Origin of the sequence: Streptomyces sp. NPDC049627 (genome assembly GCF_044465645.1) — a bacterium.
GTDB lineage: Bacteria > Actinomycetota > Actinomycetes > Streptomycetales > Streptomycetaceae > Streptomyces.
This window is the reverse complement of the sequence record NZ_JBITLW010000016.1, coordinates 198,805-255,786: the sequence shown is the minus strand read 5'-3', so window position 1 is coordinate 255,786 and position 56,982 is coordinate 198,805. Positions and strand designations below refer to the sequence as shown.

Here is a 56,982-nt window from a genome sequence, read left to right as displayed (position 1 = left end):
GTGCATGTGTTCGGGTGGAACCCGGGGTTCCTCACCCGTGCAGGTGACTCGCCCCGCCGTGGCGCCCGGCCTCCGCCCTCCCGCCGTTCACGGAACACCCGTACGTGCTGGCATCCTTGGCGTAAACACGTCGTACGCGTAGGGATCCTCGCGGTACACCCCCTCCGCCCGATCCTTCTGTACTTTCTTCGTGACCGCCCACCCACAACCAGGAGCCCGGCCACGTGACCCCCGTGAGCAGCCCCTCACCGCACGGCCAGTCGTCGCTGCGCACCGTGCAGGTGCTGGGCGGCGGCAACGCCGGCAGTAGCGCACATGTGCGATCGCTGGCCTCGGGGCTGGTCGCGCGGGGCGTGCGGGTCACCGTGTGCGCCCCTGTCGAGGCCGATCACCTCTACGACTTCACCGGCGCCGGTGCCGAACACGTGCACGTGCCCAGGAGCAGCGACCCCGCCTCCGTGGCCGCGCTGCGGGCGGCATGCGCGGACGCCGATCTGGTGCACGCGCACGGGCTGCACGCCTCCTTCCGTGCCGTGCTCGCGCTGGGCGGCCGGCGCACTCCGCTCGTCGTCACCTGGCACGACCGGGCGTATGCCGAGGGGGCCCGCGCCCATCTCGTACGGCTGTTGGAGCGGCGGGTCGTCAAGGCCGCCTCCGTCGTGCTGGGAAGCACCTCGGCGCTGGTCGACCGGGCCCGCCGGACCGGCGCGCGGGACGCGCGGCTCGCCGCCGTCGCGCTGCCCGGGCCGCGCCGCGGCGTCGAGCACGACGACCCCGACCGGCTGCGGCCCAAGGTCCGCGCCGAACTCGGCGCCACCGGGCGCCCGCTGCTGATCGCCGTCGGCTCGCTCGAGCGGCATCGCGGATACGACGTGCTGCTGGACGCCTCGCGCGCGTGGCGGCGGCTCGATCCGCTGCCGTTGGTGGTGATCGCGGGGGAGGGCGAGCTGCGGGCGGGGCTGCAGCGGCGGATCGAGGACGAGGGGCTGCCCGTTCGGCTCATCGGGCGGCGCGACGACGTCTGCGAACTGCTCGCCGCCGCCGACATCGCTGTCCTGCCCAGCAGGTGGGAGTCGCGGTCCGTGCTGGCCCAGGAGGCCCTTCACGCGCGCGTGCCGCTCGTCGCGACCGACGTCGGCGGCATCCCGGAACTCGTCGGCGACGCGGCCGAACTCGTCCCGTACGGCGACCCGGAGGCGCTCGCCGACGCCGTCGTACGGCTGCTCGGCGACCCCGAGCGGCGGGAACTCCTCAAGGAGCGGGGCGTGCGCCAGGCGGCCACCTGGCCGACCGAGGACGAGACGGTCGCTCAAGTGCTCAGTGTCTACGACGAGTTGACTCAGCCCCGGCCGATGGTCTAGGCGCTCCGCGGTCGCCCCTCCTACGGCACGTGCCTGCGCGCCCGCAATGCCAGACTCAACGCCAGTACCGTCTGCGGGTCGTCGAGGTCGGTGCCGAGCAACTCGCCGATGCGGGCGAGGCGGTTGTAGAGCGTCTGCCGGTTCAGGTGCAGTTCGCGGGCCGTCTCCGCCTTGCGGCCCGCATGCGCCAAGTACGTCTCCAGGGTGGGCAGCAGGGGCGGTCTGGAGCGGTTGTCGTGGTCGCGGAGCGGACCGATCGCGCGATCCACGAAGGCCGCGAGGTCCGGGTGGTCGCGCAGCCGCCACAGCAGCAGGTCGATGTCCAGGCGGCGGGCGTCGTACCAGGGGCGGTCGGTCAGGCCCTGCGCCGCCGTCGCCGTCTCCGCCGCATGCCTCAGGCCCGCCGAGGCCGCCGCCCAGCCGCCGGCCACCCCGACGACCACGACCGGCGGCTGCGCCCCGGGCCGCTGGATCCCGGCCCGCTCCACGCCCGCCCGCAACGCCGCCGCGACCCGGTCCGCGACCGTCGACCGCTCCGACTCCGACCGCAGGCCCAGCAGCACCAGGACCCGGCCCTCCACCGGCCGTACGCCCAGCAGGACCGGCACGCCCACCGAGGCCAGCTCCTCCGCGACCGCACGCGCCAGCACCGCCCAGCCGCCGCTGGGGGACAGCGCGTCCCCCAGCCGCATCACCACCGGCAGCAGCGGGCTGTCGCCCGGCTTGAAGCCCAGCACACGTGCCTGCGCGGGGGCGTCCTCGGCGGCGATACGGCCCTCCGCGAGGTCGGTCAGGAAGTCCCCGCGTCCGCGGGCCGCCAGTTCCTCCTCCTGCCGCGCCTGCATCAGCACCACGGCCAGAATCCCCGCCGCCCGCTCGGCGGCCATGCGGTGGACGGGCGTGAGCGGGCCCCGCACGGGCAGCAGGACGAGCCGCGCCCGCACCGAACCCGTCCCGGGCCCGCCGCCCGGCACATCCACCAGCACCGACCCGGCAGGCGGCGGCGCGTCCCTGTGCTGCCCCCGCAGCCCCTCCCACACCTGCAACGGATCCGCACCCTCCGGACCGGCCCCGGCGGCATACAGCAGCCGACCGTCCGTCGTCTCCAGGAAGACCGGGTTGCCGCTGAAGTCGGCCAGGATGCCGAGCACCTGGGGCACACCGCCGCCGCCGAGCAGTGCTTCCGTGCACCGGCGGTGCACCTCCTCCACCCGTTGCAGCAGCGCGTAGTGGCCGTTGACGATCTCGGTGTGGACCTCCTCGGTGACCGTCACGAAGGGCACCTCGCGATGCAGCTGGACCAGCGGCAGGCCGGCCGCCCGGGCCGTGTCGACCAGTGCGGCGGGCAGGCGCGTGAAGCGCGGGCCCAGTTCGACGACGAGGGCCGCGATACCGCGCTCGGCCAGGGTGCGCACGAACGCGCGCTGGTCGGCCGGGCGGGTGCCGAGGCCGTAGCCCGTGGTCAGCAGCAGCTCCCCGCCCTTCAGCAGCGAGGCGATGTGCGGCACCTCGCCCGCGTGCACCCAGCGCACGGTCCGCCCCAGCCGGTCGGCGCCCGCCAGGATCTCGGGCAGTCCGCTGCGCAGCCCCGGCAGCTCCAGCGCCCGCCGCACGGTGATCCCCGCGCTGTGGGTGCCGAATCCGCTGTCCGTACCGCCTGCGCCGCTGCCCGTACCGCCCGTACCGCTGTCCATGAGCCGGACGCTACCCGCGGGGACGCTTCCCCGACATCTCCGGGCGGGTACGGCAACGATCACCGGCTCCCGACGCCCGGCAGGCGGAGCCTCACGCCGGCCTGATGTTGTGGTTGAACCGGAAGACGTTGTCGGGGTCGTACCGCCGCTTCAGCTCGGCCAGCCGCCGGGTGTTCCCGGCGCCCAGGCCGGCCACCACCCGTTCCGCGCCCTCGTCGCCGATGAAGTTCAGATAGACCGCACCGGTGCTCCACGGCCGGACGTCGTCGCGGACGTCACGCACCCACCGGATGCAGCGCTCGTCGTCCGCAGGGTCCTCCCACATGCCGTAGGGGTGCACCGCCCAGGGCGCGTCCCGGTACGGCACCGGATACTCGTGCGGGCCGGCGGCGATCGCGCCGCCCTGCGGGAGGAGGGCGTGCTGGGTGCCGGTCGGTACCGGCATGCTCTGCCCGTCGGCGCAGTAGACGTCGACGAAGTCGTCCGGCGCGCCCGTCAGGTACTCCGCCGACCAGTAGTGCCGCATGCCGGGCGGATCGTCGATCATGCACTGCACGTCGGCGTACGGCATCGCGCCGACGATCTCGGCCTCGTGCGGCAGCGCCAGCAGCGGCTCGGCGTACTTGCGCATGTCCTGCTCGGCACCGGCGTACGTCAGCAGCGCACCGCACAGCAGCGTGCCGACCAGAGCCGGCGGTACGAACTCCTCGGGCGGGCCTGTGAAGTGCAGGATGCCGCCGCCCACCTCGTCGGGGCCGGACTCGATCACGTCCCGGAAGGTGCGGACGGCGTCCGGTGCGAACTCCGGCCGGTACAGCAGCAACGCGATGGCGAACTCGGGCAGCTCGTGCAGCTTCAGCGTGATCGCGGTGGCGATGCCGAAGTTGCCGCCGCCGCCGTGCAGGGCCCAGAACAGGTCCGGGTTCTCGTCGGCGCTCGCATGGGTCCGGGTGCCGTCGGCGGTGACCAGCTCGACCCCGAGGAGATTGTCCACCGCGAGCCCGCAGCAGCGGTCCAGCCAGCCGGTGCCGCCGCCGAGGACGAAGCCGCCGACGCCGGTGGTGGAGGCCCGGCCGCCGGTCGTGGCCAGGCCGTACGCCTGAGTGGCGCGGTCCAGATCGCTCATCGTGGCCCCGCCCGCGACCCGTACCGCCTCGGCCGCGGGATCGACAGTGACCGCGCGCATGTGGCGCAGGTCGACGACCAGACCGTTGTCGTTGAGCGCCATGCCGGCCACGCTGTGCCCGCCACCGCGCACCGCGATGTTGAGATCCAGGTCCCGCGCGAAGCGCACGGCCCGCACGACGTCGTCCTCGTCCACGCACTGCGCGATCACCGCGGGCCGCCGGTCGATCATGGTGTTGAAGACGGCCCGAGTCTCGTCGTAGCCGAAATCGCCCGGGGCGAACACATCACCGGAGAGATCCTGACGCAGCGCGGCGAGGGCCGCGCCCGCCTTGGAGCGGGAAGCCATGGCAGCCCCCCTTCCGACCAGGGGGAATCGCTTGCTTCCAGGCTAGGCGGGCCTGCCCTGTCCGTCCTGTTGGGCGGTACGTCGGTCCGGTCAGCCGCCGTACGCCCCGGAAGCCGTCAGCCGCAGGGCGGTGTCGATCAGCGGAACGTGGCTGAAGGCCTGCGGGAAGTTGCCGACCTGGCGCTGCAGGCGCGGGTCCCACTCCTCGGCCAGCAGACCGAGGTCGTTGCGCAGGGACAGCAGCTTCTCGAACAGCTTGCGGGCCTCGTCGACGCGGCCGATCATCGCCAGGTCGTCCGCCATCCAGAACGAGCAGGCCAGGAAGGCGCCCTCGTCGCCGGGGAGGCCGTCGACGCCCTCGTCGTCGCCCTGCGTCGGGTAGCGCAGGATGAAGCCGTCCTCGGTGGACAGCTCGCGCTGGATCGCCTCGATGGTGCCGATGACGCGCTTGTCGTCCGGCGGCAGGAAGCCCATCTGCGGGATCAGCAGCAGCGAGGCGTCCAGCTCCTTCGAGCCGTACGACTGCGTGAAGGTGTTGCGCTCCTTGTCGTAGCCCTTCTCGCACACGTCCCGGTGGATGTCGTCCCGCAGCTCGCGCCAGCGCTCCAGCGGGCCGTCGGCGTCGCCGGACTCGATGAGCTTGATCGTGCGGTCGACGGCGACCCAGGCCATGACCTTGGAGTGCACGAAGTGGCGGCGCGGGCCGCGCACCTCCCAGATGCCCTCGTCCGGCTCGTCCCAGTGGTCCTCCAGGTAGCGGATCAGCTTCAGCTGGAGCAGCGAGGCGTAGTCGTTGCGGGCCAGGCCCGTCATGTGGGCCAGGTGCAGGGCCTCGGTGACCTCGCCGTACACGTCCAGCTGGAGCTGGTGCGCGGCGCCGTTGCCGACCCGGACCGGGGCCGAGTTCTCGTAGCCGGGCAGCCAGTCCAGCTCGGCCTCGCCCAGCTCGCGCTCGCCGGCGATGCCGTACATGATCTGCAGGTTCTCCGGGTCGCCCGCGACCGCCCTGAGCAGCCACTCCCGCCAGGAGCGGGCCTCCTCGCGGTAGCCGGTGCGCAGCAGCGAGGACAGGGTGATCGCCGCGTCCCGCAGCCAGGTGTAGCGGTAGTCCCAGTTGCGCACGCCGCCGATGTCCTCCGGCAGCGAGGTCGTGGGTGCCGCGACGATGCCGCCGGTCGGGGCGTACGTCAGCGCCTTCAGCGTGATCAGCGAGCGGATCACCGCCTCGCGGTAGGGGCCGTGGTACGTACAGTGCTCGACCCACTCCCGCCAGAAGTCCTCCGTCGCCTCCAGCGACTGCTCCGGCTCCGGCAGGGCCGGCGGCTGCTTGTGCGAGGGCTCCCAGGAGATGGTGAACGCGATCCGCTCACCCGGGGCGACCGTGAAGTCCGAGTAGGTCGTCAGCGACTTGCCGTACGTCTCGGCCTCCGCGTCGAACCACACCGAGTCCGGGCCGGCGACGGCGACGGTACGGCCCTCGTGCTTGTGCACCCACGGCACCACCCGGCCGTACGAGAACCGCATCCGGAGCGCCGAACGCATCGGCACCCGGCCCGAGACGCCCTCCACGATGCGGATCAGCTGGGGCGCGCCGTCACGCGGGGGCATGAAGTCGATCACCCGGACCGTGCCGCGCGGCGTGTCCCACTCGGACTCCAGGATCAGGGAGTCGCCGCGGTAGGTGCGCCGGGCCGCGGTGGGCGGCGGGGCGTCGGAGGCATGGGCGGGGCCGAGCCGCCAGAAGCCGTGCTCCTCGGTGCCCAGCAGGCCGGCGAAGATGGCGTGCGAGTCGAAGCGGGGCAGGCACAGCCAGTCCACTGTGCCGTCCCGGCAGACCAGTGCGGCGGTCTGCATGTCTCCGATGAGTGCGTAGTCTTCGATGCGCCCGGCCACGTGCAACTCCAGTCGAACGGCCACGTCACCCCCTCCTGGCAAGGGGGCTCTCGCTAGTGCGGTCAAGGGGTGGTTGTAATGCGTCGTTGAGCCGTGAAGCAAAGCAGTCGCTTCCGCCCTGAGGCAAACGACAGTCTCTTCTCAACAATCTCTGCTCAACGAACTGACGAGCTCTCGTTGTTCCGGGTGTGACGGGCGGGGGTGGTGCCGTGTTTGCCGGCCGGGCTCGGCAGCGAATGTCCGAGCAGGATACGACGCACGTAGATGATCTGCGTGCCGCTCCGGGCAACCCGGGTCGGCCGAACGGGTGAGCAATGGGTGACCGATGCGCGGGAAACCGGTGAAGGGTGCGGATGCGTGCCGGCTCGTGCGCGGAGCGTGGCCGGAAGCCATCGGTCCGAGTCGCTGATACCCTGGTAGCCCGTGGACCGGTGGGCCTGAAGACCCCCGAACCGCACTTCAAGATCGCGACCACGGGAGCCCCCTCTTGGCCATGACGCCAAAATCCACGACGACCAAGCACATCTTCGTCACCGGGGGTGTCGCCTCCTCGCTCGGCAAGGGCCTGACGGCCTCCAGCCTCGGCATGCTGCTCAAGGCGCGGGGCCTGCGCGTCGTCATGCAGAAGCTGGACCCGTACCTCAATGTCGACCCTGGCACGATGAACCCCTTCCAGCACGGTGAGGTGTTCGTCACCAACGACGGCGCCGAGACCGACCTGGACATCGGCCACTACGAGCGTTTCCTCGACCGCGACCTGGACGGGTCCGCCAACGTCACCACCGGTCAGGTGTACTCGACGGTGATCGCCAAGGAGCGGCGCGGCGAGTACCTGGGCGACACCGTGCAGGTCATCCCGCACATCACCAACGAGATCAAGCACCGCATCCGCCGCATGGCGACGGACGAGGTGGACGTCGTGATCACGGAGGTCGGCGGCACGGTCGGCGACATCGAGTCGCTGCCGTTCCTGGAGACCGTCCGCCAGGTCCGTCACGAGGTCGGCCGGGACAACGTCTTTGTGGTGCACATCTCGCTCCTGCCGTACATCGGCCCCTCGGGAGAGCTGAAGACGAAGCCGACCCAGCACTCGGTTGCGGCCCTGCGGAACATCGGTATTCAGCCGGACGCCATCGTGCTGCGCTGCGACCGCGAGGTGCCGACCGCGATCAAGCGCAAGATCAGCCTGATGTGCGACGTCGACGAGGCCGCCGTGGTGGCCTGCCCCGACGCCCGCTCGATCTACGACATCCCGAAGACCGTGCACGGAGAGGGCCTGGACGCCTACGTCGTCCGCAAGCTGGACCTGCCGTTCCGGGACGTGGACTGGACGACCTGGGACGACCTGCTCGACCGCGTCCACAACCCCGACCACGAGATCACCCTCGCGCTGGTCGGCAAGTACATCGACCTGCCGGACGCCTACCTCTCGGTGACCGAGGCGCTGCGCGCGGGCGGCTTCGCCAACAAGGCCCGCGTGAAGATCAAGTGGGTCACCTCCGACGACTGCAAGACCCCGGCCGGCGCCAAGCAGCAGCTCGCCGACGTGGACGGCATCTGCATCCCGGGCGGCTTCGGCGACCGCGGTGTGCTCGGCAAGGTCGGCGCGATCAAGTACGCCCGCGAGAACAGGATCCCGCTGCTGGGCCTGTGCCTGGGCCTGCAGTGCATCGTGATCGAGGCGGCCCGCAACCTCGCCGACATCGGCGACGCGAACTCCACCGAGTTCGACCCGGCCACCTCCCACCCGGTGATCTCCACCATGGCCGAGCAGCTCGACATCGTCGCCGGTGAGGGCGACATGGGCGGCACCATGCGGCTGGGCATGTACCCGGCCAAGCTGGCCGAGGGCTCCATCGTGCGCGAGGTGTACGACGGCAAGGAGTACGTCGAGGAGCGGCACCGTCACCGGTACGAGGTGAACAACGCCTACCGCGCGGAGCTGGAGAAGAAGGCCGGCATCCTGTTCTCCGGGACGTCGCCCGACGGCAAGCTCGTCGAGTACGTGGAGTACCCGCGCGAGGTCCACCCTTACCTGGTGGCCACGCAGGCCCACCCCGAGCTGCGTTCGCGCCCGACGCGCCCGCACCCGCTGTTCGCGGGCCTGGTGAAGGCCGCGGTCGAGCGCAAGAATTCGAAGTAACACATCAGTTGTACGGTGGCCGGGGTGCAAACCTTCAAAGGTGGGCACCCCGGTTTTCTTCGCGCACGTGGAAGGGCAGGGCATGACGATCAAGGACACCCCCGAGGAGTGGGAGATCCGTGCGACGGACACCCCCTTCGTGGGCAACAAGACCTCCGTCCGCACGGACGACGTGGTCATGCCCAACGGCTCGGTGGTACGCCGCGACTACCAGGTGCACCCCGGCTCGGTGGCCGTCCTCGCCCTCGACGACGAGGACCGCGTCCTGCTCATCAAGCAGTACCGGCACCCGGTCCGGGAGAAGCTCTGGGAGATTCCCGCGGGCCTGCTCGACATCCCCGGTGAGAACCCCCTGCACGCCGCCCAGCGCGAGCTGTACGAGGAAGCCCACGTCAAGGCCGAGGACTGGCGGGTGCTGACCGACGTCTACACCACCCCGGGCGGCTGCGACGAGGCCGTACGGATCTTCCTCGCACGGAATCTGTCCGAGGCCGAGGGGGACCGCTTCGAGGTGGAGGACGAGGAGGCCGACCTGGAGCACGCGCGCGTGCCGGTCGACGAGCTGGTCCGGGGCGTGCTCGCGGGCGAGTTGCACAACAACTGCCTCGTCGTCGGCGTGCTGTCCCTGGCCGCCGCGCGGGCCTCCGGCGGGCTTGACGGGTTGCGGCCGGCGGAAGCGGAGTGGCCGGCGCGGCCGTTCGCTCCGCTGGAAGCGCCGGGCGGATGCGCCGTAGGGGCGCGGTGATCTGCGGACTGCGGCGGCGTCGTGGCTGGTCGCGCCCACGCGGCGGAGCCGCATGTCGACACAGCCCCGCGCCCCTGAGGGGCGCGGCCCGCACACCCGATTGATGGTGTCGGTCCTACGATCTGCTGATCCGGTCGGGGGATGTGTCCGCCGTGCTGCGCCCGGATCGTCGCGGAGCGTGAACTAGGCTCTGGAGACGCCCTGGCCGGAGTCCCGGCGGGCTTGCGCGTGTGGTGGGACGGGAGTGTGCCCCGTGACGGATCAGGTGGTGGACACAGGCGGCGTGCGGGTGTCGACGCAAGGGTCCGACGAGAACCAATTCCTCGGTCGTACACGCGAGTTGAAGGAACTCCGCGCCGACATCGAGCGCGCGGGCCTGGACACCCTCTCCGGCCGCAAGGCGCCACGCGCGCGCGTGCTGCTCATCGCGGGCCGTCCGGGCTCGGGTCGCACCGCCCTCGCCGAGGAACTGGTACGGCAGGTGGCGGACCGTTACGCCGACGGAGTGCTGCGCGCCCGCCTGAGCGAGCCCGACGGCACCCCCGTTCCCGTCGCGCGCGCCGCCCGCGAGCTGCTCACCGCCCTGGGCCGGCCGGTCCCGCCCGGCGCCGGCGAGGACGACCTCACCGCGGCCCTGCGCGAGGCCCTGGCCGGGCGCCGGGCCCTGCTCCTGCTGGACGACGCGGCCGAGTCCGAGCAGGTCGACGCCCTGCTGCCGGACGCACCGCAGTGCCTCGTCGTCGCCGTCTCCGGTGGACCGCTGACCGGCATCACGGACGTGCGGCCCTGCACCGTCGGGGGCCTCGACACCAAGTCGGCGGTGGAGCTGCTGTCCCGGCACACCGGTTCGGTCCGCATCACCGTCGACCCGCGGTCCGCCGAGGGCCTCGCCGAGGTGTGCCAGGGGCAGCCCGCCGCGCTGATGCTGGCGGGCGGCTGGCTCGCCGCCCGCCCCAAGGCGGCCGTCGCCGACCTCGCCAAGCAGCTGCAGGCCGAGAGCGACGAGGGCACCGCGCTCGGCCGGGTCTTCCGCCTCGCCTACGCGTCCCTGCCGGTCAACGCCGCCCGGATGCTGCGCCTGCTCACCCTCGCCCCGGGCGGCTTCGTCGACCCGCACACCGCCTCCGCCCTGGCCGGCTGCTCGGTCGACGGCGCCCGCAGCATCCTGGACGACCTCGTCGCCCTCGGCCTGCTGCACACCGTCGCATCACCGCTGCCGCAGTACGAGGTCCCGGCCTGCCTGTACGCCCACCTCAAGGCCCGCACCGAGACCCAGGACCGTCCCGCCGAACTGCAGCTCGCCCGCGCCCGCATGCTGGAGCGGACCGTACGGCTGCTGCAGTCCTGCCGGACGATCACCGAGACCGACAGCCCCGAGACCCGCCAGAAGCTGCTCGCCATGCCTCAGGCCTTGCGCTTCCCCAACCCCCGGGCGGCCGCCGACTGGCTGACCCTCCGCAGGCCCGCCCTGCTGGCCTCGGCCCGGGCCGCGGTCGCCGACGGGGAGCTGGACACCCTCGCCCGCCGCCTGATGTCCCAGCTGGTCAGGGCGCTGGTCGTGCACGTCGGAACCCACGCGGCCGCCGACGACCTGTACGCCGTCCACAGCCTGGTCCTCGACGTGGCCGAGCGGCAGAACCTCCCGCGTGAGAAGGCCGCGGCCCTGCTGAACCTCGGCGACGTCGACGCCCGGACGGGGCGCACGCAGGCGGCCCTGGTGCGCTATCGGGCCGCGCTGGACGCCGGACGCGAGGCGAACGACCCGTACGCGACCGGCCGCGCGATGGAATCCGTAGGCGGCGCCCACCTGGAGCTCGGGGACTACGACCGGGCCGCCGACTGGTTCGGCAGGGCGCTGGCCCAGCGGCTGGCCCGCGACGAGCGCGCGGACGCCGCCCGGCTGTACGGCCGGATCGGAGCCGCCCACACCTTCGCGGGCCGCTACGGCGAGGCGCTGCGGAACTGGCGGGCCGCGGTCGCCGGGCACCGCAAGAACGGCGATCTCGCCGCTCACGCACGGGCGTTGAGCGAGCTGGCCCGAGTCCAGGAGTACGCGGGGCGGCCCGAGGAGTCGCTGCGCACCTGCCAGGAGGCGGTGGAGTGGGCGCGACGTGCCGAGGACACGCGGCTGCAGGGAGCGCTGTACCTGCGGCTCGCCGACACCCTGGAGCACCTCGGGGATCCCGCGGCCGCGCAGCTGCACCGGGGCGCGGCCCGGCGGATGCTGGGGGAGGAGCCCGAGGAGCCCGATGCGGACGAGCCTGGCAGCGAGCAAGCCACTTTCGAGCCGGAACAAGACCCTAACGCCTACGAAATCCGTAGTACATCCGCAGAAGATTGATGCATTGAAAGGCTAGACAGCGGGAACACCTTCATTAGACTGGCTCTGCCGCACCTTCTCCTGCGGTGTCTCCCGGTGTGCCCTGCATGCACGGGTATGTCATGTAATGCCCCCACACCCTCTGAGCCAAGGACCGTGATCGACGTGAAGGTCGGCATCCCCCGCGAGGTCAAGAACAACGAGTTCCGGGTGGCCATCACCCCCGCCGGTGTGCACGAGCTGGTGCGCAACGGCCACCAGGTCGTCATCGAGCAGGGCGCAGGCATCGGCTCGTCGATCCCGGACGAGGAGTACGTCGCCGCCGGTGCGCAGATCCTGCCGACCGCCGACGAGGTGTGGGCCACCGCCGACCTGCTGCTGAAGGTCAAGGAGCCCATCGCCGAGGAGTACCACCGCCTCCGCAAGGACCAGACGCTCTTCACCTACCTGCACCTGGCCGCCTCCAAGGAGTGCACGGACGCGCTCATCGAGTCCGGCACCACGGCGATCGCCTACGAGACCGTCGAGCTGCCCTCCCGCGCCCTGCCGCTGCTGGCCCCCATGTCCGAGGTGGCCGGCCGCCTCGCCCCCCAGGTCGGCGCCTACCACCTGATGGCGGCCAACGGCGGCCGCGGCGTCCTGCCCGGCGGTGTCCCGGGTGTGCTGGCCGGCAAGGCCGTCGTCATCGGCGGTGGCGTCTCCGGCTGGAACGCCGCCCAGATCGCCATCGGCATGGGCTTCCACGTGACCCTGCTCGACAAGGACATCAACAAGCTCAAGGAGGCGGACAAGGTCTTCGGCACGAAGATCCAGACCGTCGTCTCCAACGCCTTCGAGCTGGAGAAGGCCTGCCTGGAGGCCGACCTCGTCATCGGCGCCGTCCTCATCCCGGGCGCCAAGGCGCCCAAGCTGGTCACCAACGAGCTGGTCTCGCGGATGAAGCCGGGAAGTGTCCTTGTCGACATCGCGATCGACCAGGGCGGCTGCTTCGAGGACTCCCGTCCCACGACGCACGCCGAGCCGACCTTCCCGGTCCACAACTCGGTCTTCTACTGCGTCGCCAACATGCCCGGCGCGGTGCCCAACACCTCCACCTACGCGCTGACCAACGCCACGCTGCCGTACATCGTCGAGCTGGCCAACCATGGCTGGGTGGAGGCGCTGCGCCGCGACCCCGCCCTGGCCAAGGGCCTCAACACGCATGACGGTCAGGTGGTTTACCGCGAGGTCGCGGAGGCGCACGGCCTGGAGCACGTGGAGCTCGAATCGCTGCTCGGCTGAGCCGATCGACTAAGTCACTTTCTGGTAAAGGCGATACGTCAACACGAGTCGTCAACCGTACGCACCCGGCCGGACCTTGCTCAAAAAGGTCCGGCTGGATGTGTGTATGGTCACTTTGCGGCACTCGGTCAACTCGCCTCGAACGCAACCCTTCGGGCGATTCGTACACCGGTGAAACCTGCTGTGCGACGGCCGTACGCCCTTGACAGCGCGATGTTTCATTGTCGACACATCTGCCCGGTCCGGCGGATTGTGTTGCTGCGGACCGCCGACACGCCATAGAGTCGCCAACCGTCGGCATGGTGCCACGCTGACCTGTCTAGAAGTTTCCTGGTCACCAAGGAGGTAAGACGACTTGTGAATGAGTCGACATTTTCTCCCGGGGGTGGTCAACCAGGAATGCCTGTACGGGGCCAGGGTCCCGCGGGATTCGAGGCTGTCGGCTCCGTCGCTGTCCGAACCTTCGCAGCCCACCAGAGCCAGACCAGCCCCCACACGGCTCTGTCAGCACACCAGAGCATGGATGGCCATCACGTGAACGCCATGGCCGGCGACGGAAGTGGCGCGCCCCACAACCATTTCGCCGACTACGACGAACTGCCCGAAGGGCACTTCTACGACCCCGACGCGGAGTACGAGCCCGACCCCGAGTACGCGGCCACGCTCGCGCCCGACGCTGCCCGCCAGCGCCGTGAGCGCATCGGCCCGACCGGGCGCCCGCTGCCGTACTTCCCGATCCCGGGTCCGCTGACCGACCACGGCCCCGCGAAGATCATCGCGATGTGCAACCAGAAGGGCGGCGTCGGCAAGACGACGTCGACCATCAACCTGGGTGCCGCGCTCGCGGAATACGGACGCCGGGTCCTGCTCGTCGACTTCGACCCCCAGGGCGCGCTCTCGGTCGGCCTCGGCGTGAATCCGATGGAGCTCGACCTCACGGTCTACAACCTGCTCATGGAGCGGGGCATGTCGGCCGACGAGGTGCTCCTGAAGACGGCGGTCCCCAACATGGACCTCCTCCCGAGCAACATCGACCTGTCGGCCGCCGAGGTCCAGCTGGTGAGCGAGGTCGCGCGCGAGTCCACGCTCCAGCGCGCGCTCAAGCCGCTGCTGCCCGACTACGACTTCATCGTGATCGACTGTCAGCCCTCGCTGGGCCTGCTCACGGTGAACGCGCTGACGGCCGCCCACAAGGTGATCGTGCCGCTGGAGTGCGAGTTCTTCGCCCTGCGTGGTGTGGCGCTGCTGACCGAGACCATCGAGAAGGTCCAGGAGCGGCTCAACCCCGAGCTGGAGCTCGACGGGATCCTCGCCACGATGTACGACTCGCGCACCGTGCACAGCCGTGAGGTGCTCGCGCGTGTCGTCGAGGCGTTCGACGACCACGTCTACCACACGGTCATCGGGCGCACGGTCCGCTTCCCGGAGACCACGGTCGCCGGTGAGCCGATCACCACGTACGCCTCCAACTCCGTCGGTGCCGCCGCCTACCGCCAGCTCGCCAGGGAGGTGCTCGCCCGGTGTCACGCCGAGTGAGTCTGCCGGGGGCCGACGAACTGTTCCGTACGACAGGGGGAATGGCGCTCCAGCCGTCCACTCCCCGGCGCCCGGCCAACGGCGAGGCCCGGGTGCCGGCTCCCGCGGGGGAGAGCGACGCCGTGGCCGCGGAGGACGCACCGCAGTCGGTGCCCGCGCAGGGCGGCGACGGTGACGGCGCGGAACACGTGGCCGCCGACGCGGAGTCCGCCGGCGCCGGCGAGTCGCGCAGCCGGGCCGCGGCCGCGGAGCGTTCCGCCCGGCGTCAGGAGGCGCAGGAAGGTTCTGCCGGGGCGTCCGCGGGTGCCTCCGGCGGGAATGCCGGGTCTGCTGCCGCCGCTTCCGCCGCCGCGCCGCGCAAGCGTGGCCGGACGGCCTCGCGTCGGCCCAGCGGCCGCGAGCGGCACGACGAGAAGATCACCGTGTACGTCTCCGCCGAGGAGCTCATGGACCTGGAGCACGCGCGTCTGGTGCTCCGCGGTGAGCACGGGCTGGCCGTCGACCGTGGGCGGATCGTCCGCGAGGCGGTGGCCGTGGTCCTCGCCGATCTGGAGACCCGCGGGGACGCCAGCATCCTCGTACGACGGCTTCGCGGGCGGTAGCGGTAGCCTGCGGGGGCTATGACCTCGAACGACGTTCCCCCTCACGGCGCCGGTTCCTCCGGTGGCCGTCGGCGTGCGCTGGGGAGGGGGCCGGGCGCTTCGCGGGTGGCTCCGCCGGTTGAGGCGGCGCCCGATGCTGTGGTGGCCGATCCTGTGGTTCCGGATCCTGTGGTTCCGGATCCTGTGGCTCAGGAGCCCGAGGTTGCCGAGGTCGTGGTCCGGGAGCCGGAGCCCGAGGTCGCCGCCCCTGAACCTTCCGCCGAGCCGCCTGCCCAGCAGGACGAGACGGAGTCCGGTGACGACGGCGTCTTCAAGGTCCGGCTCGCCAACTTCGAGGGCCCCTTCGATCTGCTCCTCCAGCTGATCTCCAAGCACAAGCTCGACGTCACCGAGGTCGCGCTGTCCAAGGTGACCGACGAGTTCATGGCGCACATCCGGGCGATGGGGGCGGACTGGGACCTCGACGAGACGACCGAGTTTCTCGTCGTGGCGGCCACCCTGCTCGATCTGAAGGCGGCCCGGCTGCTGCCCTCCGCCGAGGTGGAGGACGAGGGCGACCTGGCGCTGCTGGAGGCGCGGGATCTGCTGTTCGCGCGGCTGCTGCAGTACCGGGCGTACAAGCAGATCGCCGACATCTTCAGCCGGCGGCTCGACGACGAGGCCCGGCGCTACCCCCGTACCGTCGGGCTCGAACCCCACCATGCCGAGCTGTTGCCCGAGGTCGTCATCAGCATCGGGGCGGAAGGATTCGCCAGACTCGCGGTCAAGGCGATGCAGCCCAAGCCCAAGCCGCAGGTGTACGTCGACCACATCCACGCGCCGCTCGTGAGCGTGCAGGAACAGGCCGGGATCGTCGTCGCGCGCCTCAGGGAGCTCGGTGAGGCCAGCTTCCGTGCCCTGGTCGAGGACACCGACGACACCCTCACCGTCGTAGCGCGGTTTCTGGCACTGCTGGAGCTCTACCGCGAGAAGGCCGTCGCACTGGACCAGGAAGCCGCCCTCGGCGAGCTGATCGTGCGGTGGACCGGTGGGGACGGGGAGGACGCGCCCCTGGTGACCGACGAGTTCGACCGGCCGCCCGAGCCGCCCAAGGAGGAGAAGAAGGCGTGAGTGAGGAGACCACCGAGGTTCCGGTCGGGCTGCGTACCGTCGCCGACCTCGACCTCAAGCCCGCCCTGGAGGCGATGCTCATGGTCGTGGACGAGCCCGCGACCGAGGAGCACCTGGCGAAGATCCTGGAGCGGCCCAGGCGGCAGATCGCCGACGCCCTGCGGGAACTGGCCGACGAGTACGCCGTGCAGGGGCGCGGATTCGAGCTGCGGTTCGTCGCCGGCGGCTGGCGTTTCTACACCCGCCCCGAGTACGCGGCCGCCGTCGAGCGGCTGGTGCTGGACGGGCAGACGGCCCGGCTCACCCAGGCCGCCCTGGAGACGCTGGCCGTGGTCGCGTACCGCCAGCCGGTCAGCCGCAGCCGCGTCTCGGCCGTACGCGGAGTGAACTGCGACGGTGTCATGCGCACCCTCCTGCAGCGCGGGCTGGTCGAGGAGGCGGGCACGGAACCCGAAACAGGTGCGATCCTGTACAGGACGACGAACTACTTCCTGGAGCGGATGGGCCTGCGCGGTCTGGACGAGCTCCCGGAGCTCGCGCCCTTCCTCCCGGAGGCGGAGGCGATCGAGGCCGAGACCCAGGAGGGGGTGCCGTCGTTCGACCCGGACGCTCCCGATGACGGTCCGGGCACCTCGGTGAGCCGGGGTACCGACGACGTAGACGACCAGACGGAACTTTGATGCGAAGCAGCAGCGGCAGGAACAGCAGCGGAAACAACGGCGGGAGCCGTGGTGGCAACAGCGGCGGCCGCGGCGGGAGCAGCGGGGGCCGCGGTAACTACCGCGGCGCCGGTAACAACCGCGACGACAAGCAGGGCGGCCGGCCGAAGAAGCCGCGCCCGGAGGAGCGGCGCTACGACGTAGGCCCCGGCGCCACCCAGGACGGCCCGAAGTCGGGGCGCGGTGCCTCCGCGCGCGGCGGCGCCAAGGGCGGGCCCAAGCAGGGCCGGCAGAGCGGCACCGGACGGGGTCGTTCGGCGCCTGCGACGTCCCGTGAGTACGACGCCCGCGCCGAGGAGCGCAACCGGGAGCGCTACGCGGGCAAGAAGGACGTCAAGCTGCCCAAGACCTTCCCGGGCGCCGAGCAGGAGGGCGAGCGCCTGCAGAAGGTGCTCGCGCGGGCCGGCTACGGCTCCCGGCGTGCCTGCGAGGAGCTCATCGAGCAGGCACGGGTCGAGGTCAACGGCGAGATCGTGCTGGAGCAGGGCAAGCGGGTCGACCCGGAGAAGGACGAGGTCAAGGTCGACGGGTTGACCGTCGCCACGCAGTCGTACCAGTTCTTCTCGCTCAACAAGCCCGCCGGTGTCGTCTCGACGATGGAGGACCCCGAGGGTCGCCAGTGCCTCGGCGACTACGTCACCAACCGCGAGACCCGGCTCTTCCACGTCGGCCGGCTCGACACCGAGACCGAGGGCGTCATCCTGCTCACCAACCACGGCGAGCTGGCCCACCGCCTCACCCACCCCAAGTACGGCGTCAAGAAGACCTACCTCGCGGCCATCGTCGGCCCGATTCCGCGCGACCTGGGCAAGAAACTCAAGGACGGCATCCAGCTGGAGGACGGCTACGCGCGCGCGGACCACTTCCGGGTCGTCGAGCAGACCGGCAAGAACTACCTGGTCGAGGTCACCCTGCACGAGGGCCGCAAGCACATCGTGCGGCGCATGCTGGCGGAGGCCGGCTTCCCCGTCGAGAAGCTGGTGCGCACGTCCTTCGGGCCGATCACCCTGGGCGACCAGAAGTCGGGCTGGCTGCGGCGGCTGTCGAACACCGAGGTCGGCATGCTGATGAAGGAAGTCGACCTCTAGGCCCTCGGTTCGGTCCTCGCTCTCGTCGCTCGCTTCCGTCCCGCGTCGCCGATTCGTTTTCGTCCTCTCGCCGGTCTGTACTGCGTGACCGGCGAGAGGAGTGTGCAGGCATGGCTGCGACGACGACGGACCGCGACGAGTTCGCACGGCTGACGGACCCGTACCGGCGGGAGCTGCTCGCGCATTGTTACCGGATGCTGGGCTCGGTCGACGAGGCCGAGGATCTGGTGCAGGAGACCTATCTGCGGGCCTGGCGTTCCTACGACGGCTACGAGGGCCGGGCCTCCCTGCGCACCTGGCTGCACAGGATCGCCACCAACACGTGTCTGACGGCCTTGGAGAGCCGCGGGCGACGTCCGCTGCCCTCGGGGCTCGGCGGGCCGTCAGAGGGGCCTGAGGAGCCGCTGAGGGCCCCTGCGACGGACGTTCCGTGGCTCCAGCCGCTGCCCGACGCGCTCGTCGACCCGGCGACCGTCGTGGCGGCCCGGGGCAGTCTGCGGCTCGCGCTCGTCGCCGCTCTGCAGCATCTGCCCGCACGGCAGCGGGCCGTGCTGATCCTGCGGGACGTGCTGGCCTGGCGGGCGCCCGAGGTCGCCTCGCTGCTCGGCACCTCCACCGCGGCCGTGAAGAGCTCGCTGCAACGCGCGCGTGCCCGCCTCGGCGAGGTGGCGCCCGACGAGGACCTCGTCCAGGAGCCGGAGGGCGCCGCCGACCGGGAGGTGCTCGACCGGTACGTGGCCGCCTTCGAGAACGCCGACATGGACGCCCTGCTAGGCCTCCTCCAGGACGGGATCGAGCTGGAGATGCCGCCCCACCTGGAGTGGTTCCGCGGCAAGAAGGACGTCCTGCGCTTCCTGGAGGCGCGCGTGCACGAGAAGGGCACGCTGCGGATGCTGCCCACGCGCGCGAACGGGCAGCCGGCCGTCGCGATGTACGTGCGCGGGGCGGACGGCGTCCTCCAGGCCCACTCCGTGCAGGTGCTGACCGTGGAGGAGGGCCTCGTGGCCCGGATCACGGCTTTCCTCGACGTGGACCTGCTCGGCCGGTTCGACCTGCCCGAGGAGCTGTCGTGAACGCCGGGGAGCTGCTGGAACGTTCGCTCGCCTACGCGCTGGGGAGCGTCGCCGGTGTGGAGACGGAGAGCCTGCGGCGGGGGACGCCGTGCGCCGAGTGGGACCTGGGGGAGCTGCTCGGGCACCTCGACGACTCACTGGACGCGTTGTACGAGGGACTGACGGGTGGGCGGATCGGGCTCGTCCCACGGGCCGACCGCGCCTGTGGCTTCCGCACGCGCGCGTGCGCGGTGCTCGGCGCCTGGGCGGCCGGGCCCGCCGGAGAGCGTGTCCTGGTCGGTGAACGGCCCTTGGACGTACGGGTGATGGGTGCCGTGGGTGCCGTCGAGATCGCCGTGCACGGCTGGGACGTCGCCCAGGCCTGCGGTCGGCCGCGCCCCATCCCGGTCCCCCTCGCCGCCGAGCTGCTGCCGGTCGCCCGCTGCGTGGTCGGGGTGGAGGACCGGGGAGTGCGCTTCGGCGTGCCGGTCGAGGTGCCGGCACACGCGCGTGCCGACGTCCAACTGCTGGCCTTCCTCGGCCGCCGCGATTCCTTTCCGCGGTGAGCCCGGTCTGCCTTCCGTGAGTGACCTCGCATACTCACGGAAGGCACGGACATGACCGACACCCTCAAAGCCCCCCTCCGCACCCCACCCGCCGAACACCCACCGGCGCGCCGGGTATGGACCGTCGCCCTCGCCGGGCTCGGCGCGCTGCTGTGCTCCCTGGACGTCGTGGTCGTCGCCACCGCGCTGCCCGCGCTGCGTGCCGACTTCGGGGCGAGCCTGTCCGAGCTGGAGTGGACGATCAACGCCTACAACCTCGTCTTCGCCTGCCTCACCCTGACCGGCGCCGCCCTCGGCGACCGGTTCGGGCGGCGGCGGATGTACGTCGTGGGCCTCGCCGTCTTCACGCTCGCCTCGGCCGCGGCGGCCCTCGCCCAGGGCCCGGGCCAGCTCATCGGCGCGCGCGTGCTGCAGGGCGCCGGGGCCGCCGTCCTGCTCCCGCTCACCCTGACCCTCATCAGCGAGGCGTTCCCGGCCGAGAAGCGGGGTGTCGCCATCGGCATGTGGGGCGGGGTGACCGGACTCGGTGTGGCCGCCGGGCCGGTGCTGGGCGGGGCCGTCACCGAGGGGCTGTCCTGGCAGTGGATCTTCTGGCTGAACGTGCCCATCGGGCTCGCCATGCTGCCGTTCGCCGCCACCAGGCTCCGCGAGAGCTACGGGACGCGCCCCCAACTGGACCTGGTGGGGCTGGTGTTGGCGGCCGTGGGGCTGACGGGCCTCGCCTGGGCGCCGGTGCGGGCGCCGGAGGCCGGGTGGGGGAGTGCCGAGGTGCTGACCGCGCTGGCCGTCGGAGTCGGGTTCGTGGCGGCCTTCCTGGGGTGGGAGAGGAGCGGGGCCCGCTATCCGATGCTGCCGCTGTCGCACTTCCGGCGGCGCGGCTTCACGACCGCCAACGCCTCCGCCTTCCTCCTCTTCGCCTCGCTGCTGGGCGCCCTGTTCATGATCACGCAGCTCTTCCAGCTCGGCCTCGGCTACTCCCCGCTGGAGGCGGGCGTCCGGATCCTCGTCTGGAACGCCATGCCCCTGCTGGTCGCGCCGGTCGCCGGTGCGCTCGCCGACCGGTTCGGGAACCGGCCGTTCATGCTGGGCGGTCTGGTGCTCCAGGCCACCGGCCTGGCGCTGCTGGCCTGGCTGGTCGAACCCGGTGTGAGCTACGGCCGTCTCGTCGTCCCCCTGATCGTCGCGGGCGTGGGCATCTCCATGGTGTTCCCGAGCGTGGCCAACGCCGTGACGTCCTCGGTCCCCCTGGGCGACGCGGGCATCGCGGCCGGCGTCAACAACGCGCTGCGCGAGCTGGGCGGGGTCTTCGGGATCGCGGTCGCCGCGGCCGTGTTCACGACGTACGGCGGATACGGCTCGCGGGAGGCGTTCGTCGAGGGAGCCGGCGCGGCGCTGTGGGTGACCGCGGGTGCGGCGGCCGTCGGGGCGGTGGTGGCGGCCTGCGCGCCCTCCCGCAGCCGTAGCTAGCCAGGGGGTTGCGGCGATGCACCCACCCTCTTTATAGTCGCACTGACTATTAAGGGGTGGGTTCGCATGGAGTACGACAAGTACGCCCACGAGCCTTTCGCCGTCACCGCCGACCTCGCCGTCCTCACGATCCGCGACGGCGTCCTGCACGTCCTGCTCGTCGAGCGCGGGCAGGAGCCGTACCAGGGGCACTGGGCGCTGCCCGGCGGCTTCGTGCAGCCGGACGAGTCCGCGGAGACGGCGGCCCGGCGTGAACTCGCCGAGGAGACCGGACTGTCCGACGTCTCCGGGCTGCACCTGGAGCAGCTGCGGACCTACAGCGAGCCCGACCGCGACCCCCGGATGCGGGTCGTGACGGTCGCCTTCACCGCGCTGCTGCCCCACCCGCCCGAGCCGCACGGGGGCAGCGACGCCGCGCAGGCGCGCTGGGTGCCGTACGACAAGGCGGGGCCGCTCGCCTTCGACCACGACCGCATCCTGTCCGACGCCCATGACCGCGTCGGCGCCAAGCTCGAGTACTCGAGCCTCGCCACCGCCTTCTGCCCGGCCGAGTTCACACTCGGCGAGCTCCAGCACGTCTACGAGGTGGTGTGGGGAACCGCCCTCGACCGGCCCAACTTCCGCCGCAAGGTGCTCGCCACGCCGGGCTTCGTCGAACCCGTCCCCGGTGCCGCCCGGCTCACGGGGGGCCGGGGCAAACCGGCCGCGCTGTACCGGGCCGGCACCGCCACCACCCTCCACCCGCCGCTGCTCCGGCCGACCCCGGAAGGACGCCCCGCATGACCATGACCACCGTCCGCAAACGCGCCGCCACCGGGTCCCTGACCGGCCTCGCCCTCGGGGACGCGCTCGGCTTCCCGACCGAGTTCAGCGACGTGCCGTCGATCCTCGCCAAGTGCGGGCCGTGGCGCGAGATGGAGCTGCCGGCACCGGCGATCGTCACCGACGACACGCAGATGACGCTGGCGTTGGGGAAGGGCTTGCGGACGGCCATGGACCGGGGTCTGCTCGGGCCCAAGCGCCTGGAGCGGCCGGTGCGGGAGGAGTTCGTGGACTGGTACCAGTCGCCGGAGAACAACCGCGCCCCGGGCCGGACCTGCATGGTCGCCTGCAATCTGCTGAAGAGCGAGAGCAGGCCCTGGCAGGACGCCAGCCAGATCGGCTCCAAGGGCTGCGGCGCCAACATGCGCGTCGCCCCGATCGGGCTCGTCCCCGGCCTGAGCGACGAACAGCGCGCGGGCGCCGCCCAGTTGCAGTCCGCCCTCACCCACGGGCACCCGACGGCGCTCGCCGCCTCCGACCTGACCGCCCACGCCGTACGGCTGCTCGCGCAGGGCGCCGAACCGACTGGCCTGGTCGGCCTGCTGCGGTCGTACGCCTACGACAACCGCACCCGCTACCACGACCGCTGGCTCGGCGACCTGTGGACCCGCAGCCACGACCCCTCGCCCGAGCACTTCATCGCGCGCGGCTGGGACGAGTGCCTGGCGGCCTTGGACCGTCTCCAGGAGGCGGTGCGCGGCGCCTCGCCCGAGACCGACCCGTGCCTCGCCACCGGTGCGGGGTGGATCGCCGAAGAGGCCCTGGCCACCGCCCTGTTGTGCTTCCTGTGGTTCGTCGACGAGCCGCTGACGGCCCTGCGGCGGGCCGCCTGCACCTCCGGCGACTCGGACTCGATCGCCTGCCTCACCGGAGCGTTCGCGGGTGCCTGGCTGGGCGCCGACGCCTGGCCGGCTCAGTGGGCGGACCGGATCGAGTACCGGGGGGACCTGCTGGCCCTCGGAGCGCTCTGGGACGCTTGACGGATGATCGACGCCCTGGACCTCGACCTCACGCCCGTCGTCGCCGAACAGCCCGACCCGGTGCTGTTCGCGACCGTCTCCGGCGCCCACCTGTACGGCTTCCCGTCGCGCGACTCCGACGTCGACCTGCGGGGCGTGCACCTGCTGCCGGCCGCCGACCTGGTCGGCCTGCGGGAGCCGGACGAGACGCGGTCGCGCATGTGGGTGCGGGACGGCGTCGAGATGGACCTTGTCACGCACGACCTGCGCAAGTTCGTACGGCTCATGCTGCGGCGCAACGGCTATGTGCTGGAGCAGCTGCTGTCGCCGCTCGTCGTGCACACCACCGACGCCCACCGCGAGCTGGCCGAGCTCGCGCCCGGCGTCCTGACCAGTCACCACGCCCATCACTACCGGGGGTTCGCCAACACCCAGTGGCGGCTGTTCGAGAAGACCGGGGAGCTCAAGCCGCTGCTCTACACCTTCCGGGTGCTGCTCACCGGCATCCATCTGATGCGCAGCGGGGAAGTGCAGCCGCATCTGCCGACGCTGATCGGGGAGGTCGACGCTCCCGCGTATCTGCCGGAGCTCATCGCGGCGAAGGCGGAGCAGGAGCACGGGGCCGCCGGTGTCGACCACGCGCGCGTGGCGGCCGACGTCGAACGGCTGCACGGGGTGCTGGACGAGGCGCAGACGGCCTCAGTGCTGCCCGACGCCCCGAGCGCCTACGACGCCCTGCACGCCTTCGTCGTACGGCTCCGGCTGGAGGGCTGAGGCGCGGCGGACGCGGGTCAGGAAGGCCTCCACGCGGCGGCGGTCCGGATCCGGCGGGAGCGGGCTGTGGTGGCAGGCCTGCTCCGCCTCGTCCGCCAGGCGGGTCATCCAGGTCTCGACCTCGGGCCAGGAGACCTCGCCGCGCTTGACCGCGAGCAGTGGCTCGCGATGGTCGCCCACGTCGATCGTCAGCCGGCCGGTGCGGAGCAGGTCCCGGGCGCTGATCAGGAGGCGGACCAGATGCATCGCGTGCTTCCAGCGCGGGGCGCCGTGTACGCGGATGTCGGCCTCCAGCTTCTTGCGCTGGCCCAGCGCGTAGCGCGTGAACGTCTCGTACGCCTGGCGGGACAGGAACGCCTCGCGCAGGGCGAGGAGTTCTCGGCCCGTGTCGTCGACGTACTCCACGAGCGGGGAGTGCAGGCACTCCAGGATGTTCGGGTTGGCGCGCAGGGCCAGTTCGCAGAAGCGTTCCAGTTCCCAGCTGAACTGCTCCTCCTGAGGGCCCTCGACATGCGTCGGCGGCTTGTCGAAGCGCCAGAAGAGGGCCGTGGGGGCGAGGAACACGCCCCGGCGGTCGGTGTCGCTGCCGTCCGTCGCCAGACCGAAGGCGCGCGAGCCCATCACACAGGCGTAGATCGTGTGGTCGCGTACCAGGGTCTCGGGGTGCATGCCCCGGAGCGTACGCGGCGGATCACGCCAGGCGGATCGAATTTCCCTCCACGGTGATCTTCTTCTCCGGAAGGGGCTTCGACGCCGGAGGGTGGGCCACCGAGCCATCCGTGATGTCGAACTTGCTGCCGTGGCAGGGGCAGTTGATCGTGCCGCCCGAGACGCTGCCGACCGTGCACTGCTGATGCGTGCAGATGGCGGAGAAGGCCTTGAACTCGCCTGCCTTCGGCTGGGTCAGCACGACCTTCTCGTCCTTGAGGATCAGGCCGCCGCCCACCGGGACGTCGGCCGTGCCGGCCAGCTCCTGGCCCGGCGAGACCTCCGAGGCGGCTTCGCCCTTGTCGTCGTACTCGCCGCAGCCCGCGACGAGCGCCGCCGCGCCCGTAGCACCGGTCGCGAGGAGGATCGTGCGCCGCGTCGGACGGTTGCTCATGTCGTCACTCCGAAAGTGCGGAAGAACCAGAGGGCGGAGGTCAGCCAGATGACCGCGAGAGCGGCGAGGACCAGCCCGCCCACGATCGGCAGCAGCCAGCCGGGAAGTCGCTCCGAGCGGAGCAGCAGCATCTTTGCACTGAAAGCACCGAAGAAGAAGCAACCCAGGAGGGAATGCAGGAAAACGCGCATTTCGTACGTCTGGTAGCCCAGCGCGTACAGGCAGTGCACCGCCACGGGCACCGACACCAGGAACGCCACCCGGCCCGACCAGCGGTGCAGGGCGGATGACCAGGCCGGCCCCGGCAGCTTGCCGTACACCATGAGCGCGGAGACCAGCTGGACCAGCGCGAAGAAGACCGCCGCCGTCGCCAGCCACGACTTGACCGCGCCGGTGCTGCTGAACCCGGCGAGGTTGAAGGCCGTCCCCGTCGGGTCGTGGACCTTGCCGTACACCCCGAGGGCCACCGCGACCGCGCCGGCGACCAGCGCCGGAACCAGATAGCGGGCCGCGTGCGGGCGACGGTGGCCGGGTCGCGGGGACGGGAAGTCCTGGGTGAGGGCGTTCGGATCGACGGTCATGACCGGCTCCCTTGAAGAGGGGCGTCGAGGAGGATCAGGGGGCGGCGGGGAGGGCCGTGAGCTGCCGTCCGTCGACGGTCACGGCGCCGGTCCCCGGGTCGATCCATGGGGCGGGCGAGGGCCGGCCCTCACGGGTGAGGACGCCGACCTGCCGGCCGTCCGGCAGCACGATCCAGCCGCCCTCGACCCGGGCACCGCGCACGGTGGCGGTGGCCCGGTACAGGCCCGACGGCTTCTTCGTCCGGTCGGCGGTGAAGGCGTGGTGGCCGCCGTCGACGTCGACCGTGCCGCGGATCCTCCCCCACTCTCGGCTTCGCTCGAGGGTGCCGCTCAGGACGGAGCCGTCCTTGCCGGTGAGCCGCATCGTCCCGTCGTCGTTCACGTCGCCCTTGAGCCAGGACTCCCTGTCACGGCCGTCGCAGAAGTACGCGATCGCCCTGCCGTCGCGCAGGTTGACGGCTACGGCGGCGGAGTCGTCGTCGGTGCGGCCCGCGTAGCCGGCGTCGGGGACGGGGACGGGACTCTGCGACGGCGAGGGCGGCGGGGTCGTCCTGGACGGGGTCGGCGACACCGTGGGCGCGGGAGACTCCTTCGTGGTCCGCGCGGAGGTGTTCCGCGTCCCCGTCGTCGCGTTGAGCGACAGCATGAACGCCGCGAGCAGAAGACCCGCGAGAAGAGTGAGCAGCGGTCCAGGACGCTTCATGACGGGCCTCCCCCGAGGCGAGCTTCCTGCCATGAGAGCGGACGCCGTGCCGGGCGTAAAGAGGCGCACAGGGGTGTTCTCACCCCAAGTAGCGGAACAGAGACATTCAGGTGACATTGTGACCATGACGGGTAGGGACCTGGACCTTGGTGATCTGCTCGGCGGCGATCCGCTCGGCGGGCTGCTGGAGACGCTCAGGGGCGCGGGGCTCGGCGAGCAGGCAGTAGTCGCCGTGAGCGGGGCCCGGGGGCCGTCTCAGCGGGCGGGCGGCATACGTCTGCCGTGCACGGGCTGACTAGGCTGAAGGGTCGAAGAGCCGATCCGTACAGCAGCAAGGAGCCAAGCCGTGGCGGTACGAGCGGTCCGGGGGGCCGTCCAACTGGAGCGGGACGACGCCGGCCACATGGACGAGCAGGTCGGGGCCCTGCTCACCGCGATCCTGGAGCGGAACGGCCTGAGCTCGGACGACCTGATCAGCATCTGGTTCACGGCCACGCCCGATCTGCACAGCGACTTCCCGGCGGCCGCCGCCCGCAAGCTCGGGGCCGGCTTCGCCGACGTACCGCTGATCTGTGCCCAGGAACTGGACATCGAGGGCGCCATGCCGCGGGTCGTGCGGGTACTCGCGCATATCGAGTCCGACAAGCCCCGCGCCGACATCGCGCACGTCTACCTCGGCGCCGCGGCCGCCCTGCGCAAGGACATCGCCCAGTGAGAACCGCACTCGTCATCGGCACCGGGCTCATCGGTACGTCCGCCGCCCTCGCCCTGTCCCAGCGCGGGGTCGTCGTCCACCTCGCCGACCACGACCACGAGCAGGCCCGTACGGCGGCCGCGCTCGGCGCCGGCACCGACGAGGCGCCCGAGGGCCCGGTGGACCTCGCGATCGTCGCCGCCCCGCCCGCGCACGTGGCCGGGGTGCTCGCCGACGCCATGCGCCGGGGGCTGGCGCGCGGCTACCTCGACGTGGCCAGCGTCAAGGGCGGGCCGCGGCGGGAGCTGGAGGCGCTGGGCCTGGATCTGTCCGCGTACCTCGGCTCGCATCCCATGTCGGGGCGGGAGAAGTCCGGGCCGCTGGCCGCGACCGGTGACCTCTTCGAGGGCCGGCCCTGGGTGCTGACACCGACCCGGGACACCGACACCGAGGTGCTGAACCTCGCCCTGGAGCTGGTCTCGCACTGCCGTGCGGTGCCGGTGGTGATGGACGCCGACGCCCACGACCGTGCGGTCGCGCTGGTGTCCCACATGCCGCACCTGGTGTCCAGCATGGTCGCCGCGCGGCTGGAGAACGCCGAGGAGGCGGCCGTACGGCTGTGCGGGCAGGGCATTCGGGACGTGACCCGGATCGCCGCGTCCGATCCCCGGATGTGGATCGACATCCTCTCCGCCAACCCCGGGCCGGTGGCGGACCTGCTCACGGATGTCGCCGCGGACCTGGAGGAGACGGTGCGGGCACTGCGGGCGCTGCAGTCGTCCGACGAGGAGAAGCGGCTGGAGGGGACGTCCGGGATCGAGGACGTGCTGCGGCGTGGGAACGCGGGGCAGGTCCGGGTGCCGGGCAAGCACGGCGCGGCTCCTCGGGCGTACGAGGTCGTGGCCGTGCTGATCGACGACCAGCCGGGCCAGCTTGCGCGGATCTTCGCGGATGCGGAGCGGGCGGGGGTCAACATCGAGGATGTGCGGATCGAGCATGCGACGGGGCAGCAGGCCGGTCTGGTCCAGCTGATGGTGGAGCCCAAGGCGGTGCCGGTGTTGTCGGCGGCGTTGAAGGAGCGGGGCTGGGCGATCCGGCAGTAGGGGCTTCTCGCTCCCGCCCGGTGGCCGTCCGGCCGGACGAGTGATGCGTACCCAGTAACCTTGTGCGGGGTGCGTTCGCGCCCCGCCACTCCCGCCACACCGCACCAGGAAGGTGTCTCCCCGTGGAAAACGGTGCCGCCAAGCCCGTGATTGTCGCCATCGACGGCCCCTCCGGCACGGGCAAGTCGAGCACGTCGAAGGCCGTCGCCGCGCAGCTCGGGCTGAGTTACCTCGACACCGGCGCCCAGTACCGGGCGATCACCTGGTGGATGGTGACCAACGGCATCGACATCGAGGACCCGTCCGCGATCGCCGCCGTGGCCGGCAAGCCCGAGATCGTCTCCGGCACCGACCCGGCCAACCCGACGATCACCGTAGACGGCGTCGACGTGTCCGGTCCGATCCGCACCCAGGAGGTCACCTCCAAGGTCAGTGCGGTGAGCGCCGTGCCGGACGTGCGTGCGCGGATCACCGAACTGCAGCGCTCGCTCGCGACCTCCGCGGAGATCGGGATCGTCGTCGAGGGGCGCGACATCGGGACGACCGTGCTGCCCGACGCCGACCTGAAGATCTTCCTCACCGCCTCCCCGGAGGCCCGCGCCGCCCGCCGCAGCGGCGAGCTGCAGGGCGCCGACGTCAACGCGACCCGCGAGGCGCTGATCAAGCGTGACGCGGCCGACTCCAGCCGCAAGACCTCGCCGCTCGCCAAGGCGGACGACGCGGTCGAGGTGGACACCACCGAGCTCACCCTGCCGCAGGTCATCGAGTGCGTCGTCACGCTCGTCGAGGAGAAGCGAGCCGGGAAGTGAGCGTTCCGTCCGTGCCCTCCGAGCGGGGCGCCGAGGTCGGGCGGCGCATCGGCGTCGGCCTGATGTACGGGCTGTGGCGGCCCCGGGTCCTGGGCTCCTGGAAGATGCCCGCGACCGGGCCGGTGATCCTCGCGGTCAATCACAGCCACAACATCGACGGGCCGATGGTGATGGGCGTGTCGCCCCGCCCCGTGCACTTCCTGATCAAGAAGGAGGCGTTCGTCGGGCCGCTGGATCCGTTCCTGACCGGGATCGGCCAGCTGAAGGTGGACCGTCACGCCGCCGACCGGACGGCCATCACGCAGGCGCTCGACGTGCTGTCCCACGGCGGTGTCCTCGGCATCTTCCCCGAGGGCACCCGTGGCGAGGGCGACTTCGCCGCGCTGCGCGCCGGGCTCGCCTACTTCGCGGTACGCAGCGGGGCGCCGATCGTCCCCGTCGCGGTGCTGGGAAGTTCCGAGAAGCGGGGACGGTTGATAAAGGGGCTGCCTCCGCTGCGCCACCGCGTCGACGTCGTCTACGGCGACCCCTTCGAGGCGGGCGACGGCAGCGGGCGGCGCACCCGCCGGGCGCTGGACGAGGCGACCGAGCGCATCCAGAAGCAGCTCACCGCGCACCTGGAAAACGCCAGGCGACTGACCGGTCGCTAGGCGACACTGAGTAGTGGATCAAACCGGGAGAAAGCAACCGGGTTGTCCACCGATCACCACTATGAACGAGGTACGGACTTCATGAACGACCACATCCACTCCGAGGGCTCGCTCGAAGAGCACGACCACGGAGAGCTTGGCGACGCCGAGTACGCGGAGTTCATGGAGCTCGCCGCGGAAGAGGGCTTCGACCTCGAGGACGTCGAGGGGGCCATCGAGGCCGCCGGGCACGGGCCGTTGCCCGTCCTCGCCGTCGTCGGCCGGCCGAATGTCGGCAAGTCGACTCTCGTCAACCGGATCATCGGCCGCCGTGAGGCCGTCGTCGAGGACAAGCCCGGTGTCACCCGGGACCGCGTGACCTACGAGGCCGAGTGGTCCGGGCGCCGCTTCAAGGTCGTCGACACCGGCGGCTGGGAGCAGGACGTCTTCGGCATCGACGCCTCCGTGGCCGCGCAGGCCGAGTTCGCCATCGAGGCCGCCGACGCCGTCGTCTTCGTCGTCGACGCCAAGGTGGGTGCCACCGACACCGACGAGGCCGTCGTACGACTGCTGCGCAAGGCCGGCAAGCCCGTGGTGCTGTGCGCCAACAAGGTCGACGGTCCCAGTGGTGAGGCGGACGCCACGTACCTGTGGTCCCTCGGCCTCGGCGAGCCGTACCCCGTCTCGGCCCTGCACGGCCGCGGCACCGGCGACATGCTGGACGCCGTCCTGGAGGCGCTGCCGGACGCGCCGCGTGAGTCCTTCGGCGGGGGCGGTATCGGCGGCCCGCGCCGCATCGCCCTGATCGGCCGTCCGAACGTCGGCAAGTCCTCCCTGCTGAACAAGGTGGCAGGCGAGGAGCGCGTCGTCGTCAACGAACTCGCCGGCACGACCCGTGACCCGGTCGACGAGCTCATCGAACTGGGCGGCGTGACCTGGAAGTTCGTCGACACGGCCGGAATCCGCAAGCGCGTCCACCTCCAGCAGGGCGCCGACTACTACGCCTCGCTGCGCACCGCGGCCGCGGTGGAGAAGGCCGAGGTCGCCGTCGTCCTGATCGACGCCTCCGAGTCGATCTCCGTCCAGGACCAGCGCATCGTCACCATGGCCGTGGAGGCGGGCCGCGCCATGGTGATCGCCTACAACAAGTGGGACACCCTCGACGAGGAGCGCCGCTACTACCTGGAGCGGGAGATCGAGACCGAGTTCGGCCAGGTCGCGTGGGCGCCCCGGGTGAACGTCTCGGCGCGCACCGGGCGGCACATGGAGAAGCTGGTCCCGGCGATCGAGACCGCCCTCGCGGGCTGGGAGACCCGGGTCCCGACCGGCCGCCTCAACGCCTTCCTCGGCGAGCTGGTCGCCGCCCACCCCCACCCGATCCGCGGCGGCAAGCAGCCCCGCATCCTCTTCGGCACCCAGGCCGGCACCAAGCCCCCGCGCTTCGTGCTCTTCGCCTCCGGCTTCATCGAGGCGGGCTACCGCCGCTTCATCGAGCGCCGGCTCCGTGAGGAGTTCGGCTTCGAGGGGACGCCGATCCATATCTCGGTGCGGGTGCGCGAGAAGCGCGGCAAGAAGAAGTAGAAGAAGCAGAAGAAGCAGAAGAAGCAGCGGACATGACGGAAGGGCGGCCCGGTGAAGGGCCGCCCTTCCGCGTGCTCAGCCTCTGCGCGCCGGGGGCAGCGCGGCCGGGACGTGGTGCATCCCCGAACCCTGCGGGCCGATGTGCCCGACGCGCTGCCACTGCGGCTGCTGGCCGGTGCCGTGCCGGGCGCTGTGGGCGCCCGCGCTGTAGGCGGTGTACGAGCTGCTGAACGACCCCGGGCGATGGGCGCCGTACGAACCCGTGCTCCGTGGAATGTTCCCGAACGCGGTGAACCCCAGATCCTCCTCGCCGCTGCGGTCACCCGGCAGCGAGCGGAAGGACTTGACGTACTCGGCGTAGAGCGCGTCGTAGATCGGCGTGGCCGATGGGCCGCCCTGATGGCGGGGAACGTCGTATGCATGCACGTATGTCCAAACGACCCGGCACAAGAAGAGATGCGGCTGGGTATCGCCCTAAAGGGGCGCGGGGAACTGCGCGACAAGCCACGAACTGCCCGCAGCCGCCGTACTCACATACAGTCCCCGCCCAATGGGCGCACTCACGTCCCCGCAAGAGGCAGCGCCGCCGCAACCAGCTTTCCGTTCGCCGCAGCCTTGTCCAGAGCCTCCCGCAGCAGATCCTCCCGAGGCTGGCGCCCAATGGAACCCACCGGCGCCGCGAACATCAGCACCTGCTGATGCTTGTTCGCGGCGGCCCGCCACCCGTCGGTCACCTGCAGGGGCTGATGCGCCTGCCACCACGCAACCGGCTGCCCCCCGGAGGACCCCGGCTGCAGCACCGCGTGCAGCTGACCCATGGCGAGCAGCACGGACCACCCGTGCAGCACCGGCGGCACCTCGGCCAGCTCCGTGGCCGGCATGAACCCCTGCTCGATGAGAAGCGGCAGGAAGTCGTCGCCGGCACCGACCGCCCCGGGTCGCACGATGGGTCCCGTCGGCTCGACCACCAGGGCGGGGTGCAACTCCCCGGCGATCAGCACCAGTCCGCTGGTCACGCCGAGTACGGCCTGCTCCGGAACGATCTTGTCCGGCTCCAGGTCGACCGTGTCGCCGGTGATGGACTTCACGGCGCCCCGCAACTGCTCCTCGGTGACCTGGACGACCTGCGAGGGCAGGCAGGTGGCGTGGGCGAAGGCGAGGACGGCGGTCTCGTCCCCGATGAACAGGACGGTGCTGGTGCGCTCCTGTTCGGAGTCGCCCGGGGTGCGACAGGACGTGCAGTCGTAACTGCCGGGGGCGTTCTCTCCGGCGAGCAGCCGGTCGGCTTCTTCGTCGCCGATCTCGGCACGTACCTCGTCGCTGACGTCGAGCATGCGCGGCACGGGGGGCTCCCTCGGGATGTGGTGCGTGGCGGGGCCGGGTGGCTCCCGGCCCGTGAACCGGGCGGTCCCGGGCTCATGAAGGAGACAACGGACGATCTGTGGCGGGAGTCACGCACCACACCGAACGGAATCGAACCATCCACCGCGCACCGTCATCTCGGGTGCGCGATCGGCTACTCACCGTCAAGTCCTTGGAAATCCAAGGAAGTTGGTTGCGTGAGGTGAGTCACAGGTCAGCGGGAAGGATGGTCGACAAATCCCGAAATCAGCGAATGAAGTGGGTGGCCGGAAATCGCCGATACCGGAGGTAACGGTGAACTGGCCTGGAATGACAAGGAGTTGGTTGATAGCGGCCGGTCGGCCTCCCTACATTCCTCGGCCGTGTGCAACGAGCACCGCTCGGGTACGTCCGCCGCACCACCAGTCAGCCAGCGAACAGCACCAGCCTCAGGCGGACGGGGCGAGCGCGACTCACGCGCCCCATGGCGCGGGGAGTGGCGTTCAGCCTTGAGGGACCCCGGGTCCTCTGAGAGGGAACTACATGTCCGAATGTGCCGATACCACTCACGACAACGCTCGTAAGGCGCCGAAGGCTCCGCAGGGGAGCCGGACTCGTACGACGGCGGTCCTCGCCGGGGCGGCACTGCTCGCTCCGCTCGGGCTGCTGGCCGCAACCGGCAACGCCGCAGCGGCGGACAGCGGAGTGTGGGACCGCATCGCCCAGTGCGAGAGCGGCGGCAACTGGCACATCAACACCGGCAACGGCTACTACGGCGGACTGCAGTTCGCCGCCTCCACCTGGAGCGCGTACGGCGGTACGGCGTACGCGCCGACGGCGGACCGGGCCGGCAAGGCGCAGCAGATCGCCGTGGCCACCAAGGTGCAGCGCGCCCAGGGGTGGGGCGCGTGGCCGACCTGCTCGGCCCGGGCCGGAGCGTACGGGAGCGCACCCGCGGCTTCCGCCACCGGCTCCACGGCCTCCTCGTCCACCAAGGCAGCCCCGTCGACTCCGTCGCAGACGCCGGAGCGTTCGACGGGCCACACGAACCGCGGCTCGTCCCGCGGCGACTACACCGTCCGTGCGGGCGACACGCTGAGCGGTATCGCCGCCCGGCACGGGACCACCTGGCAGCGGATCTACGCCGCCAACAAGGCCGCAATCGGCGGTGATCCCGACGTGATCGTGCCCGGGCAGCGCCTCGAACTCTGAGCGTCGCTCCCCTGCCGGGGCAGGGGCCCCACCCGGTCCGCCGACCGGGTGGGGCCCCCGTGTCCCTCGGACGCGCCGCAGCGGTTGACCGCAACAAGCTGCCTAGCGTGCTCATATGAAATGCACACCGCTCACGATCGTTCTCGCCGGCTCGCTGCTCACCGCCCTTGCCCAGGGCACGGCGCAGGCAGCGCACGCCGCGCACGCTCCGCAGACAACGCCCGCCGTGCAGGTGGCGCCGCCGCCACCGGAACTCGGACCGCCCCCCAAACGTATGTCGTTCGGCTGTACCAAGGACCAGTGGCCCTGGGGCTGCGTCGCCCAGTGCGAGAGCGGCGGCAATTGGCACATCAACACCGGCAACGGCCACTTCGGGGGACTGCAGTTCTCGCAGCGGACCTGGGAGGGCTTCGGCGGGGGGAAGTACGCCCCGCGCGCGGATCTCGCGACCCGTCAGGAGCAGATCACGATCGCCAAGAAGGTGGTGGCCGTGCAGGGATGGGGGGCGTGGCCGCACTGCTCCAGGAGGTACGGACTCGCGGGCCGCGCGTACTTCGGCCTCAGGAACCGTGCGTACGACGGCATCAAGAGCAGGGAAGACATGGGGAAGCCCAGCATCACCGACCGGCTGAGGTCGAGCACGTCGCTGCTCATCCGGAAGGGCTCGACCCGGTTCGGCGCGCTGCACGGCGCGCCCATTCGCCCGCCTCGCCGCTGAACACGATCGCGCCGCGCCGCAGTTCGTGGACGAGTGCCGCCCGGCCGTGCAGGACGGGCGGCAGTCGTTGTTCGGCGACGACCACGCATGCGTCGAGTTCGTTCAGCAGTTCGTACGTGCGGGCGGCGACCGCCGGCGACATGCCCTGCGCGGGTTCGTCGACGAGCAGCACGCGCGCGCGTGCCAGCAGGGCGCGGGAGAGGGCGAGCATGCGCTGCTCGCCGCCGGAGAGGGTGCCGGCGCGGCGTGCGAGGAGGGGGGCGAGCGCGGGGTAGGCGTCCAGGGCGATGTCGTACGCGGCGGCCGCGAGTTCCAGGTTCTCGCGGACGGTGAGGGAGCCGAACACGGCCTGGCGCTCGGGGACCAGGCACAGTCCACGGCGGGCCCTCTCGTGGGCGGGCACGCGGGTCATGTCGGTGCCGTCCCACACCACCGAGCCGCCGGACAGCGGCACGGTTCCGGCCAGGGCACGCAGGGCTGTCGTACGGCCGGAGCCGTTCCGTCCCAGCAGAACGGTGAAGCCGGGGCCGGGGGCGGCGAGGGTCACGCCGTGGAGGGCCTCCAGGGGGCCGTAGCGCACGCGCGCGTGGCGCAGGGAGATGGCGGTCATGCGGGGGCCTCCCGGGGGCCTGCGGCGTCGAGTACGCGCTCGGGTGGGCCGGAGGCGACGATCCGGCCCGCCGTCATGATGTGCACGGTGTCGGCGAGGTCGGCGACCAGGTCGAGGTCGTGCTCGACGACGAGCAGGGCGGTGCCGTCGGCGGCGAGGGCCTTCAGGATCCGGGTCAGTGCGGTGACCTCGGCCGTGTCGAGGCCCGCGGCGGGCTCGTCGAGCAGCAGTACGCGTGGGCTGCCGGCGAGGGCCCTGGCCAACTCGACGCGTCGGAGTGTGCCGGTGGGGAGGCCTGCGGCGGGCAGGGAGCGTACGGGGCCGTCCAGGCCCAGGAGCCGCAGGGAGCGTTCGACGGCCGACGGGTCCTGGTGCCGGCCTTGTTCGGCGCCTATGCGGACGTTCTCGGTGACGGTCAGTGAGGGGAATACGGCCAGTTGCTGGAAGGTGCGGGCGACGCCGAGGCGGGTGCGGGCGTGGGCGGGCAGGTGGGTGATGTCGCGGGTGCCGAGGAGGACTTGGCCGTGGGTGGGGCGGTGGGTGCCGGCCAGGCAGTGGAACAGGGTGCTCTTGCCTGCGCCGTTGGGGCCGATGATCGCGGTGACTCGGCCGGGTGGGACGGTGAGGGTGACGTCGTCCAGGGCGGTGAAGCCGTCGTAGCGGGCCTGGAGGTGGTGGGTCGTCAGGGTGGGTGGCGGTGGGTGGGGGCCGGGGTGGGGGTGCACGCGGCCTTCGGCCGCGTCTGGTTTCCCACCCGCACCGCCCGTGCACCTTTCGTCGTCGGGTGCGGGTGGCCCCTGTGGGGGCTCAGCGCCGTCGGCGGCTGCGGCAATGCGGGTGCCCACAGGGCGGGCACCGGCTTCGCTGGTCTCGCCCGCCCCGCCACCGGCTCCGCTGATCTCGTCTGCGCTACCACCGCCCGCACGTCCCTGACCCGCATTGCCCTCGGCCGCGCCGCCCTGCCTCGCGCCGCCTCCGGCCGTGCCGCCCGGGCCCGTGCCGCCCGGGCCCGTGCCGCCGTCGGCGGTGTCGTCTCCGGCCGCGCTGTCCGGGCCCGTGCCGCCGTCGGCGGTGTCGTCTCCGGCCGCGCTGTCCGGGCCCGCGCCGCCCTGCCTCGCGCTGTCCGGGCTCGCGCCGCCCTGCCTCGTGCCGCCTCCGGCCGCGCCGCCCCGCCCCGTGCCGCCGTCGCCTCCGCCCCCCGCATCGGCGTCTTCCCCTCCCCGTTCTCCGCCCTCTGCCGTGCCGTGCACCCGGCGGCTCGGCCATGGGTGGTTCCGCGGCGGTCGTGGGCCTGCCCCGCCGTGCTGTTCGTGCCGGCGGGTCGGCGTGGCGGAGCCCGATGCGGTCAGGCCCGCCAAGGTCGGCTGGGGTGCAGGGGCTCGCTCCGCCGGCCGTAGTTGCCGACGTGCCCGCGCACCCACCGCCGTCAGCGTCGCCCTCCGCCGCAGCCGCAGCCTTCCGGCCGCCGCTCGCAACGCCTCGTACGGGCCCCCGGGGAAGCGGCCCACCAGTACCGCGAGCACTCCGATCAGTGCCGCCGCCACCCCGCCCCGGGCCCCCGCGTCGAGGCCGACCAGGAGGGCGGCCGCGGTCAGGGCGCCCAGGGTGCTGTCGGCGCCCAGGACGACCACCGCGGCGAACCAGAGGAGGCCGCGGACGGGGTCGTAGGCGGCCGGGTCGAAGGCTCTGAGGCCCATGCCGAGCAGGCCCCCGCCGAGGGCCGCCAGGGCGGCGCCCGAGACGAAGGCCAGGAGCTTGAGGGAGGGCACCTGGACCCCAGCCGCCGACGCCCCCGACTCGTGGTCCCGCATGGCCGCCAGGGCCCGGCCGGTACGGCCGCGGCGCAGCAGCCAGGTCGCCAGCAGGGCGGCGGCCAGGAGGGTCAGTTCCAGGACGTAGTACGCGCGGTCGCCCTCGAAGCCCGCCGGGCGGCCCAGGGACAGGCCCGAGATCGCGTACGGCTGGGAGAACACGAAGCGGCTCACCCCGACGCCGACCGCGAAGGTGGCCAGGGCGAGGGCCAGGCCCCGGCGGCTGATCGCCGGCCAGCCGGTGAGCAGCCCGAGGGGAGCCACGAGGACGACCGCCAGCGTGAGCGCCGCGAGTTCCGGCAGGCGCGGCAGGCCCGGGAAGCGGCCCGCTGCCAGCAGGGCCGTGAACAGGGCGCCCAGTCCCGCGTACGCCGCCTGCCCGAGCGAGATCTGGCCGCCGCGGCCCGTGACGACGACCAGCGAGAGCAGCACCACGGCCAGCGCCGGCACCTGCACCGACGTATGCAGGTCCGAGCCCGCGAAGCCCAGCGGGAGCAGGAACAGCACCGCCGCCACGATCCAGGCGCCCGGCGGTGTCGGCACGCGCGCGGTGGCCGTGCGGGGGAGAGCGTCGCGGGTGCCGACGCGGGGGAGGGCCAGGGCCGCGATCAGCAACGCCACGACGAACAGGTTCGTGCCGACGGCCTGGAGCAGGGGCGCGCCCCAGCCCGACGGGTGCAGCCGGCTCAGCTGGCTCTGCGCCACCCCGAGGGCCAGCGCCGCCGCCACGGCGACCGGCAGGCTGCGCATCCGCGCGGCCACCGCGACCGCGACCACCTCCATGACCAGCAGCGGCATCCCGTACGGGTCCAGGCGGACGTACGGCGCCAGCAGGACGCCCGTCAAACCCGCCGTGAACGAGCCGAACGCCCAGCCCGCCGCCGCCACCCGGTCCGCGTCGATGCCGCCCAGGACGGCCAGCTCACGGTCGTCCACCACGGCACGCAGTTCCCGGCCGAAGCGCGTCCAGCGGATCACCGCACCGACCCCGGCCGCCAGCAGCAGGGCCACCGCCAACTGCCCCCACGGATCGGCCGACACCAGCTCCGGCACGTCGTCCCGCGCCCCCTGGCCCCACAGCAGCGCGGCCCCGCCCACCAGCAGCACGAACACCCCGATGGACGCGACCAGGGTCTGCGCCGGATCGCTGCCCAGGACCGACAGCGGCCGGAAGACGAACCGTTCCAGCACCATCCCGATGCCGGGCGCGAGGACCAGCAGCGTCACCGTCGCGCCCGCCCACAGCGGCCAGCCCCACTCCACCACGCACTGCCGCAGCGCATACGCGCACACCATCGCGATCGCCCCGTGCGCGAAGTTCAGCACGCCGGTCGCGCGGTACGTCACGATCAGACCGATCCCGGTGAGCGCGGCGGCACTGCCGACCGACAGACCGGCCAGGGTGAGGTCGTACGTCAGCGAGGACATCAGTCATCCGCTTCGGTCATCCGCGTCAGTCATCCGCTTCGGCGGGCTCACAGATCGGGCACGGGCCCAGTTCGCCGCTCCTCACCAGCTTCGCATCGACCGGTACGGCCTCGACCTTCCCGGCGACCAGCGGGCAGTCCGCCCGGTGCCAGAGGGTGCCGCCGGGCACCATCAGCAGGTCCCCGCTGACCGCGAGCGGCGCCGCGGCCGACGGTCCCGACTCCTCGGCGTCGACGGGCTCGGCGGCCACCAGAAGGCCGTACAGCTCGTCCACGCGCGCGGCGGCGAGCGCGCCCCGGCCGTGGGTCAGCAGCACCGACCCCGCGATGATCAGCGCGGCCCCGGGAACCGTGCAGGACGCGAGATACGGCAGCTGCCGCTCGGCGAACCGCTCGCCGGAGATGCCGTACCAGCCGATGACGCACAGCACCGAGCCGGCCGCGAGCGCGGCCCAGCCGGCCCAGAGGACGGGGTGCACGGTCCGCAGTCGGGCTGTCCGCATCGCTGGCTCCCACACGTCGGGGTTGTGCGCATGCATGCGCGTCGGGTCCACGCGCATCCGGTCCACGCACATCGGTTTCGGTGCATGTGCCTGTCCATGTCAGCCAATGGCTTGCACTATGCCTCCTGCAAGCTGACCCTGAAAGCACCGGGCGCACACGGCCCGGATCGACACCCGGTGGTGAGCCAGATGGTTCTCGGGAGCGACCTCAGGCGGAGCAACGCAGACGGGGGGCGTGGCCCACGGGCGGCGGGACGGGGGACCGCGCTGGCGGCGGCCCTGCTCCTCTTCCTCGCCCCGGCCCTCGCGGCCTGCAGCGACGACGAGGGAGGCGGCGGCAACGAGACACCGCCGACACCGACCGTCGAGCGGACGCAGACGTCACCGGCCGTGACGGCACCCGCGGACGCGGGGGCGGCCGAGACGGAGATCAAGCAGAACTGGGCGAAGTTCTTCGATCCGAAGACATCCCTAAAGGAAAAGCAGACCGTCCTGGAGAACGGCGAGCAGATGGCGCCGGTCCTGCAGGCGTTCAGCGGTGACGAGCGCGGCGGGCAGGTCCAGGCGAAGGTCTCCAAGGTCGAGTTCACCTCGCCGACCGAGGCGAACGTCACGTACGACCTGACGCTGAAGGGCGCGACCGCCCTGCCGAACGCCTCCGGAACCGCGGTCGAGCAGGACGGCACCTGGAAGGTGTCCGCCAAGACCCTGTGCGCGCTGGTCCAGATGAGCGGCAATGGGTCGCCGATCCCGGGGTGCTGAGGCGGCGATCGCCGTGATGGTGCTGGCTCTGAGTACGGCGTGCGGCAGCCGGCTGCCGGAGAGCGACTTCGAGCACCGCGACGGGGGCACTCCCACGGCGCCCGCCGGTGACCGCACGCCGGTCCGCGTCGGCATCATCACCAGCGCCACCAGCCCGGTCGGCGGCAACGCCTTCACCGGTCCGCGCGACGGCGCCAAGGCCTTCTTCGAGCGCCTCAACGCGCGCGGAGGCATCGGCGGCCGCCCCGTCGAGGTGCACGAGTGCGACGACGGCGGCAGCGGCGTCGGCAACAACGAGTGCGTGCACGAGCTGATCGACGAGGAGAAGGTGGTCGCCCTGGTCGCGACCACCGCCCTCGACTACGCGGGCGCCTCACGCGTCTCGCACGCGCGCGTGCCCGACATCGGCGGCCAGCCCATCGGGGCCGCCTACGACACCTACCCGCACCTCTACGGCATCTACGGCAGCCTCGCGCCCCGCAACGGCACGACCGGCTGGCACGGCAAGCAGTACGGCGGCACGGAGGTCTACCGCTACTTCAAGCGCGAGCACGGTGCCCGTACGGCCGCCGTCGTCTCGTACAACCAGCCAGCCTCCGCCGCCTACGCCCGGCTCGTCGAGCGGGGGCTCGAGGCCGAGGGCTACAAGGTCGTCACCGAGCAGGTCGACTTCGCGCTGCCCAACTTCCGCGCGGTGGCGGCCGACCTGAAGGAACAGGGCGCCGACCTCGTCTTCGACGCGATCGACACCCACGGCAACGCCCGGCTGTGCAAGGCGATGGACGACGTCGGTGCCCAGGTCACCGCCAAGGTGACGAACGTACAGAACTGGACGTCCACCGTCGCCGACGACTACAAGGACTCCCCGCGCTGCCGCAACGCCCTGTGGGCGACCGGCTCGTCCCGCAACTTCCAGGACACGGACCAGGACGCCGTACGGGAGTTCCGGGACGCCACGAAGGGTCTCGAGACGCACTCCCAGTGGCAGCTGGAGGGCTGGGCGGCGGCGATGTGGTTCACGGACGCGGCGAAGGCGTGCGCCGACGAGGGCATCACGCGCGCGTGCGTCGACGCCTTCATGAACCGCAGTCAGGGATACACCGCCGACGGCCTGCTGCTCCCGGTCGGGTTCGAGCGGCTGGCCGAGCCGCCGAAGAGCCGCCGGACCTGTCTGTCCGTAGCCCGCTGGAAGGACCGCGAGAGCTGGGTCTCCCAAGGAGAGATGAACACCACGTGCTTCACGGTCCCGCAGTTGTCGTACCAACCCTGACGGGCAACCAAAAGGCCGCCTCGCCAGTCCAACTGACGGAGCAGACCGCCGAGGGAGGAACCGCACCGTATGACGACGTCCCTGTCGCACACCGCACCACTGCGCGCCGACTGCATCGCGGATTCGGCCGGCGGACTGACCTTCGACGTCAGCGCGACGGGGGCGACCGATGAAGCACACCTGGTGCTGCGTCACCGCGAAGGCCACGAGGAGGTCAGCCTGCCCCTGACGCCGGCCGCTCACGGCCACCTCCGCGCCGCCCTGCCGAGCAGTGTCGCCCTGCCGGAGGGCCACTGGGACGCGTACGCGCGCGTGACGGAGGAGGAACCGCACCGCCTGGCACCGGGCGCCATGCAGGTGCACTCCCTCGCGTCCCGGGTCCCGTACGAGACCCGCCAGGGAAACCTGAGCGTCGAATGCCGCTTAACGACAACGCCGTTAACGGGCGCGGGGCAGTTTCGACATGCGGCTTCGCCGCGGGGCGCGACCAGCCACAATGGACCCGCACTCGCCCGCGAACCCGTACCCCCGAGCTATTAGGCGCTCCATGCTGGACACCTCCGCCAGACTCCTGCGGTTGCTCTCCCTCCTCCAGGCCCACCGCGAATGGTCAGGAGCCGCACTCGCCGAACGCCTCGGCGTCACCCCCCGCACCGTCCGCCGTGACGTGGACCGCCTGCGCGAGCTGGGCTACCCGGTCAACGCGAGCCCAGGAACAGGCGGCGGCTACCAGCTGGGAGCGGGTGCCGAGCTGCCGCCCCTGCTCCTGGACGACGACGAGGCCGTCGCAGTCGCCGTAGGCCTACGCACCGCCGCAGGCCAAGGCATCGAGGGCATCGGCGAGACCTCCGTACGGGCCCTCGCCAAGCTGGAGCAGGTCCTGCCGAACCGGCTCCGCCGCCGCGTCGGCGCCCTGAACGCCTTCACGGTGCCGATGCTGCGCGGCCCCCAGCCCTCCACCGTCGACCCGGCCGTGCTGACCGAGCTGGCCCACCTCTGCCGGGACGCCGAACGCCTGCGCTTCGAGTACCGCGACCACGAGGGCGCCCCCACCCGCCGGACGGTCGAACCGCACCGCCTGGTGTGCAGCGAGCGCCGCTGGTACCTGGTCGCGTGGGACCTGGACCGCGAGGACTGGCGTACGTTCCGCGTCGACCGGATCACACCCAAGCCTCCGCACGGGCCGCGCTTCACGCCGCGCACCCCGCCCGCCGAGGACCTCGCCGCCTACGTCTCCCGGGGCGTCTCCACGCGCGCGTACGCCTCACAGGCCGTCATCCGGCTGCTGGTGCCCCTGGAGGAGGCGGCCGGGAGCATCTCGCCCTCCGCCGGGCAGCTGGAGGCGGAGGGGCCCGACAGCTGCATCCTGCGCACCGGTGCCGGAAGCCTCGATGTGATGGTGATCCATGTGATGCTGATGGGCTTCGAGTTCGAGGTCGTGGAGCCGGAGGAGCTCATCGAGGCGATCAGGACGGCTCACGGCCGGCTTGCTCGCTCTTTGGCTCGGGCTGCGGAGCCTCCAGCGCGTGCTCGGGGTGGTGCAGGTCGAACGCCGGGGACTCCGAGCGGATCCGTGGCAGCGTCATGAAGTTGTGCCGTGGGGGCGGGCAGGACGTCGCCCACTCCAGGGAGCGGCCGTAGCCCCAGGGGTCGTCGACCTGGACCTTCTCGCCGTACCTGGCGGTCTTCCACACGTTGTAGAGGAACGGCAGCGTCGACAGGCCCAGCAGGAACGCGCCGATCGTCGAGACCGTGTTCAGCGCCGTGAAGCCGTCGGCGGCGAGATAGTCGGCGTACCGGCGCGGCATGCCCTCGGCGCCCAGCCAGTGCTGCACCAGGAACGTGGTGTGGAAGCCGGTGAACAGCGTCCAGAACTGGATCTTGCCGAGCCGCTCGTCGAGCATCTTCCCGGTGAACTTCGGCCACCAGAAGTAGAAGCCGGCGAAGATCGCGAAGACGACCGTGCCGAAGACGACGTAGTGGAAGTGCGCGACCACGAAGTACGAGTCGGTGACGTGGAAGTCCATCGGCGGTGACGCCAGGATCACCCCGGTCAGGCCGCCGAACAGGAACGTCACCAGGAAGCCCACCGACCACAGCATCGGCGTCTCGAACGACAGCGAGCCCTTGAGCATGGTGCCGGTCCAGTTGAAGAACTTCACGCCCGTCGGCACCGCGATCAGGAAGCTCATGAAGGAGAAGTACGGCAGCAGCACCGCGCCCGTCGCGAACATGTGGTGCGCCCACACCACCACCGACAGACCGGTGATCGCCATCGTCGCCGCGACCAGCGTCAGATAGCCGAACATCGGTTTGCGGGAGAAGACCGGGATGATCTCGCTGATGATGCCGAAGAACGGCAGCGCGATGATGTAGACCTCGGGGTGGCCGAAGAACCAGAACAGGTGCTGCCACAGGATCGCCCCGCCGTTGGCCGCGTCGAAGACCTGCGCGCCGAACCGCCGGTCCGCCTCCAGCACCAGCAGCGCCGCGGCGAGCACCGGGAACGCCATCAGGATCAGGATCGACGTGAACAGCGTGTTCCAGGTGAAGATCGGCATCCGGAACATCGTCATGCCGGGGGCGCGCATCCCGATGATCGTGGTGATGAAGTTGACCGCGCCGAGGATCGTGCCGAAGCCCGCCAGCGCGAGGCCCATGATCCACAGGTCGGGGCCGATGCCGGGGGAGCGCTCCATGCTGTTGAGCGGCGCGTAGGCGAACCAGCCGAAGGAGGCAGGCCCGTCCGGCACGATCAGCGAGCCCATGACGATCAGGCCGCCGAACAGGAACAGCCAGTACGAGAACATGTTGAGCCGGGGGAAGGCCACGTCCGGGGCGCCGATCTGCAGCGGCATCAGCTCGTTGGCGAAGCCCGCGAAGCTGGGGGTCGCGAAGAGCAGCAGCATGATCGTGCCGTGCATGGTGAACATCTGGTTGAACTGCTCGTTGGTCAGCAGCTGCAGCCCCGGCCGGGCCAGTTCGGCCCGCATCAGCAGTGCCATGACACCGCCGGCCAGGAAGAACACGAACGACGTGATCAGGTAGAGGTGCCCGATCTTCTTGTGGTCGGTGGTGGTCAGCCAGTCGACGACCACACGGCCGCCGGGCTCTTTCATCCGCATGGACCGTGCCGTCGCCCCTACGGTCTGCGTCCCCATCGCTCGCTCGCCCCTTCGCTCGTCGCGCCCCGGGCCCGCTGAAGCCCGCGCCGCACGCGCCGACGCGAGCTCACGCCATGATGCTCGCGTCGGCAGCGCTCCGACAGGGGGCGTGCGGAGGTTCTGTGTCGGGACCATGTATTTCCTGTGCGGAACCGGCTCCCGCGTCCCGCGCGCCCGCTGCGGCGACAGCCGATGACGCGCTGAGGGAAAAGGAGTCCGGGGGCAGTTCCCCGGGCACTTTTCCGCCGGTCTATTGACCGGGTCCTCGCGACACGCGGGAATTACGATCGAATGCCTGCAGAAGGCCTACGGAACCGCTCGTCCGTGTGACGAAGTGAAGCCGAAACGCGTGTCGTGATTCTGTGACAAAAGCGTGACGTCAGGGGGATACAGGGCCTAGCGTGGCGACATGGCACCCATTCCGAAACCCCCTGCCGAACCCAAGGACAGCCCGGACACCTATGTCGGACTCGCCGCCGACCGGGCCGAGCGGCTCGCCCGTGACCGAGGGTGGTCGACGGTGCGTTCGCTGCCGCCCGGGGCGATCATCACCATGGAGTACCGGAGCGGCCGCCTGAACTTCGAGGTCGAGGACGGCCAGGTGAAGCGGGCCTGGAAGGGCTGACAACGGGCGAAGGCCCCGGTTCCCGTCGAGGAACCGGGGCCTTCGCCCGTGCCGTGCGCAGGTGGTGTGCGTACCGACCCCGCTGTCGGGGAGGTCAGCCGCCAGTGAGCGGACGGGCCGCCGGGGCCGTGCCGCGGGTGATGCGGTCCGTGTGCGGCGGGCGGCGGCTGCCGGCCGGGGTGACCGGTGTGCGCTCCGCGCGGGTCGTGTGCGGGCCGGGCGCCAGATAGATGGGTGCCCGGGGCGAGCGCGGCGCGGGTGCCGCCTCGCGTGCGGCGACCTCCTCGTCGGCCGCCGCGGGGCGCGGCTTGAGCCGCACCGGTACTTCGACCGGGGCGGTCGGCGCCGGCAGGGCGCCGGTCCGGCGCTCGCGCCAGCGGTCGCGCAGGTCGAGGATCCAGACCTCGGAGCGGGCGATCAGCGGCTCGAACCACGGCAGGGCCAGCAGGATCAGCAGGCCGGCGGTCCAGCCGAGCACGACGTCGCTCAACCAGTGCGTACCGAGGTAGACGGTGGACAGTCCGACGCCCAGCGAGGTCACCGCCGACAGGGCCGACAGCCAGCGGCGCGCTCTCGGGGTCGAGGCCAGATAGGCCAGGATTCCCCAGGTCACCACGGCGTTGGCGGTGTGGCCGCTGGGAAATATATCGCCGCCCAGCCACATCTCGTTCGACCCGATGCTGGTCGCGTAGTGCGGTCCGAGGCGGCCCATGCCGATCTTGGCGGCACCGACGGTGATGTTCAGCAGGAGCAGCGAGACGCCGAGTGCGAGCAGCGGCCGCAGTGTGTGCTGCCGCCAGGAGCGCCAGCCCAGCCAGGCCGCGACCATCACGGCGGTCGGGCCGCGCTGGCCGAGCACCACGTAGTAGTCGACGAAGGCGTGGATCTCCGACCACTGCTGGTACGGCCGGAAGAACATGACCTGCCAGTCGAGGCGGACCAGCCACGAGGTGATGACGACGGCCCACACGATCGCCGCGTAGAAGGCCAGGGTCGCCGCGAACAGCACGACCCTGTGCCGACTCATCTTCGGCATCTCGATGTGGGCCGGTCGTTGCGGCTCACGGTCCAGCCTGGCGAACACCCGGTCCAGACGGGTGAGCTTCGGTTTGGTACGCACCCAATCGACGTTACAGCGAGTGAGCTCGGATCCCGGTCGATTCCACCGCTTTGTGATGACGATGTGATGTGGGATTCCTCTCAAAGAGTGGACCATTTCCGGCGACTTCATAATCGGTGGCGGTCACGCCCTTCAATTCCTTTGATCATTCCAGCGCATGGTTTTATGCGCTTTGTGAATTCGTTCACGAAAAGCTGGTTCTGAATTCTCCCGGCGCTCATCGGATGTACGCCGGTCGGTCACGGGGGACCGGAGCCGTTCAGCCAGAACGCCCCGTAGAGCGCCGACGCCCCCGCGATGAGCGCCAGCACCGCGGCCGACCTGCGTGTTCGCAGCCGGGCCAGGCCGAGGGCGGGCGGGAACAGCAGCGGGAAGGCGGGCAGCAGCAGGCGCGGTTTCGAGCCGAAGTAGCTCGACGCGCACAGGGCGAGCGCGGTGACGACCCCCGCGTACACCAGCAGCGCGAGCGGCTGGCGCTGCCGGACGCAGACCAGGTACAGCCACACCACGAGACCGACCCCGGCGAGCAGCGCGAGGCCCGCGAGCGCCGACGGAATCGACGTGAACTTGTCGGCGACGAAACGCGCGAAGGCGTAACCGCCGTCGAAGCCGTTGCGCCAGCCGGCCTGGACGTCGAGATAGCCGAGTGGGCCCCCGCCGGTGCGGTGGCCGACCCACAGCACATAACCGGCGGCCCCCAGGGGCGCCAGCAGCATGCCGAGGGCGCGCCGCGAGTCACGCGCGCGGTCGGCGGGCGCCGCCCTTCTGTCCCGCACGATCGAGGTGATCCCGGCCGCCCACACCGCCGCGACGACGGCGAGACCGACCGGACGCGTCAGACCGGCCAGCAGGGCCAGGGTGCCCGCCGTCAGCCAGCGCCCGGTCAGGACCGCGTACAGCGACCAGGCCGCCAGCGCCGTGAACAGCGACTCGCTGTACGCCATCGACTGCACGATCCCGACCGGCAGCACCGCCCACAGCAGCACCGCACAGACCCCGGCCCGGCGGCCGTACACATGATCGGCGACCGCGAAGATCCCCCAGGCCGCGGCGAGCGAGGCGAGCAGGGAGACCAGGAAGCCGGCGTCGGCGTACGACAGCGGGGTCACCGCCGCGACCAGCCGCTCCAGCCAGGGCAGCAGCGGGAAGAAGGCGAGGTTGGAGTGCACGTCGCCGTTCGGCAGCCGCACCTCGTAGCCGTACCCCAGCTCGGCGACCCGCGTGTACCACAGCGCGTCCCAGCGGGCGGTCAGCAGCGTGTACGCGCTTTTGCCGGACCCCGCGCTCCACAGGGCCAGCGTGAGCAGCCCCAGGCCGCGCACGGCCGCGTATCCGAGGAGGGCGGGGGCCGCGCGGGTCAGGGCCGAGGGGGCCACGCGCGTAGAGAGGTCGGTCACGGGCCCGATTATCGACCTGGCGGGGAACCGGGCGGGCACGCTCGGGCGTGCTGCCCCGGGGGAGGGGAGTGGTGTACGCCACACCTGTTCCGCTGGGAGTGTGAGAGGTCCGCCACTCGGCACCGCCGCGGACTCGCGTACCCTGACGATTCACTCGCTTCGTTGCGCGGGCCGGAGACCACCGCTCCTCTCCGGCCGAGTCACGGGGAGTCCCCACCCCGTGAGCCCGCCGGGGCGAGGGAACATCTGGGAGGTACGTACATGTCCGGTCCGACCACGGCTGCCGCTGCGCTGCGCCGTCGGGCGGCCGGGGCCGGTGCCAACCGCTGGGTCGTCCTCGTCGTCCTGTGCGTCAGCCTGCTCCTCGTCGCCGTCGACGCGACCGTTCTGCATGTCGCGGTACCCGCCGTCACCGAGGACCTCAGGCCCGGCGCGATAGAACTGCTCTGGATCGTCGACGTCTACCCGCTGGTCTGCGCCTCGCTGCTGATCCTCTTCGGCACGCTCGGTGACCGAGTGGGCCGCAGACGGATTCTGCTGCTCGGATACGGCCTCTTCGGCCTCGCCTCCGGTCTCGCGGCCCTCGCGCACGACCCGCAGGTGCTGATCCTGGCCCGTGCCCTGCTCGGCGTCGGCGGCGCGATGATCATGCCCGCGACGCTGTCGATCCTGCGCCAGGTCTTCCCGGACCGACGTGAGCGTGCCCTGGCGATCGGTATCTGGAGCGCGGTGGCCGCGGTCGGCGCGGCGGTCGGACCGCTGCTCGGCGGCTTCCTCCTGGAGCACTTCTGGTGGGGCTCGGTCTTCCTCGTCAACATCCCGCTGATGCTGGTCAGCCTCCCGGTGGGACGGCTGCTGCTGCCCGAGTCCAAGGGCGACGGGCGGGGCCCCTGGGACGTGGTCGGCGCGCTGCTGGCGGCGGGCGGCCTGTTCGGTGTGGTGCTCGGTGTGAAGCGGCTCGGTGGCGGGGAGCCACCGGCCAGCCTGTTCACCCTGGTGCCGCTGGTGGCCGGCGCGGCGCTGCTGGTGCTCTTCGTGCGACGGCAGCGGCGCCGGGAGTATCCGCTGGTGGACCTCAGGATGTTCGCGCGACCGGCGTTCAGTACGTCCGTCGGGTGCATCGTGCTGGCCATGCTCGCGCTGGTGGGGCTCGAACTGATCGCGGCGCAGTATCTGCAGCTGGTGCTGGGGCTGTCGCCGCTGGAGACGGGGCTGCGGCTGCTGCCCCTGACCTTCGCCGCGATGGCGGCGGGGCTGGTGGGCGCGCGGATGCTGCGGCGGTTCGGGCCGCGGCGGATGGTGTGCGCCGGGTTCGTTCTGACGGCCGTCGCGGTGCTGCTGCTGACGGCGATGGGCGGCGAGGACAATCCCGGGCTGCTGCTGTTCGGGTTCGTACTGCTGGGCTTCGGGCTGGAGACGACGCTCTTCGGGGCGTACGAGTCGATGCTGAGCGAGGCTCCGCAGGAACAGGCCGGCGGGGCGGCGGCGATCGGGGAGACGTCGTACCAGCTGGGCGCCGGGATCGGGATCGCGCTGCTGGGCAGCGTGATGAACGCGGCGTATGCCCCCGGGCTGGCGAGCGTGTCGGGTGTGCCGGCATCGGCCTCTGCGGCTGCCTCGCACTCGCTGGGGGAGGCATACGAGGTTGCTGCGCAGCTGGGCGGGTCTGCGGGGGTGGCCCTGCAGCGGGCGGCTCGGGACTGTTTCGTGCACGGGCTGCATGTGACGCTGCTGGTCAGTGCGGGGTTGTTGCTGCTGGGTGCGGTGATGGCGTTGCGGTTGCCGCGGGTCATGCAGTGTGAGGAAGCTGCCGTGGAGGCAGAGATTCCCGCGCCTCGCGAAGTCGTGGAGTCCCGCGTCTCCGCTTGACCAAGCCTTCTCCCACCCACGCACCACCCGTTTCCAGTTCGTTGATGGGTGGACGTCTCCTGTGGGGGTCCATCGCCGTCGGCGGCTTGCGGTCCGTGGACAGTCGGCTGACGTCCGTTGACGGCGGGCCGTCGTTCGTGGGTAGCGGGCCGGCGTCTGCCTCGCGGTGAGTCGGCGTCCGCTGCCGGCGGGCGGGTGTCCGCCTCGCGGTGAGCCGGTGTGCATGGTCGGCAGGCCGGCCTGCATTGGCGGCGGTTCGTCGTCCGCTGTGGCGGGTCGTCGGGCGAGGAGCGTGGGCGGGTGTGTGGGAAGTTCTACTGGACGTGCGGGACACTCCGTCGTAGCGTCTGCCCCAGAGTCCTAACTAGCGGTGCTAGTTTTAATCGTCGCCGGAGGGTGGTCCATGTCCGCGTCCTCGAAGTTGCCCCCGTTCGACCCCGCCGACCCCCTCGGCATCGACGACCTCCTGGAGCCCGAGGACCTGGCGATCCGGGGCACCGTGCGGGAGTGGGCGGCGGATCGGGTCGTGCCGTATGTCGCCGAGTGGTACGAGAAGGGCGAGCTGCCCCAGATCCGTGAGCTTGCCCGGGAGCTCGGGGAGATCGGTGCCCTCGGGATGTCCCTCGACGGGTACGGGTGTGCGGGTGCCTCCGCCGTGCAGTACGGGCTCGCCTGTCTGGAGCTGGAGGCCGCCGACTCCGGGATCCGGTCCCTGGTCTCCGTGCAGGGCTCTCTTGCCATGTACGCCATTCACCGGTTCGGCAGCGAGGAGCAGAAGCAGCAGTGGCTGCCGCGTATGGCCGCCGGTGAGGTCATCGGGTGCTTCGGGCTGACCGAGCCCGATCACGGGTCCGACCCGGCCTCGATGCGGACGTCCGCCAAGCGGGACGGCTCCGACTGGATCCTCAACGGGCGGAAGATGTGGATCACCAACGGCTCCGTCGCCGGGGTGGCCGTGGTGTGGGCGCAGACGGAGGAGGGGATCCGCGGGTTCGTCGTGCCGACCGACAGCGCCGGGTTCTCCGCCCCGGAGATCAAGCACAAGCTGTCGCTGCGCGCCTCCGTCACCAGTGAGCTCGTGCTCGACGACGTACGGCTGCCCGCCGATGCCGTGCTGCCCGAGGTCGTCGGGCTCAAGGGGCCGCTCAGCTGTCTGTCGCACGCCCGGTACGGGATCGTGTGGGGCGCCATGGGTGCGGCGCGGTCGTGCTTCGAGGCCGCCGTCGACTACGCGAAGACGCGGGAGCAGTTCGGCCGGCCGATCGGTGGCTTCCAGCTCACCCAGGCCAAACTCGCCGACATGGCGCTCGAACTGCACAAGGGGATTCTGCTCGCCCACCACCTGGGGCGGCGCATGGACGCCGGCCGCCTGCGTCCCGAGCAGGTCAGCTTCGGTAAGCTCAACAACGTCCGCGAGGCCATCGACATCTGCCGTACGGCGCGGACCATCCTCGGTGCCAACGGGATCTCGCTCGAATACCCCGTCATGCGGCACGCGACCAACCTCGAATCGGTGCTCACCTACGAGGGCACCGTCGAGATGCACCAGCTCGTGCTGGGCAAGGCGCTCACCGGACTCGACGCGTTCCGGTAGAGCCCGCGCGGGAGGCAGGGCCGGTGAGCGGCCCTGCCTCAGCTCTGGTTGTAGAAGCCGTCCTCGCGGTGCGGCGCCCGCTCGCCGCTGATGATCTCCGTGTCGGCCGGGGTCAGCAGGAACACCCGGTTGGACACGCGGTCGATCGAGCCGCGCAGGCCGAAGATGAGCCCCGCCGCGAAGTCGACGACGCGCTTGGCGTCGGCGGGCTCCATGGCCGTGAGGTTCATGATGACCGGGACCCCGTCCCGGAACAGCTCGCCGATGGCGCGGGCGTCCCGGAAGCTGTCCGGGGTGACCGTGCCGATACGGCGGCCCTTCTCCTCGGCGACGTCCGAGGCCACCTTGACCCGCGGGTCCGTGACCCAGGCGTCCCCGGGCTCGGTCCCTTCGGAGTAGTCGTCGTCGTAGTAACGCTCGTCATCGTTGTCGTCAACGAGGCCCAGCCAGGCACTCGCCTTGCGCACCGATCCCATGGACGCCTCCTCTCACAGCGGTCTTTCTTCTCTTCCGCATCCCTATGGTCATCCATGATGCGGACGTCGTGCCAAGTGGATAGACGCCGCGCGGGGGGTTTGTGACGGTACTGGTGCACAGCCGATCCGTCGAGAGCCCGTGTCCCCCAAGGGGCATGCCACGTACGGCTGCTGACTGTGAGTGAAATATGATTCTTCGCGGCGTATGGGTGAGACGGGGTGCGTACGGGTGAACGCGGCAGCGGTCGCGATCGGCGCTCCGGTCGGTACGATGCGGCAGCTCAGCGTCGCAGGAACGTCGTAAGAACCTCGGGGGGACGTCGTGTTCGGAATCGTCAGGCCCTGTCGCCATCGGCTCGGAGAGAAGCTCGCCGGCCAGTGGATGGCGCATTTGTGCGGGTTGTGCCTCTCGTTGCGCGGGGACCACGGTCAGTTCGCCCGGATCGTGACGAACTACGACGGGCTCCTCATCTCGGTTCTGACGGAGGCTCAGGCCGAGCAGACCAGTGGACTGCGGCGTACGGCGGGGCCGTGTGCGTTGCGCGGGATGCGCACCGCGTCCGTCGCGCAGGGGGAGGGCGCTCGGCTCGCCGCCGCCGTCTCGCTGGTGCTCGCCTCGGCCAAGGTGCGCGACCATGTGGCCGACGGGGACGGGCTGCTGGCCCGCAAGCCGGTGGCGCTGGCCGCGCGCCGGGTGGCCGCGGGCTGGGGCGCGGCGGGTGCCCGTACCGGATCGGCCGTCGGCTTCGACACCGCCGTACTGGTCGACGCGGTGGACCGGCAGGTCGGCATCGAGGCGCTGGCCGGGCCCGGGACGCCGATCCTCGCCGTCACCGAACCGACCGAGACGGCCACCGCCGCCGCCTTCGCCCACACCGCGATCCTGGCCGGACGGCCGCACAACGCCGGGCCGCTCGCCGAGGCCGGGCGCCTCTTCGGACGGCTGGCGCATCTCCTGGACGCCGTGGAGGACCGGGCCGCTGACGCCGCGTCGGGTGCGTGGAACCCGCTGACGGCCACCGGGACCTCGCTCGCCGAGGCGCGGCGGCTCGCCGACGACGCCGTGCACGGAGTGCGGTTGGCGCTGCGGGAAGTCGAGTTCACCGATGCCTCTCTCGCCCATCTGCTGCTGGTGCACGAGCTGCGGCGCTCGGTGGACCGGGCGTTCGGCACGGTGCCGATGTGTGCGTCGCATCAGCCCGGCCCCTATGGGCAGCAGCCGCAGCAGGGGCCGTACGGGGCGCCGCCGAATCCGTATGCCGGGGGCGGGAATCCGTACGCCGGCGGGAACCCGTACGCGGGCGGCGGGAGCGCGCCCGGCGGCGGTGCCGGTGGCTTCGGCGGAGGCGACTTCGGCGGTTTCGGCGGCGGACCGGCCCCGCAGCCGCCGAAGGGGCGGCGTGGATTCTGGGCCGGCTGCGGGATGTTCTGGCTGCTGTGCTGCACCTGCAAGCTGTGCTGTGCCAAGGAGTACGAGGGGCCGTGGTCCCGCAAGAAGCGCGAGGGCTGCTGCCGGGACTGCGACTGCGACGGCTGCGACTGCTGCTGCCCCTGCGACGGCTGCTGAGCCGCGCCCCCGGCTGAGGTCCGGCCGACCCGGCGACTGTCCGGAGGGGCGACTTCCGGACATCCCCGGTGCGTCGAAGGCCGATGGCTGACGGGGGCAAAGGCAGCCAAGTTTCCTGGATCGTTCAAAGGTTGACGGCCGAAAGGCGCCCTTGCGGCTACCCGACGTCCGGCCGAATACTCCCCCCAGCGCTTGTCAGGAGCACGGCGTGTCCGGAATCCGGGCACACGGCCCGCTGACTGCGCCTCACGGGCCCCGACCCCACGCGGGCCCCCGACTTCCCTTGGAGGGAACGAAAAGTGAGGATCAAGCGCACCACTCCCCGCAGCGGCATTGCGAGACGGACCCGGCTGACCGCCGTATCCACCGGCCTCGTGGCCGCCGCAGCGATCGCGATCCCCAACGCGAACGCAGCCGACACCCCCGGCACCTTCAGCGCCGCCGAGCTCAAGAGCGCCAGCGGCTCCGTGCTGAAGGCCGACATCCCGGGCACCGCCTGGGCCGTCGACAGCAGGACCAACCGTGTCGTCGTCACCGTCGACAGCACGGTCTCCCAGGCCGAGGTCAACAAGATCAAGGAGCAGGCGGGCAGCAACGCCGACGCGCTCACGATCAAGCGGACCTCGGGCAAGTTCCAGAAGTACATCTCAGGCGGCGACGCCATCTATGCGAGTAGCTGGCGCTGCTCTCTCGGCTTCAACGTGCGGGACAGCGCGGGCAACTACTACTTCCTGACCGCCGGTCACTGCACCGACGGCGCGGGTACGTGGTACTCCAACTCCGGCCGTACCACCGTTCTCGGATCGACGGCGGGCTCCAGCTTCCCGACCAACGACTACGGCATCGTGCGCTACACGAACTCGTCGGTCACCAAGTCGGGCACCGTGGGCAGCGTCGACATCACCAGCGCCGCCACCCCGAGCGTGGGCACCACGGTCTACCGCCGCGGCTCCACCACCGGCACGCACAGCGGCCGGGTCACCGCGCTCAACGCCACCGTCAACTACGGCGGTGGTGACATCGTCTACGGCATGATCCAGACCACGGTCTGCGCCGAGCCCGGCGACTCCGGTGGCCCGCTCTACTCCAACAGCGGTATCGCCTACGGTCTCACCTCCGGCGGCAGCGGCAACTGCAGCTCCGGTGGCACGACCTTCTTCCAGCCGGTCACGGAGGCCCTCAGTGCCTACGGTGTCAGCGTCTACTGACGTTCACGCCGGACGGCACCATCTGATGGCCTGATCCGCAGCCGCCAGCACGCGGGCCCCCGCACGCACCGCCGTGCGGGGGCCCGCCTTTGTCAGCGCCGCGGCGGTGTCGCGCAGAGCCAGTCCAGTACGGCGGGCACGGCCTCCAGCGCCCCGAAGTGGCCCGCGTCCGGCTCCAGGACGGGACGGGCGCGGGGGATGCGGTCCGCGAGCCACTTGAAGTGGCCCACCGGCGAGAACGTGTCCAGGGCACCGTGCCACAGCAGGACCGGCCGGGTGACGGTGGCCGGGTCGAAGCCCCAGCCGCTCAGCAGGGCGAGGGTGTCGTCGAGCCAGCCGTACGCCGACGTGCGCAGCGCCTCACGGTAGGTGCGCAGCAGCGTCTCGCCGACGGCCGGCGCGGAGACGATCCGCCGGTCGGCATCGGTGAGCCCGTCGCGGACGGACACCAGCAGTTGTGCGGGATCCCTGCGGATGGCGGCGGCGCGGGCGGCCAGCCGGCCGGCGAAGCCGAGCGGGTCGGTGAGCGCCCGGGTGTACTCCTCGACGTTGGACTCGGCCATCCCGTCGAACCAGCTCAGCCCCTCCGCGTCCGGCGGTGCGGGGGAGACGAGCGCCGCCGCCCGCCGTACCCGCGCCGGCAGCAGCGCGGCGCAGGCCAGCGCGTGCGGGGCGCCGCCCGAGCGGCCGAGGACGGCGAACCGGTCGAGCCCGAGGGCGTCCGCCAGTTCCGCCACGTCACGGGCGGCGTCGGCCACCCTGCGGCCCGGCAGGCGGTCCGAACCGCCGTAACCGGGGCGGTCGTAGGCGATGAACCGTACCGCCGGGTGCGCGGCCAGGACGTGCTCGGGCACCTCCCCGAGCCGGCAGCCGGGGGTGCCGTGCAGCAGCACCACCGGCGTGCCGTCCGGGTCGCCCCGCTCCTCGACCGCCAGCCATCGCCCGTCCCGCATCCGCACGCCGTCGACCACCTGCGTCCTCCGTCTCCCCAACGCGAACATCCCGGAGTTACCGTCGAAGTACACACCTGGTGCGCCTCATTCGGGACCCTGGGGGGTCGTCATGGTCGGGGAACTGGTGGCGGTGGGAGTGACGCTCGCGTCCGCCGGAGCGGTGTATGTGGCGGCGGCGGCGCGAGTCATCAAACAGTACGAGCGGGGGGTGGTGTTCCGGCTCGGGAAGCTTCGCTCGCAGGTGCGCGGGCCCGGGTTCACCATGATCGTTCCGGGCGTCGACAAGATGCGCAAGGTGAACATGCAGATCGTGACGATGCCCGTGCCCGCGCAGGAGGGCATCACCCGGGACAACGTCACCGTGCGGGTCGACGCCGTCGTCTACTTCAAGGTGACCTCGCCGGCCGAGGCGGTCGTGCGGGTGGAGGACTACCGGTTCGCGGTCTCACAGATGGCGCAGACGTCGCTGCGGTCCATCATCGGCAAGAGTGAGCTCGATGACTTGTTGTCCAATCGCGAAAAGCTCAACCAGGGACTGGAGTTGATGATCGACAGCCCGGCTGTCGAGTGGGGCGTGACGATCGACCGGGTGGACATCAAGGATGTGTCGCTGCCCGAGACCATGAAGCGGTCGATGGCGCGGCAGGCGGAGGCCGACCGGGAGCGGCGGGCGCGGCTGATCAACGCCGACGCCGAGTTCCAGGCCTCGAAGAAGCTGGCGGAAGCCGCTCATCAGATGGCCGATACGCCTGCGGCCCTTCAGCTTCGGCTGCTGCAGACGGTGATGGCGGTGGCGGCCGAGAAGAACTCCACCTTGGTGCTGCCGATTCCGGTGGAATTGTTGCGGTTCCTGGAGAAGGGGGCGCAGGTCGCGGCCCCTGGGCAGGGTGAACGCCCGCCCCTTGAGGTCCGCTTGGATTCGGAGTCCGGAGGGTCGAATTCAAGACAGGAGTAGACCTTACGCGTTGCTTATGGTTCGCTCGCTTGCGGTGTTTGCTGCGTGAAGGGAGCGGTGTGACTGTGCACGGTCAAGACGGGAGGGGGCGTGCGGCCGTGTTCTACGCGCGTCCGGAAGTCGACCTTGTGCGCTCCCTGTTGACGCAGGAATAGTGAACGTTGTTCAACCGGCGCGGGTGCGGCTTTTGTTGTGTTTCGCCCCTGTTGCCGTACGCCTTCCGGTTCGTGAGGTCCCCACAACCTCTCGGGCCGACCCCCCACAGGAGGACGTGAGTTGAAGCACCGACGCATACCCAAGCGGCGTGCAGCCCTGGCAGGTGCGGGCATCGCCGCACTGGTGGCCGCGGGAGTGACCTTCCAGACTGCGAACGCGAGTGAGACGCCTGAGGCGTCCGCGCCCCAGACGCTGTCGATCGGCGCGGCCGGAAAGCTCGCCTCGACGCTCGCCAGAGACCTCGGCGCCGATGCCGCGGGTACCTACTACGACGCGCAGACCAAGAACCTTGTCGTGAACGTCCTCGACCAGGCCGCCGCCGACGCCGTCGAGGCGGCCGGTGCCAAGGCCCGGGTCGTCGAGAACTCGCTCGCCGAGCTGAAGAGCGCGCGGACCACGCTGAAGCAGGACGCGACCATTCCGGGCACCTCCTGGGTGACGGACCCGACGACCAACAAGATCGTCGTGACCGCCGACCGTACGGTGTCCGATGCCGAGTGGGCCAAGCTCGGCAAGGTGGTCGACGGGCTGGGCGCCACGACCGAACTCCAGCGGACGAAGGGGGAGTTCAAGCCCTTCATCGCGGGCGGTGACGCGATCACCGGTGGCAGCGGGCGTTGCTCGCTCGGCTTCAACGTGGTCAAGGGCGGCCAGCCCTTCTTCCTGACCGCCGGGCACTGCACCGAGTCCATCTCCACCTGGTCGGACTCCAGCGGCAAGGAGATCGGCGCCAACGAGACGTCCAGCTTCCCGGACAACGACTTCGGGCTGGTCAAGTACACCTCGGAGGTCGACCACCCGAGCGAGGTCAACCTCTACAACGGCTCCACGCAGAAGATCACGGGGGCGGCCGAGGCCACCGTCGGCATGGCGGTCACCCGCAGTGGGTCGACCACGCAGGTGCACGACGGCAAGGTGACCGGGCTGGACGCCACCGTGAACTACGGCAACGGTGACATCGTCAACGGGCTGATCCAGACCGACGTCTGCGCCGAGCCGGGTGACAGTGGCGGGTCGCTGTTCTCCGGGGACAAGGCGATCGGGCTGACCTCCGGGGGCAGCGGTGACTGCACCTCCGGTGGGGAGACGTTCTTCCAGCCGGTGACCGAGGCGCTGTCGGCGACGGGGACCGAGATCGGCTGACGGTTCGTCGCCTGGTTCGCTTGGTTCGTTTGTGAAGTCCCGCCCCTGTGCGTGGGGGCGGGGCTTTGCGTGTTTGGTGCGGGTTGTGGCGTGTATGCCTGCGGCGGCCTGTGTCGCTGAGTGGGGGTGCGCGTAGCGCCTGCGGGCGGTGGGGGGGCGGGGCCGGGGGCGCGGGGGGGGGGGGGGACGCCGACGGGGCGGGCGGCGACGAAATCTACATGTGGTGTATAACC

Annotated in this window: 51 protein-coding genes and 1 pseudogene; 35 read left to right on the top strand and 17 right to left on the bottom strand. The window is 71.4% G+C overall.

What is annotated here, in order from left to right:
• Positions 1–224 precede the first annotated feature (224 nt).
• Complete coding sequence (locus ACIBU0_RS37085; protein WP_398827533.1) at positions 225–1,361, top strand: glycosyltransferase family 4 protein; 1,137 nt, start codon at positions 225–227, stop codon at positions 1,359–1,361.
• 20 nt (positions 1,362–1,381) lie between these two features.
• On the opposite strand, the gene ACIBU0_RS37080 is transcribed toward ACIBU0_RS37085, so the two are convergent.
• The 3 genes from ACIBU0_RS37080 to ACIBU0_RS37070 form a co-directional block, all read right to left on the bottom strand.
• On the bottom strand, positions 1,382–3,055 hold the full coding sequence (locus ACIBU0_RS37080) for a PucR family transcriptional regulator (RefSeq protein ID WP_398827532.1): 1,674 nt from the start codon (positions 3,053–3,055) through the stop codon (positions 1,382–1,384).
• 91 nt (positions 3,056–3,146) lie between these two features.
• Positions 3,147–4,529, bottom strand: a complete 1,383-nt coding sequence (locus tag ACIBU0_RS37075; protein WP_398827530.1) for an FAD-binding oxidoreductase — start codon at positions 4,527–4,529, stop codon at positions 3,147–3,149.
• Between the two features lie 90 nt (positions 4,530–4,619).
• Entirely contained in the window at positions 4,620–6,422 is a 1,803-nt protein-coding gene (locus tag ACIBU0_RS37070) for a glycoside hydrolase family 15 protein (protein WP_398827566.1), read from the bottom strand.
• 493 nt (positions 6,423–6,915) lie between these two features.
• Here ACIBU0_RS37070 and ACIBU0_RS37065 point away from each other — a divergent pair, with 493 nt between their 5' ends.
• The 15 genes from ACIBU0_RS37065 (at position 6,916) to ACIBU0_RS36995 (ending at position 23,606) form a co-directional block, all read left to right on the top strand.
• A complete protein-coding gene (locus ACIBU0_RS37065; protein ID WP_398827528.1) occupies positions 6,916–8,565 on the top strand; it encodes a CTP synthase in 1,650 nt (549 codons plus the stop codon).
• 82 nt (positions 8,566–8,647) lie between these two features.
• Positions 8,648–9,310 (top strand): NUDIX domain-containing protein, encoded by a 663-nt coding sequence (locus ACIBU0_RS37060; protein WP_398827564.1) that lies wholly within the window; start codon positions 8,648–8,650, stop codon positions 9,308–9,310.
• Between the two features lie 253 nt (positions 9,311–9,563).
• Positions 9,564–11,651, top strand: coding sequence for a tetratricopeptide repeat protein (locus ACIBU0_RS37055; protein WP_398827526.1), 2,088 nt, complete (start codon positions 9,564–9,566; stop codon positions 11,649–11,651).
• A gap of 135 nt (positions 11,652–11,786) precedes the next feature.
• A complete protein-coding gene (gene ald / locus ACIBU0_RS37050; RefSeq protein ID WP_398827524.1) occupies positions 11,787–12,911 on the top strand; it encodes an alanine dehydrogenase in 1,125 nt (374 codons plus the stop codon).
• A gap of 399 nt (positions 12,912–13,310) precedes the next feature.
• Positions 13,311–14,447 carry a ParA family protein gene (locus ACIBU0_RS37045; protein WP_398827522.1) on the top strand — a complete coding sequence of 379 codons (1,137 nt, stop codon included), beginning with the start codon at positions 13,311–13,313 and terminating at the stop codon, positions 14,445–14,447.
• Positions 14,432–15,049: a hypothetical protein gene (locus ACIBU0_RS37040; RefSeq protein WP_398827520.1), complete on the top strand. Its 618-nt coding sequence runs from the start codon at positions 14,432–14,434 to the stop codon at positions 15,047–15,049. The genes ACIBU0_RS37045 and ACIBU0_RS37040 overlap by 16 nt, the downstream gene beginning before the upstream one ends.
• A gap of 18 nt (positions 15,050–15,067) precedes the next feature.
• Entirely contained in the window at positions 15,068–16,159 is a 1,092-nt protein-coding gene (locus ACIBU0_RS37035) for a segregation and condensation protein A (RefSeq protein ID WP_398827518.1), read from the top strand.
• Positions 16,156–16,839 (top strand): SMC-Scp complex subunit ScpB, encoded by a 684-nt coding sequence (gene scpB, locus ACIBU0_RS37030; RefSeq protein ID WP_398827516.1) that lies wholly within the window; start codon positions 16,156–16,158, stop codon positions 16,837–16,839. The genes ACIBU0_RS37035 and scpB overlap by 4 nt, the downstream gene beginning before the upstream one ends.
• Entirely contained in the window at positions 16,839–17,966 is a 1,128-nt protein-coding gene (locus tag ACIBU0_RS37025) for a pseudouridine synthase (protein ID WP_398827514.1), read from the top strand. The genes scpB and ACIBU0_RS37025 overlap by 1 nt, the downstream gene beginning before the upstream one ends.
• Positions 17,967–18,076: 110 nt before the next feature.
• On the top strand, positions 18,077–19,039 hold the full coding sequence (locus ACIBU0_RS37020) for a sigma-70 family RNA polymerase sigma factor (RefSeq protein WP_398827512.1): 963 nt from the start codon (positions 18,077–18,079) through the stop codon (positions 19,037–19,039).
• The gene (locus ACIBU0_RS37015) at positions 19,036–19,584 is read left to right on the top strand and encodes a TIGR03086 family metal-binding protein (RefSeq protein WP_398827511.1); all 549 of its coding nucleotides are present in this window, start codon (positions 19,036–19,038) and stop codon (positions 19,582–19,584) included. Before ACIBU0_RS37020 ends, ACIBU0_RS37015 begins: the two co-directional genes overlap by 4 nt.
• 51 nt (positions 19,585–19,635) lie before the next feature.
• Complete coding sequence (locus tag ACIBU0_RS37010; RefSeq protein ID WP_398827509.1) at positions 19,636–21,051, top strand: DHA2 family efflux MFS transporter permease subunit; 1,416 nt, start codon at positions 19,636–19,638, stop codon at positions 21,049–21,051.
• 66 nt (positions 21,052–21,117) lie between these two features.
• Positions 21,118–21,834, top strand: a complete 717-nt coding sequence (locus ACIBU0_RS37005) for an NUDIX hydrolase (RefSeq protein WP_398827507.1) — start codon at positions 21,118–21,120, stop codon at positions 21,832–21,834.
• Positions 21,831–22,853: an ADP-ribosylglycohydrolase family protein gene (locus ACIBU0_RS37000; RefSeq protein WP_398827505.1), complete on the top strand. Its 1,023-nt coding sequence runs from the start codon at positions 21,831–21,833 to the stop codon at positions 22,851–22,853. The genes ACIBU0_RS37005 and ACIBU0_RS37000 overlap by 4 nt, the downstream gene beginning before the upstream one ends.
• A 3-nt stretch (positions 22,854–22,856) precedes the next feature.
• A complete protein-coding gene (locus ACIBU0_RS36995) occupies positions 22,857–23,606 on the top strand; it encodes a DNA polymerase beta superfamily protein (RefSeq protein ID WP_398827503.1) in 750 nt (249 codons plus the stop codon).
• Here ACIBU0_RS36995 and ACIBU0_RS36990 read toward each other — a convergent pair.
• Genes ACIBU0_RS36990 through ACIBU0_RS36975 form a run of 4 tightly spaced genes read right to left on the bottom strand, consistent with a single transcriptional unit; the run spans position 23,532 to position 25,992 of the window.
• The gene (locus tag ACIBU0_RS36990) at positions 23,532–24,275 is read right to left on the bottom strand and encodes a DNA polymerase beta superfamily protein (RefSeq protein ID WP_398827501.1); all 744 of its coding nucleotides are present in this window, start codon (positions 24,273–24,275) and stop codon (positions 23,532–23,534) included. The two genes, ACIBU0_RS36995 and ACIBU0_RS36990, sit on opposite strands and share 75 nt — an antisense overlap.
• Before the next feature lie 22 nt (positions 24,276–24,297).
• Positions 24,298–24,708: a Rieske (2Fe-2S) protein gene (locus tag ACIBU0_RS36985; protein ID WP_398827499.1), complete on the bottom strand. Its 411-nt coding sequence runs from the start codon at positions 24,706–24,708 to the stop codon at positions 24,298–24,300.
• Positions 24,705–25,289 carry a DUF6529 family protein gene (locus ACIBU0_RS36980; RefSeq protein WP_398827497.1) on the bottom strand — a complete coding sequence of 195 codons (585 nt, stop codon included), beginning with the start codon at positions 25,287–25,289 and terminating at the stop codon, positions 24,705–24,707. Before ACIBU0_RS36980 ends, ACIBU0_RS36985 begins: the two co-directional genes overlap by 4 nt.
• Positions 25,290–25,323: 34 nt before the next feature.
• Positions 25,324–25,992 (bottom strand): hypothetical protein, encoded by a 669-nt coding sequence (locus ACIBU0_RS36975; RefSeq protein WP_398827495.1) that lies wholly within the window; start codon positions 25,990–25,992, stop codon positions 25,324–25,326.
• A gap of 124 nt (positions 25,993–26,116) precedes the next feature.
• Here ACIBU0_RS36975 and ACIBU0_RS36970 point away from each other — a divergent pair, with 124 nt between their 5' ends.
• From ACIBU0_RS36970 to der, 6 genes are all read left to right on the top strand, one after another.
• Positions 26,117–26,287 (top strand): hypothetical protein, encoded by a 171-nt coding sequence (locus ACIBU0_RS36970; protein ID WP_398827493.1) that lies wholly within the window; start codon positions 26,117–26,119, stop codon positions 26,285–26,287.
• Positions 26,288–26,338: 51 nt separating this feature from the next.
• On the top strand, positions 26,339–26,707 hold the full coding sequence (gene aroH / locus ACIBU0_RS36965; RefSeq protein ID WP_398827491.1) for a chorismate mutase: 369 nt from the start codon (positions 26,339–26,341) through the stop codon (positions 26,705–26,707).
• The gene (locus ACIBU0_RS36960; RefSeq protein WP_398827490.1) at positions 26,704–27,789 is read left to right on the top strand and encodes a prephenate dehydrogenase; all 1,086 of its coding nucleotides are present in this window, start codon (positions 26,704–26,706) and stop codon (positions 27,787–27,789) included. The genes aroH and ACIBU0_RS36960 overlap by 4 nt, the downstream gene beginning before the upstream one ends.
• Before the next feature lie 122 nt (positions 27,790–27,911).
• A complete protein-coding gene (gene cmk, locus ACIBU0_RS36955; protein ID WP_398827488.1) occupies positions 27,912–28,598 on the top strand; it encodes a (d)CMP kinase in 687 nt (228 codons plus the stop codon).
• Entirely contained in the window at positions 28,595–29,248 is a 654-nt protein-coding gene (locus tag ACIBU0_RS36950) for a lysophospholipid acyltransferase family protein (RefSeq protein ID WP_398827486.1), read from the top strand. Before cmk ends, ACIBU0_RS36950 begins: the two co-directional genes overlap by 4 nt.
• 81 nt (positions 29,249–29,329) lie before the next feature.
• Positions 29,330–30,808, top strand: a complete 1,479-nt coding sequence (gene der / locus ACIBU0_RS36945) for a ribosome biogenesis GTPase Der (protein ID WP_398827485.1) — start codon at positions 29,330–29,332, stop codon at positions 30,806–30,808.
• A gap of 75 nt (positions 30,809–30,883) precedes the next feature.
• Here der and ACIBU0_RS36940 read toward each other — a convergent pair whose 3' ends face one another.
• Both ACIBU0_RS36940 and ACIBU0_RS36935 read right to left on the bottom strand, forming a co-directional pair.
• The gene (locus ACIBU0_RS36940) at positions 30,884–31,234 is read right to left on the bottom strand and encodes a hypothetical protein (RefSeq protein ID WP_398827483.1); all 351 of its coding nucleotides are present in this window, start codon (positions 31,232–31,234) and stop codon (positions 30,884–30,886) included.
• 134 nt (positions 31,235–31,368) lie between these two features.
• Positions 31,369–32,151 carry a hypothetical protein gene (locus ACIBU0_RS36935; protein ID WP_398827481.1) on the bottom strand — a complete coding sequence of 261 codons (783 nt, stop codon included), beginning with the start codon at positions 32,149–32,151 and terminating at the stop codon, positions 31,369–31,371.
• Between the two features lie 541 nt (positions 32,152–32,692).
• Here ACIBU0_RS36935 and ACIBU0_RS36930 point away from each other — a divergent pair.
• Positions 32,693–33,361, top strand: a complete 669-nt coding sequence (locus ACIBU0_RS36930; RefSeq protein WP_398827479.1) for a transglycosylase family protein — start codon at positions 32,693–32,695, stop codon at positions 33,359–33,361.
• Between the two features lie 115 nt (positions 33,362–33,476).
• Positions 33,477–34,079 (top strand): transglycosylase family protein, encoded by a 603-nt coding sequence (locus tag ACIBU0_RS36925; RefSeq protein WP_398827477.1) that lies wholly within the window; start codon positions 33,477–33,479, stop codon positions 34,077–34,079.
• Here ACIBU0_RS36925 and ACIBU0_RS36920 read toward each other — a convergent pair.
• Genes ACIBU0_RS36920 through ACIBU0_RS36910 form a run of 3 tightly spaced genes read right to left on the bottom strand, consistent with a single transcriptional unit; the run spans position 34,012 to position 38,430 of the window.
• Positions 34,012–34,689 carry an ATP-binding cassette domain-containing protein gene (locus ACIBU0_RS36920; RefSeq protein WP_398827475.1) on the bottom strand — a complete coding sequence of 226 codons (678 nt, stop codon included), beginning with the start codon at positions 34,687–34,689 and terminating at the stop codon, positions 34,012–34,014. The two genes, ACIBU0_RS36925 and ACIBU0_RS36920, sit on opposite strands and share 68 nt — an antisense overlap.
• A complete protein-coding gene (locus ACIBU0_RS36915; RefSeq protein ID WP_398827473.1) occupies positions 34,686–37,928 on the bottom strand; it encodes an ATP-binding cassette domain-containing protein in 3,243 nt (1,080 codons plus the stop codon). The genes ACIBU0_RS36920 and ACIBU0_RS36915 overlap by 4 nt, the downstream gene beginning before the upstream one ends.
• A 25-nt stretch (positions 37,929–37,953) precedes the next feature.
• On the bottom strand, positions 37,954–38,430 hold the full coding sequence (locus tag ACIBU0_RS36910; RefSeq protein ID WP_398827471.1) for a hypothetical protein: 477 nt from the start codon (positions 38,428–38,430) through the stop codon (positions 37,954–37,956).
• Positions 38,431–38,619: 189 nt separating this feature from the next.
• Here ACIBU0_RS36910 and ACIBU0_RS36905 point away from each other — a divergent pair, with 189 nt between their 5' ends.
• From ACIBU0_RS36905 to ACIBU0_RS36890, 4 genes are all read left to right on the top strand, one after another.
• A complete protein-coding gene (locus tag ACIBU0_RS36905; protein WP_398827469.1) occupies positions 38,620–39,192 on the top strand; it encodes a hypothetical protein in 573 nt (190 codons plus the stop codon).
• Positions 39,167–40,462 (top strand): ABC transporter substrate-binding protein, encoded by a 1,296-nt coding sequence (locus ACIBU0_RS36900; protein WP_398827467.1) that lies wholly within the window; start codon positions 39,167–39,169, stop codon positions 40,460–40,462. The genes ACIBU0_RS36905 and ACIBU0_RS36900 overlap by 26 nt, the downstream gene beginning before the upstream one ends.
• Positions 40,463–40,531: 69 nt before the next feature.
• Entirely contained in the window at positions 40,532–41,002 is a 471-nt protein-coding gene (locus tag ACIBU0_RS36895) for a hypothetical protein (RefSeq protein WP_398827465.1), read from the top strand.
• A 7-nt stretch (positions 41,003–41,009) separates the two neighbouring features.
• Positions 41,010–42,050: a helix-turn-helix transcriptional regulator gene (locus tag ACIBU0_RS36890; RefSeq protein ID WP_398827463.1), complete on the top strand. Its 1,041-nt coding sequence runs from the start codon at positions 41,010–41,012 to the stop codon at positions 42,048–42,050.
• A gap of 43 nt (positions 42,051–42,093) precedes the next feature.
• On the opposite strand, the pseudogene ctaD reads toward ACIBU0_RS36890, so the two are convergent.
• A pseudogene (gene ctaD, locus ACIBU0_RS36885) lies at positions 42,094–43,581 on the bottom strand (cytochrome c oxidase subunit I); the annotation flags it as partial.
• A gap of 454 nt (positions 43,582–44,035) precedes the next feature.
• Here ctaD and ACIBU0_RS36880 point away from each other — a divergent pair.
• Positions 44,036–44,251: an I78 family peptidase inhibitor gene (locus ACIBU0_RS36880; RefSeq protein ID WP_398827462.1), complete on the top strand. Its 216-nt coding sequence runs from the start codon at positions 44,036–44,038 to the stop codon at positions 44,249–44,251.
• Positions 44,252–44,345: 94 nt separating this feature from the next.
• On the opposite strand, the gene ACIBU0_RS36875 is transcribed toward ACIBU0_RS36880, so the two are convergent.
• Positions 44,346–45,371, bottom strand: a complete 1,026-nt coding sequence (locus ACIBU0_RS36875) for a phosphatase PAP2 family protein (RefSeq protein WP_398827460.1) — start codon at positions 45,369–45,371, stop codon at positions 44,346–44,348.
• A gap of 239 nt (positions 45,372–45,610) precedes the next feature.
• Positions 45,611–46,768 carry a mannosyltransferase family protein gene (locus ACIBU0_RS36870; protein ID WP_398827458.1) on the bottom strand — a complete coding sequence of 386 codons (1,158 nt, stop codon included), beginning with the start codon at positions 46,766–46,768 and terminating at the stop codon, positions 45,611–45,613.
• Between the two features lie 261 nt (positions 46,769–47,029).
• Here ACIBU0_RS36870 and ACIBU0_RS36865 point away from each other — a divergent pair, with 261 nt between their 5' ends.
• On the top strand, positions 47,030–48,637 hold the full coding sequence (locus tag ACIBU0_RS36865) for an MFS transporter (RefSeq protein ID WP_398827456.1): 1,608 nt from the start codon (positions 47,030–47,032) through the stop codon (positions 48,635–48,637).
• A 403-nt stretch (positions 48,638–49,040) separates the two neighbouring features.
• Complete coding sequence (locus ACIBU0_RS36860) at positions 49,041–50,231, top strand: acyl-CoA dehydrogenase family protein (RefSeq protein ID WP_398827454.1); 1,191 nt, start codon at positions 49,041–49,043, stop codon at positions 50,229–50,231.
• Positions 50,232–50,269: 38 nt separating this feature from the next.
• Here the strand turns inward: ACIBU0_RS36860 and ACIBU0_RS36855 are convergent, their stop codons facing one another.
• A complete protein-coding gene (locus tag ACIBU0_RS36855) occupies positions 50,270–50,707 on the bottom strand; it encodes a cell division protein SepF (protein WP_031486205.1) in 438 nt (145 codons plus the stop codon).
• 322 nt (positions 50,708–51,029) lie between these two features.
• On the opposite strand from ACIBU0_RS36855, the gene ACIBU0_RS36850 reads away from it, so the two are divergent.
• Both ACIBU0_RS36850 and ACIBU0_RS36845 read left to right on the top strand, forming a co-directional pair.
• Positions 51,030–52,274 (top strand): DUF5685 family protein, encoded by a 1,245-nt coding sequence (locus ACIBU0_RS36850; protein WP_398827452.1) that lies wholly within the window; start codon positions 51,030–51,032, stop codon positions 52,272–52,274.
• A gap of 299 nt (positions 52,275–52,573) precedes the next feature.
• Positions 52,574–53,482, top strand: a complete 909-nt coding sequence (locus ACIBU0_RS36845; protein ID WP_398827450.1) for a S1 family peptidase — start codon at positions 52,574–52,576, stop codon at positions 53,480–53,482.
• A gap of 92 nt (positions 53,483–53,574) precedes the next feature.
• Here ACIBU0_RS36845 and ACIBU0_RS36840 read toward each other — a convergent pair whose 3' ends face one another.
• On the bottom strand, positions 53,575–54,453 hold the full coding sequence (locus ACIBU0_RS36840; RefSeq protein WP_398827449.1) for an alpha/beta fold hydrolase: 879 nt from the start codon (positions 54,451–54,453) through the stop codon (positions 53,575–53,577).
• 91 nt (positions 54,454–54,544) lie between these two features.
• Here ACIBU0_RS36840 and ACIBU0_RS36835 point away from each other — a divergent pair, with 91 nt between their 5' ends.
• Positions 54,545–55,390, top strand: coding sequence for a slipin family protein (locus ACIBU0_RS36835; RefSeq protein WP_398827447.1), 846 nt, complete (start codon positions 54,545–54,547; stop codon positions 55,388–55,390).
• A 276-nt stretch (positions 55,391–55,666) separates the two neighbouring features.
• A complete protein-coding gene (locus tag ACIBU0_RS36830) occupies positions 55,667–56,749 on the top strand; it encodes a S1 family peptidase (protein ID WP_398827445.1) in 1,083 nt (360 codons plus the stop codon).
• Positions 56,750–56,982: the final 233 nt, after the last annotated feature.

Coding starts and splice junctions, on each gene's coding strand:
- ACIBU0_RS37020 (WP_398827512.1), top strand. CDS start 18,077: ATGGCTGCGACGACGACGGACCGCGACGAGTTCGCACGGCTGACGGAC.
- der (WP_398827485.1), top strand. CDS start 29,330: ATGAACGACCACATCCACTCCGAGGGCTCGCTCGAAGAGCACGACCAC.
- ACIBU0_RS37075 (WP_398827530.1), bottom strand. CDS start 4,529: ATGGCTTCCCGCTCCAAGGCGGGCGCGGCCCTCGCCGCGCTGCGTCAG.
- ACIBU0_RS37010 (WP_398827509.1), top strand. CDS start 19,636: ATGACCGACACCCTCAAAGCCCCCCTCCGCACCCCACCCGCCGAACAC.
- ACIBU0_RS36860 (WP_398827454.1), top strand. CDS start 49,041: ATGTCCGCGTCCTCGAAGTTGCCCCCGTTCGACCCCGCCGACCCCCTC.
- ACIBU0_RS36880 (WP_398827462.1), top strand. CDS start 44,036: ATGGCACCCATTCCGAAACCCCCTGCCGAACCCAAGGACAGCCCGGAC.
- ACIBU0_RS37005 (WP_398827507.1), top strand. CDS start 21,118: ATGGAGTACGACAAGTACGCCCACGAGCCTTTCGCCGTCACCGCCGAC.
- ACIBU0_RS36925 (WP_398827477.1), top strand. CDS start 33,477: ATGAAATGCACACCGCTCACGATCGTTCTCGCCGGCTCGCTGCTCACC.
- ACIBU0_RS37065 (WP_398827528.1), top strand. CDS start 6,916: ATGACGCCAAAATCCACGACGACCAAGCACATCTTCGTCACCGGGGGT.
- ACIBU0_RS36835 (WP_398827447.1), top strand. CDS start 54,545: ATGGTCGGGGAACTGGTGGCGGTGGGAGTGACGCTCGCGTCCGCCGGA.
- ACIBU0_RS36890 (WP_398827463.1), top strand. CDS start 41,010: ATGCTGGACACCTCCGCCAGACTCCTGCGGTTGCTCTCCCTCCTCCAG.
- ACIBU0_RS36970 (WP_398827493.1), top strand. CDS start 26,117: ATGACGGGTAGGGACCTGGACCTTGGTGATCTGCTCGGCGGCGATCCG.
- ACIBU0_RS37080 (WP_398827532.1), bottom strand. CDS start 3,055: ATGGACAGCGGTACGGGCGGTACGGGCAGCGGCGCAGGCGGTACGGAC.
- ACIBU0_RS37025 (WP_398827514.1), top strand. CDS start 16,839: ATGCGAAGCAGCAGCGGCAGGAACAGCAGCGGAAACAACGGCGGGAGC.
- ACIBU0_RS36915 (WP_398827473.1), bottom strand. CDS start 37,928: ATGTCCTCGCTGACGTACGACCTCACCCTGGCCGGTCTGTCGGTCGGC.
- ACIBU0_RS37000 (WP_398827505.1), top strand. CDS start 21,831: ATGACCATGACCACCGTCCGCAAACGCGCCGCCACCGGGTCCCTGACC.
- ACIBU0_RS36995 (WP_398827503.1), top strand. CDS start 22,857: ATGATCGACGCCCTGGACCTCGACCTCACGCCCGTCGTCGCCGAACAG.
- ACIBU0_RS36980 (WP_398827497.1), bottom strand. CDS start 25,289: ATGACCGTCGATCCGAACGCCCTCACCCAGGACTTCCCGTCCCCGCGA.
- ACIBU0_RS36990 (WP_398827501.1), bottom strand. CDS start 24,275: ATGCACCCCGAGACCCTGGTACGCGACCACACGATCTACGCCTGTGTG.
- ACIBU0_RS36930 (WP_398827479.1), top strand. CDS start 32,693: ATGTCCGAATGTGCCGATACCACTCACGACAACGCTCGTAAGGCGCCG.
- ACIBU0_RS36905 (WP_398827469.1), top strand. CDS start 38,620: ATGGTTCTCGGGAGCGACCTCAGGCGGAGCAACGCAGACGGGGGGCGT.
- ACIBU0_RS36855 (WP_031486205.1), bottom strand. CDS start 50,707: ATGGGATCGGTGCGCAAGGCGAGTGCCTGGCTGGGCCTCGTTGACGAC.
- ACIBU0_RS37045 (WP_398827522.1), top strand. CDS start 13,311: ATGCCTGTACGGGGCCAGGGTCCCGCGGGATTCGAGGCTGTCGGCTCC.
- ACIBU0_RS36895 (WP_398827465.1), top strand. CDS start 40,532: ATGACGACGTCCCTGTCGCACACCGCACCACTGCGCGCCGACTGCATC.
- ACIBU0_RS37035 (WP_398827518.1), top strand. CDS start 15,068: ATGACCTCGAACGACGTTCCCCCTCACGGCGCCGGTTCCTCCGGTGGC.
- ACIBU0_RS36910 (WP_398827471.1), bottom strand. CDS start 38,430: ATGCGGACAGCCCGACTGCGGACCGTGCACCCCGTCCTCTGGGCCGGC.
- ACIBU0_RS36985 (WP_398827499.1), bottom strand. CDS start 24,708: ATGAGCAACCGTCCGACGCGGCGCACGATCCTCCTCGCGACCGGTGCT.
- ACIBU0_RS36975 (WP_398827495.1), bottom strand. CDS start 25,992: ATGAAGCGTCCTGGACCGCTGCTCACTCTTCTCGCGGGTCTTCTGCTC.
- ACIBU0_RS36900 (WP_398827467.1), top strand. CDS start 39,167: ATGGGTCGCCGATCCCGGGGTGCTGAGGCGGCGATCGCCGTGATGGTG.
- ACIBU0_RS37060 (WP_398827564.1), top strand. CDS start 8,648: ATGACGATCAAGGACACCCCCGAGGAGTGGGAGATCCGTGCGACGGAC.
- ACIBU0_RS36865 (WP_398827456.1), top strand. CDS start 47,030: ATGTCCGGTCCGACCACGGCTGCCGCTGCGCTGCGCCGTCGGGCGGCC.
- ACIBU0_RS36920 (WP_398827475.1), bottom strand. CDS start 34,689: ATGACCGCCATCTCCCTGCGCCACGCGCGCGTGCGCTACGGCCCCCTG.